Raw genomic sequence first — 55810 nt, 5'->3', positions numbered from 1 at the left:
CGCTACGACGTCGCGCGTTGAGGCCCTGCTGGGCGGCCCCTCCGCAGGGGCCCGCCGCGAACCTGCCAGTGGTGGGGGCAGAGGGGTCCTTCGTCAGTCGGTGCGGATCACCGAGACGTCGAACTCGATCTGGATCCGGTCGCTGACCAGCACGCCGCCGGTGTCCAGCGGCGTGTTCCAGGTCAGGCCCCAGTCGCTGCGCTTGATCGCCAGCGCGCCCTCGAAGCCCACGCGGGTGTTGCCGAAGGGGTCCCGCGCCGAGCCGGTGAGCGTGAACTCCACGGTCACCGGCCGGGTGACGTCGCGGATGGTGAGGTCGCCGGTGACCTCGTAGACGCCGTCGTCGACCTGCTCGACGTCGGTGGAGGCGAACACGAGCTCCGGCCATCGCTCCACGTCGAGGAAGTCCGGCGAGCGCAGGTGGGCGTCGCGGTCGGCCTGGCCGGTGTCGATGCTCGCCGTCCGGATGCGGATGCCGACCGTGCTCGCGCCGGGCTTGGCGACGTCGAGGTGCGCCTCGCCCTCGAAGTCGGTGAACGCGCCGCGGACCGTCGTCACCATGGCGTGCCGCGCCCGGATGCCGATGCGGGTGTGCGCGACGTCGATCGTGTAGTCACCCGTGACGTCGGCCAGCGCGGCCGTCGCCGCGTCGAAGTCGGTGGGACCGCCGTCGGGTGCCCGGTGCTTGGCCACGTGGTCGTCCTTCCCCCAGTCAGCCTCCCCATCCTCTCCGATCGGCCCGGCGGTGCCACCGCCGGGCTCCCGGAGGCGGTCAGCGGCCCGGGCGGAAGGGGTTGCGGCCGGGCCGGAACAGCGTCTCCTGGGCGAGGCTGGCGGCCAGGACGCCGTCGCCGGTGGTGACCGAGCCGGTGTACCAGCCGCGCCCGCCGGAGACGGTGTGCGGGACGAGGTCGACCAGCACCCACTCGTCGAGCCGGGCCGGGCGGTGGAACCACACGGCGTGGTCGAGCGTGGGCCCCGGCGCCGCCTCGTCCTCGGGCAGCGCGGCCAGCCCGGTGCCGATGTCGGAGAGGTAGGTCAGCCCGCACGCCTGCAGCAGCGGGTCGCCGGGCAGCGGCACCGTGGCCCGCGCCCAGAACCGGGTGGGCGAGGAGGCACCGGGGTGGGGCTGGGCCGGGCGGCGGCTCTCCATGGTGAACAGCCGGGGCAGGGTGAACGGCACGCTGTCCTGCGGCGGCTCGGCGGCCGGCGCCGCCGCCACCTGCAGGTCGGGGCCTGCGGTGGGCGCCTGGAACGACGCCGACATCGACAGCACGACCTCGCCGCCCTGCACCGCCACGACCCGGCGCGCGGAGAACGAGCCGCCGTCGCGGTCCCGGTCGACCCGGAACACCGTCGGGCGGGCGGCGTCGCCGCTGCGCAGGAAGTAGCCGTGCAGCGAGTGCGGCAGCCGCTCGGGCGCCACCGTGCGCCCGGCGGCGAGCAGCGCCTGCGCGGCGACCTGGCCGCCGTAGAGCGGCAGCGGGTCGGTGAACAGCAGGGTGCTGCGGTAGAGGTCCCGGTCGATCTCCTCGAGCGTCAGGACGTCGAGCAGCGTGGGCCCGCCGGCGGTCGCCGTCACGACCGGCGAACCTAGCCGCGCCCGGGGCCGCCGCTGCGGGCGGCCCTGTTGGAGGGCCCCCGTGCCCCCCACCCCTCGCCCGCTCGGGGCGGGCCCCTCCACGGGGGCCGCCCCGAGCGCGACGAGGAGGTGGGCTCGGGACGCGACTACAGGAGCTCGAGGATGGTGGCGTTGGCCTGGCCGCCGCCCTCGCACATCGTCTGCAGGCCGTACCGGATGCCGTTGTCGCGCATGTGGTGCACGAGCGTGGTCATGATCCGCGCGCCCGAGCCGCCGAGCGGGTGGCCGAGGGCGATGGCGCCGCCGTTGGGGTTGAGCGCCTTGGCGTCGGCCCCGATGTCGGCCAGCCACGCCAGCGGCACCGGCGCGAACGCCTCGTTGACCTCGAAGGCGCCGATCTCGTCGACCGACAGCCCCGACCTCGCCAGCGCCTTCTGCGTGGCCGGGATCGGCGCGGTGAGCATGACCACCGGGTCGGCGCCGGCGAGCACCGCGGTGTGCACCCGCGCCACCGGGCGCAGCCCCAGCTCGGCGGCCTTCTCCGACGTCGTCATCAGCAGCGCCGCGGCGCCGTCGGAGATCTGCGAGGAGTTGCCGGCGGTGATGACGCCGTCCTCGCGGAAGGCGGTCTTGAGCGTGCCGAGCTTCTCCACCGTGGACTCGCGGATGCCCTCGTCCTGGCCGACGACGGTGCCGTCGGGGGTGGTCACCGGCGCGATCTGGGCGTCGAAGCGGCCCTCGACGCGGGCGGCGGCGGCCTTCTCGTGGCTGGCGACGGAGAACTCGTCGCACTGCTGCCGGGACAGGCCCCACCGCTGCGCGATCGTCTCCGCGCCCAGCCCCTGGTTGATCTTCGCGCCGGCGTAGCGCTCGAGGAACCGGGTGCCGAAGGGGTCGGCGTCGGCCCGCGCGCTGCCCATCGGCACCCGCGACATCGACTCCACACCCCCGGCGACGACGACGTCGTAGTGCCCGGCCACCAGCCCGGCGGCGGCGAAGTGCACCGACTGCTGCGAGGACCCGCACTGCCGGTCGACGGTCACGCCGGTCACCGTCTCCGGCCACCCGGCGGCCAGCGCCGCGGTTCGGGCGATGTCGAAGGTCTGCTCCCCGACCTGGGACACGCAGCCCCAGATCACGTCCTCGATCTGCGCCGGGTCGACGCCGGCCCGCTCGGCCAGCGAGGTCAGCACGTGCGCCGACAGGTCCACCGGGTGCACCCCCGACAGCCCGCCGTTGCGCTTGCCCACCGGCGTGCGCACCGCCTCCACGATCACCGCGTCACGCATCGTTGCTCCCCTCGACAGGTGTGGTCACCGGCACACTAACCCCCGCCCGCGGCGGTGCCGGGGGACCGCAGCAGGAGCACCGCCGGGACGGCCGCGAGCGCAGCGGCGGTGAGCCACCCCAGGGGCGTCCCGGCCAGCGGCAGGGACGTGCCCGCCGTCGCCGCGGCGACGAGCAGCACGACCGCCACGCCCAGCGCCGTGCCCAGCTGGGCGGCGGTGTTGAGCACGCCGGCGGCGGTCCCCTGCAGTTCGGGGACGACGTCGGTGCCGAGCGCGGTGGCCGCCACCGACGACAGCCCGATGCCGAGCCCGGAGACGGCGACCCCGGCGGGGACGGCCCACGGGCCGGTGGCCGCGGCGAGCAGGACGAGGTCACCGGCGGCGACGACGGCCAGGCCCGCCGCGGCGGCCGTGCGCGCCGGGACCCGGCCGAGCACCCGGGCGGCCAGGGCGGCGCCGGCCACCACGCACAGGCTGAAGGGCACCAGCGCCAGGCCGGCGGCCGCCGCCCCGAACCCCTCGGCCTGCTGCAGGTGCAGCGTGGCGAGGGTGACCGCCGAGCTCGTCCCGGCGGTGTTGGCGGCCGAGGCGAGCACGCCGGCGCGCAGCCCGGGGTGGCGCACGGCGGCCCGGGGCAGCAGCGGGTCGGCGGCGCGGCGCTCCACCGCCGGGAGCACCGCGGCGGCCGCCAGCCCGGCGGCGACCAGCAGCGCCCCGGTGAGGCGGTGCCCGGGGTCCTCGAGCAGCGCGGCCCCGGTGACGACGGCGGCCACCGCGACCGTGAGCACGCCGGCGCCGGCCAGGTCGAGGGCGCCCTCGGCGCGGCGCGGGACGGGCGGCGCGGTCCGGCCCACCGCGGCGAGCAGCAGGACCGACAGCGGCACGGTCAGCCAGAACAGCACCCGCCAGCCGGCCAGCTCGGTGAGCACGCCGCCGAGGACCAGGCCCGACGCCCCCGCCGCGGCACCGGTCGCGCTCCAGGCGGCCAGCGCCCGGCGGCGGGCCGTCCCGTCCGGGGTCGCGGCGGTGAGCAGCCGCAGCGCGGGCGGCACCGACAGCGCGGCGGCCACGCCGAGGGCGCCGCGGGCGGCCACCAGCACGCCCACCGACGGCGCGGTCGCCGCACCCAGGGACGCGATCCCGAAGACCGCGAGCCCGGCCTGCAGGACCCGGACGTGCCCGTACCGGTCGCCGAGCCGGGCGCCGAGGACGAGCAGGGCACCGAAGAGGACGGCGTAGACGGTGACCACCGGTGTCGCCGCCGACGCGGGGGCGCCGAGGTCGGCCAGCACCGTGGGCAGCGCCGCGATCACCAGGGTCGTGCCGAGGACGTCGACGAACTGGACCGCGCACAGCACCGGCACCGCGCCGCGGGCGGTCGGGGGGGCGTCGACCTCGGGGGTCACGTCCAGGGCGGGTACCCGGCTTCTTCATCGATGAAGCACGGATCATGGGCCCGTGCCCGCCGACCGCCCCCGGACCCTGCGCGACGTCGCGGCGCAGCTGGGGGTGTCGGCGAAGACGGTGTCCAACGCGTTCTCCCGGCCCGACCAGCTCTCCCCCGCGCTGCGCGAGCAGGTGCTGGCCACCGCCGCGCGGCTGGGCTACCCGGGCCCCAACCCGCTGGCCGCGGGGCTGCGCCGAGGGCGGGTGGGCGCGATCGGCGTCGCCTACGACAACGGGCTGTCCTACGCCTTCGACGACCCGGTCGCCGTCGCGCTGCTGGCCGGGGCCTCCACGGTGGCCGAGCCGGAGGGCGCCGGGCTGCTGCTGGTCCCCGGGTCGACCGACGCGCGCCGGCGCCTGGCCGCGGTGCACTCCGCCGTCGTCGACGGGCTGGTGGTCTGCTCCCTCGGTGACGACGACCCGCTGCTGGCCGCGGCCGTCGCCCGCGGGCTGCCGCTGGCCGTCGTCGACCAGCCCCGGCCCGCGCGGCTGGCCGCGCTCGGCGCGCCCGGGACGCCGTGGGTGGGCGTCGACGACCGGGCCGCCGCGGCCGCGGTGGCCCGGCACCTGCTCGACCTGGGGCACCGCCGGCTCGCCGTCGTCTCCTTCGGGATGCACCAGGAGCCGATCCGGCGCGGGCTGGCCGACGAGGCGGTGCAGGCCGGGGCCACCTACGCCGTGACCCGCGACCGGCTCGCCGGCTACCGCGACGCCGTCGAGGCCGCCGGGCTGGCGTGGTCGGCGGTGCCCGTGTTCCACGGCGAGGACAGCACGCCGGCGGTGGGCGAGGCCGGCGCGGCCGCCGTCCTCGCCGCCGACCCCCGGCCGACGGCGGTGCTGTGCCTGAGCGACCGGATCGCCGAGGGGGTGCTCGCCGTCGCCGCCCGCCTCGGCCTGCGGGTGCCGCGGGACCTGTCGGTCGCCGGGTTCGACGACGCGACCCCCGCGGGCGGGCTCGGGCTCACCACCGTGCGGCAGCCGACCCGGGAGAAGGGCGGGGCGGCGGCGCGGGCGCTGCTCGACCGGATCGCCGGCCGGCCGGCGCCGGGGCCGGTGCTGCTGCCCACCGAGCTGGTGGTGCGGACCTCGACCGGCCCGGCGCCGCGGGGCTAGCCGCCGGACCTCAGCGGCCGCGCCAGACCGGCGGGCGGCGCTCGGCGAACGCGGTCGCGCCCTCGCGGGCGTCCTCGGAGGTGAACACCGGCTCGATGAGCTCCTGCTGGCGCGCCCAGCCCTCCTCGGCGGTCCAGTCGGTGGTGCCCTGGGCGATCTGCTTCGTGGCGGCGACGGCGAGCGGGCCGTTGGCGGCGATCACGCCGGCCAGCTCGACGGCGGCCTCCAGCGCGCCGCCCTCGTCGACGACGCGGTTGACCAGCCCGACCGCGGCGACCCGCTCGGCGTCGACCGGCTGGCCGGTCAGCAGCATCTCCATGGCGACCGCCCGCGGGATCCGCCGGGGCAGGAACAGCGCGGCGCCGGCCGCGGCCACCAGCGAGCGGCTGACCTCGGGCACGCCGAAGCGCGCCGTCCGCCCGGCGACGACGAGGTCGCAGGCGAGCACCAGCTCGAACCCGCCGGCCAGCGCCCAGCCCTCGACGGCGGCGACCAGCGGCTTGCGCGGCGGGGTCTGGGTGATGCCGCACAGCCCGCGGCCCTCGATCGCCGGCCGCTCCCCGCGCAGGAAGGCCTTGAGGTCCATGCCGGCCGAGAAGGTGCCGCCGGCGCCGGTGAGCACGCCGGCGCGCAGGTCGCCGTCGGCGTCGAGCTCGTCGACGGCGGCGGCCACGCCCTGGGCGACGGCGGCGTCGAGGGCGTTCTTGGCCTCCGGCCGGTTGATGGTGATGACCTGCACGGCGCCGCGGCGCTCCACCAGCACGGGATCGGGCACCCGTCGACCTCCTCGTCTCGGCGTCCGGTCAGCGCGGACGCGACCACTCCTGCAGGACGGCGGCGGCGTCGGCGGGCCCCGGGGGCACCGGCGCGGCCGGGCCGGCCGGTGTCCGGGAGAACCGGGGCGCGGGCGCCGCCTGCACCACGCCGTCGACCTCGGTGAACGTGCCGCGCGCGGCCAGGTGCGGGTGCCCGGGCGCCTCGGCGGGTTCCAGGACGGGGGTGACGCAGGCGTCGGTGCCCTCGAACACCCGCTCCCAGTGCGCGCGCGGGTGCGCGGCGAAGGCCTCGGTGAACGCCGCGCGCAGCCGGGGCCAGCCCCGGCGGTCGGACTGCGGCGGCAGGCCGGCGCCGCTGAGCCCGAGGCCGTCGAGCAGCGCCGCGTAGAACTGCGGCTCCAGCGCCCCGACGGCGACGAACCGGCCGTCCGCGCAGGGGTAGACGTCGTAGAAGGGCGCGCCGCCGTCGAGCAGGTTGGTGCCGGGGCGGTCGGACCACACGCCCATCCCGCGCATCGACCACATCAGCTGCGACACCAGCGCGACGCCGTCGACCATGGCGGCGTCGACCACCTGGCCGCGCCCGGACCGCGAGCGCTCGTGCAGCGCGGCCAGGACGCCGACGAGCAGCAGCATCGACCCGCCGGCGTAGTCGGCGACCAGGTTGAGCGGGGCCTGCGGCGTGCGCCCGTCGCGGCCCAGCGCGGCGAGGGTGCCGGTGAGGCCGAGGTAGTTGACGTCGTGCCCGGCGCGGTCGGCCCACGGTCCGTCCTGGCCCCAGCCGGTCATCCGCGCGTACACCAGCCCGGGGTTGCGGGACAGGCACTCTTCCGGCCCCAGGCCCAGGCGCTCGGCGACGCCGGGCCGGAAGACGTCGAGCAGCACGTCGGCGCGTTCCACCAGGGACAGCACGAGCTCGCGGCCCTCGGGCGTCTTGACGTCGGCGACGACCGGGCGGCGCCCGCGCAGCACGACGTCGCGCCCCGTGCCGCCGACCCGCAGCCCGCCGGAGGGCCGCTCCACGCGGACGACGTCGGCACCGAGGTCGGCGAGCACCATCGCCGCGTGCGGGCCGGGGCCGATGCCGCCGAGCTCGACGACCCGCAGCCCCGCCAGCGGCCCGCTCACGCCGCCGTCCGCAGGTGCCGGTCGAGGAAGCGCAGGATCCGCCCCCAGGCGTCCTCGGCCGAGGGCCGGTGGTGGCCGCCGCCGAGCACCTTCTCCAGCGCGGTGATCGGCCCGGGGTGCCGGTTGAGGAAGGAGTGCCCGGCGTCGGGGTACTCGTGCACGTCGTGCTCGACGCCGAGGTCGGTGAGCACCCGGTCCAGCCGGTCGGCGGCGCCGCGCAGCGCGGGGTCGCGGCGGCCGTAGCTGGCCACGACCGGGCAGGCGCCGGCCAGCACCCGCTCGGCGTCCCTCGGCAGGAAGCCGTAGTTGGGCGCGGAGACGTCGAAGCCCCGGGTGGCGCCCACCAGCGCGAACCCGCCGCCCAGGCAGAAGCCGAGGACCCCGACGCGGCCGGTGCAGTCGTCGCGGTCGGCGAGGAAGCGGCGGGCGGCCTCGAGGTCGCCGAACGCCGGACCCTCGCCGCGGTTGAGCGCCCGGAACGTCGAGCGCAGGCAGCGCCGGGCCCCGCCGGCGCTGAACAGGTCGGGCGCGACCGCCAGGTAGCCCGCGGCCGCGAGCCGGTCGGCGTGGTCGCGGACGTCGTCGGTCAGCCCGAACGCCTCGTGGACGACGACCACGCCGGGCCAGGGCCCCTCCCCCACCGGCGGGACGGCGAGGTGCGCGGACAGCTGCGGGGTGCTGACGCCACCGGGGACGACGGTGCTGGGCAGGACGGCCTCCGGGGTCTCGGGCGGCGGGTCGGCGGGCCCGACGCTAGCCCGCCGGTGTGGCGGGCGTCTCACCGGGCCGGGTGCAGCGCGGATCACGGTCTCGGCGCTGGCGCGCCAGCCCGGTCGGGAGGACAGTTGGATTTGCAGACCCAGCAGGTGGGCGCCGGTTTTCTGTGACCGGCACCGCACCTGGCGGGCCCGCCGGGGACGGCCGGGAGCGACCGTCGCCGTGGACCGTCGCCCGGAAGGAACCGCCATGACCCGCCTCCGCTCCGCCCTCACCGCCGCCCGGGCCACCGCCCGCGCCCGCCGCGACGAGCGCGCCCTGCAGCGCGCCCTCGCCGCCGCTCCCACGCAGGAGTCGGCGCACGAGATCGCCGCGCTGGCCGCCCGCCGCTGACCCGCCGGCACCCTCCTCCGGCCCCGCGACCCCTCGGTCGCGGGGCCGAGCCGTCTCCGCCAGGTGTGGTCTGCGCAACACCTCCGGCGCTAGGGTGGCACTCAGTGCCATCCCCGGCGCAGCCCGGCCCCACGGGTCCGACGGAGCAGGAGACGACATGGCGAACGCGTGGTTCGAGACGGTGGCCGAGGCCCAGCGGCGGGCGAGGCGGCGGCTGCCCAAGGGCGTCTACGGCGCGCTGGTGGCCGGGTCGGAGAAGGGCCTGACCGTCGACGACAACCTGCGCGCCTTCGACGAGCTGGGCTTCGCCCCGCACACGGCGGGCCTGTCCAACAAGCGCGAGATGGCCACCCGCGTCATGGGCCAGGACGTGTCCATGCCGGTGCTGATCAGCCCGACCGGTGTGCAGGCGGTGCACCCCGACGGCGAGGTCGCCGTCGCCCGGGCCGCGGCGGCCCGCGGCGTGGCGATGGGGCTGTCCTCCTTCGCCAGCAAGCCGGTGGAGGAGGTCGTGGCGGCCAACCCGCAGACGTTCTTCCAGATGTACTGGGTGGGCACCCGGGAGGAGATGCTCGCCCGCATGGACCGCGCCAAGCGGGCCGGCGCCGTCGGGATGATCGCCACCCTCGACTGGTCGTTCGCCTACGGCCGCGACTGGGGCAGCCCGTTCATCCCCTCGAAGATCGACTTCGAGGCCGCCCGCCGCTACGCGCCGCAGGTGCTGCTGCGCCCCCGCTGGCTGTGGGACTTCGCCAGGACCGGGCACATCCCCGACCTCACCGTCCCGAACATGGTCCCCACCCCGGGCGAGACCGCGCCCACGTTCTTCGGCGCGTACGGCATGTGGATGCAGTCGCCCATGCCCAGCTGGGAGGACGTCGCCTGGCTGCGCTCCCAGTGGGACGGCCCGTTCATGCTCAAGGGCGTCATGCGCGTCGACGACGCCAAGCGCGCCGTGGACGCCGGCGTCACCGCGATCTCGGTGTCCAACCACGGCGGCAACAACCTCGACGGCACGCCGGCCTCGATCCGCGCGCTGCCGGCGGTGGCCGAGGCGGTCGGCGACTCCGTGGAGGTGCTGCTCGACGGCGGCATCCGCCGCGGCTCCGACGTCGCCAAGGCCCTGGCCCTGGGCGCGAAGGCCGTCATGATCGGCCGGGCCTACCTGTGGGGGCTGGCGGCCAACGGCCAGGCGGGTGTGGAGAACGTGCTGGACCTGCTGCGCGACGGCCTGGGGTCCGCGCTCACCGGCCTGGGCCGGGAGTCCACCGCCGAGCTGTCCCGCGACGACGTGGTGGTGCCGCCCGGCTTCGAGCGGCGGCTCGGCGTCGAGGGCCCCGACGCGCCGGTCGAGTCGGCGTCCCCGCGGCCGAGGCGCACCCGCGGATCCGTCTAGCACCACCACGCGGGTCCCGTCGGGCGGGCGGGGCCCGTGGGGCCGGCGGTGACCGGATCGGGGTGGTTCCCGCCACAGGAGGCTGACCCGGGGCGGCGGCGCCACCTATGCTCTCGCCGTCATGGGCACGGGGAGTGCCGGAACCGTCTCGTTCCGGGTGTTGGGTGGGGTCGGCGCCGTCCGGGACGGGACGCCCCTCGACCTCGGGGGTCGCCGGCAGCGCTCGGTGATCGCCCGGCTGCTGGTCGCCGGCGGCCGCATGGTCCCCGCCGAGATGATCGTCGCCGACCTGTGGCGGGCCGCCTCCCCCGCCGACGCGATGGGGTCCCTGCAGGCCCACGTCAGCCACCTGCGCCGCATCCTCGAGCCCGGCCGCGCGCCGCGGACGCCGGCCCGGCTGCTGGTCACCGTGCCGCCCGGCTACGCCCTGCGCCCCGACGAGGACGCCGTCGACGTGCTGCAGGCCGTGCGGCTGCTCGACGAGGGCGACCGGCTCGCCGCGACCGACCCCGCCGCGGCCCGGGACCGCTACAGCGCCGCGATCGACCTGTGGCGGGGCCCGGCCTACGCCGAGTACGCCGACGAGCCGTGGGCCGCGCCGGAGGCCGCCCGCCTCGACGAGCTGCGCCTGACGGCGATCGAGCGGCGCGCCGCGGTGGCCCTCGACGCCCCCGGCGGGCGCGACCCGCTGCCGCTGCTGCGCGCCCACGTGGCCGAGCACCCGCTGCGTGAGGAGGGCTGGCGGCTGCTGGCGCTCGGGCTCTACCGCGCCGGCCGGCAGGGCGAGGCGCTGGCCGCGCTGCGCGAGGTCCGCACGCGGCTGGCCGACGAGCTCGGCGTCGACCCCGGCCCGGAGCTGCGGGCGCTGGAGGAGGCGGTGCTGACCCAGTCCCCCTCGCTGCTGCCCGCGCGCCCGCCCGCGCCCGCCGTCGGCCGGGCCGCGCCCGTCGCCGCCGACCCCGCACCCGTCACCCCGCCGGTCCTCGCCCCCGGGCCGGCGCCGCAGGTGCCCCGCCCGGTCGGCCGGGACGCCGAGCTCGCCGCGCTGGACGCGGCGGCGGCCCGCGCCGCGGAGGGCCGGCTGCAGGTGGCCGTGCTGGCCGGGGAGGCCGGCAGCGGCAAGTCCACCGTGCTCGACCACCTGCGCGCGGAGTACGCCGGCCGCGGCTGGACCACGCTCGCGGTGTCCTGCCCGGAGACCGACGGCGCGCCGCCCGCGTGGCCGTGGGCCTCGGCGCTGCGCGCGCTGGCCGCCGCCGTCCCGCCGGCGGACGCCGCACCGCTGGCCCGGCTGCTGACCGACGACGCCCCCGCCGACACCGGCGGCGACCCGACCGGCAACCGGTTCCGGCTGCACCGCGCGGTGGCCGGCTGGCTCTCCGCCGTCGCCTCGGCCACGCCGCTGCTGGTCACCGTCGACGACCTGCACCGCGCCGACCGCGAGACCACCGCCCTGCTGCTGGACCTGCTGCCGGCGCTGGCCGGGTGCCCGGTGCTGGTGGTCGCCGGTCACCGCGCCGAGGAGACCGGCGGGCTGGCCGACGTCCTGGCCGCCCTCGCCCGCCGCTCGCCGCTGGGCCTGTCGCTGCGCGGCCTGGACCGCGGCGCGGTCTTCGCGCTGGTCGAGGACTGGGCGCTCACCCCGGTCGACGGCCGCACCCGCGCCGCGATCGCCGCCCGCGCCGACGGCAACCCGTTCTACGTGCGGGAGCTCCTGCGGCTGGTCGACGCCGGCGCCGACGTCGACGCGGTCCCCGGCACCGTGCGCGACGTCGTCCGGCACCGGCTGGCCACGCTGCCCGCGCGCACCGGCACGCTGCTGCGGCTGGCCGCCGTCCTCGGCCGCGACGTCGACGCCGAGGTCCTGCTGGCCGCGGCCGCCCCGGCCGACGGCGCCGACGACGAGGACGCGCTGGTCGAGGCGCTGGAGACGGCGCTGGTCAGCGGGCTGCTGGTCGAGCCCGGCGCCGGCCGGCTGCGCTTCGTGCACGCCCTGGTCCGCGACACCCTCTACGAGGACCTGTCCTCGCTGCGCCGCACCCGGCTGCACGGGCGGGTGGCCGCCGTCCTGGAGCGCCTGCGGCCCGACGACGTCACCGCGCTGGCCCACCACACCGCCGCGGCCGGGCCGGGGTCGGCCGCGGCCGCCGCCCGCTGGGCGCAGGCCGCCGCCGAGCTCGCCGAGCGCCGCTTCGCCCACGCCGACGCCGCGGTCATGTGGGGCCGGGCGGCCGAGGCGACCGCGACGGCCCGGCCCGGCGACGGGGCGGCCCTCGCCCGGCTGCTGGGCGCCCAGGCGCACGCCACCGCGCTGGCCGGCGCCGTCGGGGAGGCGCGCGCGCTGCGCACCCGGGCGCTGGCGGTGCTGCCCGAGGACGCGCCGGCCGCGCTGACCGCCGCGGTGCTGCTGTCCTCGGACGTGCCGACCTTCTGGAACGCCTGGGTCGACCCCGTCGACGACCGGTTCGTCGAGCGCACCGAGCGGGCCGTCGCCGGCCTGCCCGCGGGGGACCCCCAGCGCGCCCGGCTGCTGGCGATGCTCGCCGTCGAGCTCGAGGAGCGGCACGAGGACCGCGCGGTCGAGGTCTCCGCGCAGGCGCTGGCCGACGCCCGCCTCGGCGGGGACCCGCTGGCGCTGGCCCACGCGCTGACGGTCCGCCAGTTCCACGCCGTGCGCGGGACCGACCGCAGCGAGGCCACGGCGCTGGGCACCGAGCTGCTCGCCGTCGCCCAGCGCGAGGGCTTCGGCCTGTTCGAGGCGGTGGCGCGGCTGGTGCTGCTGCAGGACGCCTGCACCGTGCTCGACCTCGAGGCCGCCGACGTGCACGCCGGGGAGGCCGAGCGGCTGTCCGCGGCCTACGGGCTGCCGCTGCTGTCCGGCATCGCCCGCTGCTACGCCGGCCTGCGCGCCGCCGTCGCCGGGCGGACGGCCGACGCCGAGGCGGCCTACGACGTGGCCGAGCAGGCGCTGCTCGACGCCGGCTACTACCCGCAGGTCGCGCGGGCGCTGCGGCTGACGACCCAGCTGTCCCTGCAGCTCGCCGACCCCGGGGCCTGGACGGTGCCCCCGGAGGAGATGGCCGCGCTGGCGCCGATCTCGCCGGAGCTCGCGGCCGAGATGCAGGCGCTGGCCCTGGTGCTGGCCGGGCGGGCGGAGGAGGCGCGGTCGCTGGGCCCGTCGCGCCACCGGGTGGTGCGGGACCTGTTCACCCCGTTCCTGCAGTACTGCCGCGGCCTGGTGGGGCTGGCCCTCGGCGACGCCGCGCGGATGGCCGAGGCCGAGGCCGAGCTGCTCCCCTACCGGGACACCGTCTGCGGGACGCACACCGCCCAGATGGCCCTCGGCCCGACGGCGACCCTGCTGGCCCGGCTGGCCGCCGCGCGGGGTGACCTCGCCGCGGCCGCGGCGCACCGCGAGGTCGCCGTCGCCGTGGCAGCGCGCACCGGCCACCCCGGCTGGATCGCCGACGCCCGCGACCTGCCCGGCCGGCGCGACTAACCGCCGGCGGCACCCCCGGCGACGAGGTCGCGCCGGCGCCGCCAGCCGGGCTCGGCCAGCCGCAGGACCACCCGCAGCGGAGCCGGGGTCGCGGCCAGCAGCCCGGCCCGCTCGGCGGGGTCCCCGCAGGTGTCGGCGAGCCACGGCAGCGCGAACGCCGCCTGCCGCAGGCCGGTGCCCCGCGCGCAGAGCGCCTCGTAGCGGGCCAGGTCGCGCGCCGACACGCACCGGCGCACCACCGGGAAGACCTCCCGCTCCTCCTCCTCGACGTGCTCGTCGAGCGCGTCGGCCAGCTCCGTGAGCGCGGTGGCCGACGCGCCCGCGGCGGCCGGGTCCGCGGCGGCGAGCGCGGGCAGCGCCGCCCCGGCCCGCCCGATCAGGGCCCGCAGGGCGGCGTGGTCCTCGGTCAGCGGCTCCAGGTCGGCGGCGTGCGTCCCGGCGCAGGCGGCGACCACCGGCCACAGCACGGTGTCCTCGCGCGCGGTGTGCGCCCGCACCTCGCCGAGCACCGCGCGCCCGAAGGCCACCAGCGCCCGCCCCCGCTCGGGGAGGCACGACGCGCCGCCGGCGACCTCGGCGGCGACGTCGGCCAGCAGCCGGCAGCCACCGCGCAGCGCGCGGTGGGCCAGCGCCAGGCGCGTGACGTCGGCCTCGGGCTCCCCCGGGCGGCGGGGGGTGACGGGGAACGGCAGCGGGGCGGTCGCGGTCACGGTCGGACCGTCCCGCGGTCCGGTTGCCGGTGACTTGCGACCGACTACCGCGGCTGCGGAAGAGCCCGGCGGCCCTCGGGGTTGCACCGGACAACGACCGCCGTCCTCCCGTCGCCGTCCTCCAGGAGCTCTCCCGTGCGCACCCCGCTGTCCGTGCTCGACCTCGCCCCCGTCGCCCGCGGGGAGACCGTCGGGGAGAGCATCGCCGCCAGCGTGGCCCTCGCGCAGCGCGCGGAGGAGGCCGGCTACCGGCGGGTCTGGTACGCCGAGCACCACAACATGCCGGCCATCGCCTCCTCGGCGACCAGCGTGCTCATCGCCCACGTGGCCGCCCACACGCGCACCATCCGGCTCGGCGCCGGGGGCGTCATGCTGCCCAACCACTCGCCGCTGGTGATCGCCGAGCAGTTCGGCACGCTGGCCTCGGTGCACCCCGGCCGCATCGACCTCGGCCTCGGCCGGGCACCCGGCTCGGACCAGAACACCGCCTGGGCGCTGCGCCGCGACCCCGCCGCCGCCGAGCGCTTCCCGCAGGACGTGCTGGAGCTGCAGGGCTACCTCACCGGCCGCTCGCGGGTCCCCGGCGTGCAGGCCGTCCCCGGCCGCGGGACGGACGTGCCGCTCTACGTCCTGGGATCGTCGATGTTCGGCGCGGGCCTGGCCGCCGCGCTGGGCCTGCCCTACGCCTTCGCCTCGCACTTCGCACCGCAGATGCTCGAGCCCGCGGTGGCCGCCTACCGGCGCGACTTCCGCCCCTCCGAGCAGCTCGACGCCCCCTACGTCATCGCCGGGGTCAACGCGCTGGCCGCCGACACGGCCGAGGCCGCACAGGCCGGGCTCGCGGCCACCCGCCGGCGGCTGGCGGTGGGCCTGTTCGGCCAGGGCCGCGACCTGTCCGACGACGAGGCGGACCTGCTGCTGTCCTCCGGCGCCGGCCGGCACGTGGACTCGATGCTCACCCACACCGCCGCCGGCACCCCCGGCCAGGTGCGCGAGCAGCTGACCGCCTTCGCGCGGCTGGCCGACGCCGACGAGCTCATCGTCGCCCACCAGGCGCCCACCGCCGAGGCCCGGCTGCGCTCGGTCACCCTGGTCGCCGAGGCCATGGACGCCGTCGCCGCGTAGCACCCGCCCGGGGGTGGCGGAACGGACACCGCCGGCCCCTCGGGGAGGATGCGCGGGTGCACCCCGAGACCGTCCTGCTGCTCGTCCTGGCCGCGGTCGCGGTCATCGTCGCCGCCCGCTGGCTGGCCGACCGCACCGGTCTCCCCGCGGCGGCGCTGCTCACGGTGACCGGGCTGGTCTACGCGCTGCTGCCCGGCCCGAACCTGACGCTGGACCCGGAGGTCGTCCTCAGCGTCCTGATCCCGCCGCTGCTCTACAGCGCCGCGCTGGACTCCTCGCTCATCGCGATCCGGGCCAACCTGCGCACCGTCGTCGGCCTCTCGGTGCTGCTGGTGCTCGTCACCGCGGTCGTCATCGGCGCCGGCTTCGCGCTGTGGGTGCCCGGCGCCACGCTCGCCGCCGGGATCGCCCTCGGCGCCGCGGTCGCCCCGCCGGACCCCGTCGCCGCGCTGGCCGTCGGCCGCCGGGTCGGCCTGCCCCCGCGGCTGGTCACCCTCATCCAGGGCGAGGGCCTGCTCAACGACGCGACCGCGCTCACCCTGCTCACCGTCGCGGTCGCCGCGGCCTCCGGCGACGGGTTCTCCACCTGGGGTGCGCTCGGCCAGTTCGCGCTGGCCGCGGCCGGCGGGGTCGCCGCGGGCCTGGTCGTCGCCCACGGCATCCGGCCGCTGCGCCGGCTGCGCCGCGACCCGCTGACGTCCAACGCCATCTCCCTGGCCACGCCGTTCGTCGCCTACCTGCTGGCCGAGAGCGTGCACGTGTCCGGAGTGCTGGCCGTCGTCGTCGCCGGGCTGGTCATCGCGCACAACGCCCCGTACTGGCAGTCGGGGGCCACGCGGCTGCAGACCGACGCGGTGTGGCGGCTGGTCGACTTCCTGCTCGAGGGCGTCGTCTTCCTGCTCATCGGCCAGCAGCTGCCCGCGGTCATCCGCGGCCTCGGCCAGTACGCGCCGTCCACCGTGGTGGTCGCCGCGGCGATCACCGTCGGCGCGGTGCTGCTGGTGCGGCCGCTGTGGCTGTGGCTCACCGAGCACGCGCCGCAGGCCCTGCACATGCGCCTGGGCGGCTCGCCGGTCGAGGACGAGACGACCCCGCCGGGCGGGCGCTCCCCCGCGGCGCCGCGGCTGTCCGGGCGGGAGATCACCGTGCTGAGCTGGGCCGGCACCCGCGGCGTCATCAGCCTGGCCGCCGTCTTCACCATCCCGCTGGTCACCGAGGGCGGCGATCCCTTCCCCGACCGCGACCTGCTGCTGTTCTGCGCGTTCCTCGCGGTGCTGGTCACCCTGGTCGGTCAGGGCGCCACCTTCGCCCCGCTGGTCCGCCGGCTGGGCCTGCGCGCCGACGCCGCCGACGCCGCCCGGCTGCGCAACCAGGCGCGGGTCGCCGCCGTCGAGGCGGGGCTGACCCGGCTCGACGAGCTGCAGGCCGAGCAGCACGACCACCTCGACGACGCCGCCATCGAGTCGATCCGCGCCGCGCTGCGCACCCGGGTGGACCGCTACCGGCGGCGGCTGGAGGTGCTCGAGGACGCCGCCGGGGAGGTGCCGATGTCCCCGGAGTACGAGGCGGCGCTGCGGGTGCGCCGGGCGGTGATCGACGCCGAGCGGCAGGAGCTGCTGCGCTGGCGCGACCTGGGCCGGCTCCCCGACGACGGGCTGCGCACGCTGGAGCGCGAGCTCGACCACCAGGAGCACCTGCTGCCGGCCCGCCCGGTGTGACGGGGGCCGGCGGCTCACCGCCCGGCGGCTGCCGCTCCCGGGCCGGTGCAGGCGAACAGGAAGGCCGGCGGCACGTTCCACGGCGTGACGACGGTGCGCACCGCGGCGAACCGGCGGCGCAGCTCGCCACGCACCAGCGGCGAGTACTGGATGACCAGCGCCGTCCCGCCGGGGCGCAGGGCACGCGGCAGCACGTCGAGCAGCCGGCGGCGCAGCCCGGCCTCCAGCGAGGTGAACGGCAGCATGGAGACGACGACGTCGGCCCGGTCGCCGTCGAGGTGGGCGTCGAGGTCCTCGGCGGAGCCGCACACCACCTGCAGCCGCGGGTCGCCGAACCGCTCGGTGAGCAGGCGGGCCAGCCGCGGCTCGATCTCGACGGCGACCAGCCGGGCGGCGGGACCGAGCCGGGCCAGGATCTCCCGGGTGGCCACCCCGGTGCCGGCCCCGAGCTCCACCACGAGCCCGGCCGCGGGGACGTCGGCGAGGTCGAGCATGGCGCGCACCGCCGTCCGGGAGGTGGGCAGCACGGCGCCGATCTGGCGCGGGTTGCTGGCGAAGGCGCGCAGCAGGCGCAGCCCGTCACCGAGGGCGTCGGTCACCGTCACTCCCGTCCGGCGCCGTCGTCGGCACCGCTGCCCGGGACCCTGTCACGGACCGGCGGCCGCCGCCGCGCGAGCGCCTCAGCTGCCGCGGTGGGCGTCGAGCCAGGCGACGACGTCGTCGAGCACCCGGTCCTTCTCCGGCTCGTTGTGCGGCTCGTGGTACAGCCCGTCGTAGACGCGCACCGTGAGGTCCGGCGACCCGGCGTGCTGCCGCACGACCTCGCTGGCCGACGGCGGCATCAGCCGGTCGTCGCCGCCGTGCACCACCAGCAGCGGCAGCCGCAGGTCCCGAAGCCGGGCCGGCATCCCGGCGGCACCGAGCATGATCTCGGTGCCGGTGCGGGCGACCATCCTCCCGGTGTGGTTGAGCGGGTCGGCCCGGTAGGCGGCCACCACCTCGGGGTCGCGGCTGACCGTCTCGGCGTCGAGGGTGAGCACGCCGAGGCCGGGGGCGACGCGGGAGAGCACCGGCGCGAGCACGCGCTGCGCCGGGGTGGCGGTGCTGGTGTCGAGGGCGGGCGCGGAGACGACGGCACCGACGACCCGCTCGTGCGGGGTGCCGGTGAGGTACTGCAGCGCCACCAGGCCGCCGAGGCTGTGGCCGTAGACGAACAGCGGGACGCCGGGGTGGCGGTCGGCGGCGGCGCGGGCGGTCTGCGCGACGCCCTCGACGGCCGCGGCCAGGCTGCGGATGTCGCCGCGGCGGCCCGGGGAGCGGCCGTGACCGGGGTGGTCGGGGGCGTAGGAGGCGTACCCGGTGGCGCCGAGCCGCTCGGCGACGTGTGCGTACCGGCCGCCGTGCTCGTGGGCGCCGTGCACCAGCACCACGACGCCGACCGGGTCGGGCACCGCCCAGCCCTGCCAGTACTGCCCGGTGGCCAGCGTCCCCTGACCGTGCCTGACCGGTGTGGTCACGCGCCCTCCCCGTCCCGTCGGTGCCGGCGCAGACCGTAGCGGGTGGCGCCCGGCCGCGGAGGGGGCCGGCGGGAGGTCAGCGGGAGGACACCGCCACCCGGACGCCGAGGCCGACGAGGGCGGTGCCGCTGGCCGTCTCCAGCGCCTGGCGCACCCGCCGCCGCCGGAACCACCCGCCGGCGCGGGCCACCCCGGCGGCCAGCGACAGGTACAGCACCAGCTCGATCGCGACCTGCAGGAGCGCCAGCACCGCGGTGGTGGCGAACAGCGGCCGGTCGGCCGGCACGAACTGCGGGTAGAACGCGATCATGAAGACGGCGGCCTTCGGGTTCGCGAGCTGCACGAGCAGCCCCTCGCCGAACGCCACCCACCGGCCGCGGCGCCCGGCGGGCGGCACCTCCGGCGCCAGCGGGCCCCCGGCGGCGGCGCGGTGCTCCCGCCAGGCCGAGCGCCACGCCTGCAGGCCCAGCCAGACCAGCACGACGGCGCCCACGACCCGCAGCACCAGGAAGGCGACCTCGGAGGCGGCGACCAGCGCGGCGAACCCGGCCGCGGCGAGCAGCGCCCACGCGTAGAGGCCGAGCTCCAGGCCCAGCACGGTCGGGACCGTCGCGCGGAACCCGCGCAGTGCGGCCCGGCGCAGGATCAGGGCCATCGCCGGCCCCGGCGAGGCCGAGATGAGCACCACCGCCAGGAGGAACGCCGGCAGCGACGAGAGCACGTCCACGCCCCGCATGCTGGCACCGGCCCGCCCGCCCGTCGCCCGGGTTTCCGAGCGGGGGCCGGGGCCGGTGTCAGGGGACGACGGGCTCGACGTCGCGGGTGCAGAACATGCAGACCGAGGCGTCCACCGGGATGAAGCTCCGGCAGTGGTCGCACTCGCGGTTGCCCTGCGCGCCGGCGGTCTCCCGGCCGGTGGCCCGGCGGATCGCCTGCACCAGGAACATGATCGTCAGGGCGAGGAGCAGGAACGAGACGAACGCGGTGAGGAACGACCCGTAGCGGATCTGCGCGCCGTTGACGGTGAGCACGAGGGCGTCGAAGTCCGGCTGGCCGAAGACCGCCGCCACCAGCGGGAGGATCACGTCGCCGACCAGCGACTCGACCACCGTGGCGAAGGCCGCCCCGATCGCCAGGCCGACCGCGAGGTCGACCAGGCTCCCCGAGAAGGCGAAGTTCCGGAAGTTGGTCAGCAGCGTGCGCACGTCGTCCTCCCCGTCGGTCCCGACGGGGAGGGTAGGGCGCGGCGGTCAGCGCGGCTCGGCGGGCGGTGGGCCGTCGGCGGGGCCGGGGCCCAGGTCGCGCTGCAGCCACGTGACGTCGCGCCAGGCGCCGTCCTTCCAGCCGACCCGCCGGTAGGTGCCCACGGGCTCGAAGCCGAGCGCCCGGTGCAGGCCGAGGCTGGCGTCGTTGGGCAGCGTGACGCCGGCCAGCGCCACCCGGTACCCGCGCGCGGCGAGCCGGTCGAGCAGCGCGCCGTAGAGGGCCCGGCCGGCGCCGGTGCGCCGCCGGCCCGGCTCGAGGTAGACGCTCACCGAGCACGACCACCGGTAGGCCGCGCGGCTCATGAAGGGCCCGCCGTACGCGAAGCCCCGCACGGCGCCGTCGGCCTCGAGCACCAGCCAGGCGTGGCGCTCCAGAGCCGTGGCGATCCGCGCCGCCATCTCCTCCGTCGTCGGCGGGGTGGTCTCGAAGGAGACGGTGGTGCCGGTGACGTAGGGGGCGTAGACGGCGGCGCACGCGGCGGCGTCGTCGGGGGTCGCGTCGCGGACGGTGCCGGTCACCGGCCCGACGCTAGCCGGTGCCGATCTGCGCGCTGCGTGTGCGCCAGGTCACTCTCGTGAGCGAGTCGTGGGCGTGTCGTCCCTGCGGGTGGCACGATCGGCCGCACCCGGAGAGAGAGCGCGTCGAACCACGGGGCCCTCCTCACCCACTTCGCGACCGGAGCCCGATCCGGCTGGAGGTGCCGCGGTGCACCCTGTCACGACCGTCCCCCGTCCCCGACCCGACCTCGCCGGCTGGCTGCTGGCCGCGGCCCGCCGGTGGCACGCCGCGGAGGACCCGGAGGCCGCCGTCCGGGCCGTCCTCGACGACGTGGCGACCCTGCTGCCGCCGGACGCGTCGGTGGCGCTGACCCTGCTGGGCACCGGCCGCCGGCCGGTCGCGCCCCAGGGGGACACCGGACCGGCCGCCGGGCTCGACGCGGTGCAGGTGGGCCGCGGGCAGGGTCCGCTGCTGGCCGCCCTGGCCGGCACCCCGGCCGGCAGCGGCGACCTCGGCCGCGATCTGCGGTGGCCGCTGCTGGCCGGTGCGGCCGCCGCCGCGGGCGTGCGGGCGGCCACCTGCCTGCCCCTCGACACCGGCGCCGAGGTGATCGGCGCCCTGTCGGTCTACGCCACCGGTGCCGGTCCGGGCGCCGACCGCGCGACGCTGGTCCCGGTGGCCGGGCAGGTCGCGCTGGCGCTGCACACCGTGCGGCGCACCACCAACCTCGTCGTGGCCCTGGACAGCCGCGACCTCATCGGACAGGCGAAGGGCGTGCTGATGGAGCGCTACCGGATCACCGCCGACACCGCCTTCGGCATCCTCGTGCGCGCCTCCCAGGACACCCACCGCAAGGTCCGAGACGTCGCCGCCCTGGTCACCGAGACCGGCGAGACGCCGCGTCCGGTCTCCGCGGGCGGGGACGGGCGGGCTCCCGGGGGACCCTGACCGATGAGCACCGGCCGGCACGACTGGGTGGTCCTCGACAGCGAGGAGGCGCACGCCCAGGTGGTCGGCGACTTCGTCGCCGAGGGCGTGCGCCGGGGCGAGCAGGTGATCCTCGTGGGGCTGGGCGACCGCGAGGAGCGGATGTGGACCCGGCTGCGCCGGCAGGGCCTGCTCGGCTCGGGCCGGCCGGGATCGACGTCGGCGCAGGCGCTCGACCGCCCGGTCCGGATCCTGCCGCCGGACCCGGACGCGGTCCGCGACGCGATCACCGGCGCGGTCGCCGAGGGCTGGCCCGGCGTCCGGTTCAGCGGCGCGCTCACCTCGGCCGGGGACAACCCGTTCGAGGCGGTCGTGACCGAGCTGGTCACCCACCTGCCGCTCACCGTGCTCTGCCCCTACTTCCGGGACCTGCTCGTGCCCGGCCAGCGGGAGCAGCTGACGCGGCTGCACGACCACGAGCACGACGCCCGGGCCGAGTACGACGACGGCGTCTTCCGCCTCGTCGTCGCCGGGGCGGTGCTGCGCATGGCCGGGGAGCTGGACTCGGCCAACGCCGACGCGCTGCGCGCCGTCCTCCACGCGACGCTACGGGTCGCCGCGCGGCCGGCGACCTGGGACGTGACCGACCTGCGCTTCCTCGACGTCGGGGCGGCCGACGCGCTGGTGGCGGCGGCGGCCGGGCCCCCCGGGCTGACGCTGGTGGGTGCCTCCCGGCTGACCGGCCGGCTGGTCACGCTGATGGCCGGGCGGCACCCGGGCCGCGAGGTCCGGCTGACGGACGGCGGCGGGGCGGGGCGGTGACCGCGACGTCCGCCGTGCACCGGTGCGCCTTCCACGCCGGGGCGGAGGAGGCCGGGCGGGTGGCCGTCGAGCTGTGCCGCCGGGCGGTCGCGGCGGGGTCGCCGGTGGTGGCCCACGTCGACGACGCCGTCCGGCGGGCGCTCACCGAGGAGCTGCCCGGCGCGCCGGTGACCTTCGCGCCGCAGCAGCGGCTGGTGCGCGTGCCGCCCCGGGAGCTGGCCGACGAGTGGTCCCGGCTGCTGGCCCCGGGGTCGGGGAGGCGGGTGGCGGTGCTGAGCCAGCCGCCGCCGGCGCTGCTGTCCGACGCCGCCCGCTGGCGCTCCGCCGAGCACGAGGCCACCGCCGCCGTGGCGGTCCGGCCGGTGGAGCTGAGCTGCCTGGTCGACACGGCGGCCGCCCCGCCGGCCGCCGTGGCCACGGCCCGCAGCACCCACCCGCTGCTGTGGTGCTCGGGCACCGACCTGCCGAACCCGGAGCTGGAGGCGGCCCCGCGGCCGGCTGCCGGCACGGAGCTGGCCCGGCGCACGCTCGACCCGCACGCCGCGGCGGGCAACCGCGCGTGGTGGACGGCGGTGATGGCCGACGCCGGCCTGTCCGGCACCCTGCGCGACGAGCTCGTCCTGGTCCTGCACGAGGCGGTCCGCACCGCCGCGGACCTGTCCGGGCACCCCGACGGCGTGCCGGTGCGGGTGGCGCGCGACGGCGCGGCGGTCGCCTGCGAGGTCGCCGTCGCGGGTGCCTACCCGGCGCTGCACCCGCACGAGGTCCCCGCCGACCGGCGGCTGCTGCTGCTGTGGCTGGCGGAGAAGGTCTCCCCCGCCGTCTCCCTGGCCGTGCTGCCCGCCGGCAGCGGCAGCCGGTTCGTGGTCCGCGCCGAGCACCCCGACGGCGGCTGACCGCCGGCCGGGCACCCTGACGGCGCCCGGCCGGCGGTGCCGCTAGACCGGCAGCAGGCGCCCCAGGACGCCCTTGACGGTCGACGCCGGCCGGTGGGCCTGCACCAGCCAGGCGTTGCAGACGACCACCGCACCGGCCAGCGCCGGGACGGCGGCCTGCGCGACCCGCTGCCGGCCCTGCCACGTCCTGATCTCCGGCGGGGTGCCCGCCGAGGGCAGGGTGGCGTCCTTGACCTCGACGCCGCCGTCGCGGTTCGCCTGCTCCGCCAGCTCCCCGATCTTCTTGCCCGTGTAGGCGGCGTAGGCGGTCGCCCCGGCCCCGGCCACGGTCAGCGCCGCCTTGAGCGCACCGACCGTCCCGTAGCCCTGCTGCAGCGCCAGCCGCCCCCGGTTGGACCGGGTCAACTGCAGGCCGGCGCCCAGCGTCGCGGCGATGCCACCCCACTGGGCCGGCGCGAACCGGCTCCAGGCGGAGCTGGCCACCCGGACCTTGTCGATCCCGGAGGTCAGGTCGCTGCCGGACTTGTTCACACCGGCGATCCCCATCACCGCGCCGCCGAACCACAGCGCCGTGCCGAGGTCGTGCACCGCCTGGGCCACGAAGTGGTTGTCCGTCGTCGTCTTCGTCACAGGGGCCTGCTACCCCGGGACGCCGGGGTCACTCCGAGGCGGCGCCGGCGGTGTCGCCGGGGCCCTGCTGGCTGCTCGGCGGGCCGATCCACACGGTCGTGGCGTTCATGAACTCGTACATGCCGAGCTCGGTGAGCTCGCGGCCGTAGCCGCTCTGCTTGACCCCGCCGAAGGGCAGCTCCGGGTAGCTGGTGACCATCCCGTTGACGAACGCCATGCCGCTCTCGACGTCGCGGACGAACGTCGCGCGCTCCTGCTCGTCCTCGCTCCACAGGTTCGCGCCGAGGCCGTAGGGGTGGCTGTTGGCGATCTCGATCGCCTCCTCCAGGCCGTCGACGGTCCACAGCGCGGCCACCGGGCCGAAGACCTCCTCGTCGTAGAGGTCCATCTCCGGGGTGATCCCGGTGAGCAGGGTCGGCTCGTAGTACCAGCCGGGGCGGTCGGGACGGTTGCCGCCGACGACGACGGTCGCGCCCTTGTCGACGGCGTCCTGCACGTACCGCTCCACGTCCTCCCGGCCGGACTCGGTGGCCAGCGGGCCGACCTGGGTGCCCTCGTCCATCGGGTCGCCGACGGTGAGCGCGGCGAGCTTCTCGGCGAACAGCCGGGTGAACTCCTCGGCGACGTCGCGGTGCACGAAGAACCGCTTGGCGGCGATGCAGCTCTGCCCGTTGTTCTGGCAGCGCGCGGTGACGGCGACCTCGGCGGCACGGTCGAGGTCGGCGGAGGGCATGACGATGAACGGGTCGCTGCCGCCGAGCTCGAGCACGGTCTTCTTCAGCACGTCCCCGGCGATCGCAGCGACCGACTGCCCCGCGGGGGCGCTGCCGGTGAGCGTGGCGGCGGCGACCCGGTCGTCGCGCAGCACCCGCTCGATGGCCGAGGAGCCGATGAGCAGGGTCTGGAAGACGTCGGCGGGGAAGCCGGCCTTGCGGAAGAGCTCCTCCAGGTACAGCGCCGTCTGCGGCACGTTGCTCGCGTGCTTGAGCAGCCCGACGTTGCCGGCCATGAGCGCCGGGGCGGCGAACCGCATCGCCTGCCAGAGCGGGAAGTTCCACGGCATGATCGCCAGCACCACCCCGATCGGCCGGTGCACGACGAAGGCGCGTTCCGCGCCCACGGCGGCGGCGTCGGCCGGCTGCGGCTCGAGCATCGCCGGGCCGTGCTCGGCGTAGTACCGCAGCGCCTTGGCGCACTTGGCCGCCTCGGCCTTCGCCGCGGCGAGCGTCTTGCCCATCTCGGTGACCATGAGCGCGGCCACGGTGTCGGTGTCGTCGTCGAGCACGTCGGCGGCCGCGCGCAGCCAGCCCACGCGCTCCTCGGGGCTGGTCAGCCGGTAGGAGCGGTACGCGGCCGCGGCCCGGCCGATCTTCTCGTCGACGGCGTCGTCCGACAGCGGTTCGTAGGTCTTCAGCGTCTCGCCGGTGGCCGGGTTGATCGTCGCGATCGCCATCTCTGCCTCCCGTCCGGGGCGGGCCGGGCTGCCCGCCGCCCTCGGCCGGGAGCCCTACCCGGCCGGCCGCCGGTCACCCACCCTCACGTCACCGGCAGCCCGGCCAGGCCGGCGGCCAGCCCGAGCACGGCGCAGACGCCGAGCGTCCGCAGCACCGACCACCGCAGCCGGAACAGCAGGACGGCGGCGACCGCGGCGACGGCCCAGGCCACCGGGCGCACGGCGGAGGGGTCGGGCAGCTCCAGCGCCAGCGGGCCGAGCCGCACGGTCTCGGAGAACAGCGTGTGGACGGCGAAGTAGAGGCCGAGGCTGGCGATGACGCCGACGACCGCGGCGGTGATGCCGGTGAGCGCGGCCGACAGCGACCGGTTGCCGCGCAGCCGCTCGATGTAGGGGGCGCCGAGCAGGACGAACAGGAAGCTCGGCACGAACGTCACCCAGGTGACCAGCAGCGAGGCGAGCACCGCGGCGGCCCAGGGGTCGAGCCCGCCGGGGGCGCGGAAGGCGCCGACGAAGGCGACGAACTGCACGACCATGATGAGCGGCCCGGGCGTGGTCTCGGCCAGCGCCAGCCCGCGCACCATCTCCCCCGGCGCCAGCCAGCCGTAGGTGCCCACGGCGGCCTGCGCGACGTAGGCGAGCACCGCGTAGGCGCCGCCGAAGGTGACCACCGCGGCGCCGGAGAAGAACAGCCCCTGCTCGGAGAGCGTGCTGCCGGGGCCGTTGAGCAGGACGACGGCGCCCAGCGGCACGGCCCAGGCGAGCAGCCCGGCGGCGAGCACGGTGAGCGTGCGGCGACCGGAGGGGCGCTCGGAGTGCAGGGCGTCGTCGGCGATGACCGGTGCGAGGCCGTCGTCGGCGGGTGGCTCGGCGACCGCCGCCGGGCGCCGGCGGCCGAGCACCCAGCCCACGAGCCCGGCGGCGAGCACGACGAGCGGGAACGGGACGGCGAACAGCGCCAGCGCCAGGAACGCGGCGACGGCGATGGCGACCAGCGGCGGGCTGGTGAGCGCGCGCCGGCCCACCCGCTGCACCGCCTGCACGACGATCGCCACCACCGCCGGCGCCAGCCCGGCGAACAGCGCGGCCACCGCGGTGGTGTCGCCGAAGGCGACGTAGACCACCGACAGGGCCAGCAGCGCGAGGACGCCCGGGAGGACGAACAACCCCCCGGCGACGAGGCCGCCGCGCGTGCCGTGCAGCAGCCAGCCGACGTAGGTGGCCAGCTGCTGGGCCTCGGGGCCGGGCAGCAGCATGCAGTAGTTCATGGCGTGCAGGAACCGGCGCTGGCCGATCCAGCGGCGCTCGTCGACCAGCTCGCGCTGCATGACCGCGATCTGGCCGGCGGGGCCGCCGAAGGTCTGCAGGGACACCAGGAACCACGCGCGGACGGCGGTGCGGAACGGTGGCACCGCCGTCGCCGGGCGGGTCTCGGCGGGGGTCGGGCGCGGCTCGGGGGTCACGGGTCTCCGTCGGGGTCAGGCCGGTTCACGGCCGAGCAGCAGGCGGCGGCGGACGTACTCGTGGAGCCCGTCGAACAGCGGCCCGGAGACGGCGAGGGTGCGCTCGTCGTCGCCGGTCATCGACAGGCCGCGCAGCAGGACGTCGAGGCCCGGGGCCTCGGGGGCGTCGAAGCGGCCGTCGTCGAGGTCGGCCTCGTGCACGATCTCGCCGATCCGCTCCAGCGCGGGGTCGGTGAGGCCGTGGACGCGCAGGATCGTCTCGAACGAGCAGTTCCCGCCGACGTGGCCGAGCTCCGCGCCGCGCATGTCGAAGGGCGTGGCGTCGGCCGGCACGTCGGCGGGGTCGGCGACGAAGACGAACTCGGCGTCCGGGTCGACGAACCGGCGGATCAGCCAGGCGCAGGCGGCGCGGTCGACGTGCACCCCGGCCCGGGTCGCCCACCTCACCGCCGGCTCCCCCGCCCGGCCGCCAGCGGCTCGCCGACCGCCTCGGCCAGCGCCCGCAGCGCCGCGCCGGCCGGGTCCCGCTCGGCCGGCGGGAAGAAGTCGCGCCGGCCGATGGCGCGCCACTCACCGCGCAGCCGCCGCAGCGCGCGGGCACGGTCGGCGTCGGGGGACGCGAGGGCCGCTGCGCACTCCGCGGTGAACGCGCGGTACTCCTCCGCCCGGGCCGCGGCCATCCCGGCGGCCAGCTCGCGCTCCTGGGCGGTGCCGGCCGGGCGGGCGAGCCAGACCCCGGCGCTGCCGCCGGCGGCGAGGACGTCGTCGGCGAGCCACTCGAGCGACTCGCGGGTGCGCGCGTCGGCGGGGAGGGCCACCACGCCGTCCCCGAGCTGGGCCACGCCGAGCCGGCGCAGCCGCCGCCACAGCGTCGTCCGCGGGCCCGACGGTTCGCGCGGCAGGCGGTACGAGAGCAACACCCACTCCCCGACGGCCGCCACGGCGATGATGCAACCACGGTTGCACCGCTCCTGTCGACCCGGTGCCCGTCCTCGGGGCGCCGCGTGCGGCGATGAGTCGTGGTAGCTCGCAGCGTCTACGCATGAGCGTGACCCCACTGAGCAGCCGCTGCCGGCCGACCACGGCCCGAGCAGGTCGCGCCGGCCACAGCACGGTGAAGGAGCCGTCCATGACCCTCCCCTCGACCGCCACCCCGCCGGTCGTCGCACGATGAACGCGCCCGCTGGCACCACGATCACGCCGGTCCGGGTCGCCGACCTGGTCGCCGAGGGCGAGCTGATGCCGGTCTACGTGTACGTCGTCGACCATCCCGAGGGGCGGGTGCTGGTCGACACCGGCATGACGGAGACACACCCGCTCGTCGCCGACATGGATCCCCGCGTGCGCCCGTGGAGCGAGCAGGACGTCGATCCCGCCGGCATCGACGTGGTCGTCAACACGCACCTGCACTTCGACCACTGCGGCGGCAACCACCTCTTCGCCGGCACGCCGGTCTACGTCCAGCGCCGGGAGCTCGACGACGCGCGCAGCCAGGACGACTACACGATCCGGGAGTGGGTCGAGGCGCCCGGAGTGCGGTACGTGCCGGTCGACGGGGAGCTCGAGCTGCTCCCCGGGCTCCGGCTCGTCCCGGCCCCTGGCCACACGCCCGGCACGCAGGTGGTGGTCGTCGAGACCGGCGGGCGACCGGTGGTCATCGCCGGCGACGCAGCGGTGTGGTCCGGCGAGCTCGACGAGCCGCAGACCGAGGGCCAGCTGCTGATCCGCGGGCTCGACCCGGAGATGGTCTGGCTCGCGCACGCGCACGAACCGTGGCGACCCAGCGCCGGCTGAGGCACTCCGCAGGCGGCCTGCCCGTCCCGCTCCGGCGCCTGGGACAGCTCGGCCGCCCGCACCCGGCGGGCCAGGGCCGCGTCGATCCGGTTGCGCTCGGCCACCAGCGCGGCGACGTCATCCAGGACGTCGCCACCGGCCTGCCACCTACCCGAACACACGTACGGAGGCTACCGCAGAACGGGCCGCCCGGCGACCCGTATCCGCAGGTCAGGCGCCTGTCCACAGGCGCCACCCCTTGACACCACCTCGAGCACCACACCGGCGATGAGTGCGCGGCCCCAGCGGCGTCCACACCACATGACCCTCGTCATCGGCGACATCACGGTCTCCCTCGACGGCTTCGTGGATGGCCCCGACGACGGCGTCGAGGCCATCCACGCCTGGGCGCTGCGCAGCGACGACCCCGTCGACCGCGGGGTCCTCGAGCGGCACGTCGCCGCCTCCGGTGCCGTCGTCATGGGCCGGCGCACCTTCGACGACGTCGACCGGGGGTGGAGCGACGGCATGGGCTACGGCGCGACGGTCGACGCCCGGCCGCCCTTCGTCGTCGTCACCAGCAGCCCGCCGGCGGAGCACCGGCTCGCGGCCACCCACACCTTCACGTTCGTGACCGACGGCCCCGCCACGGCGATCCGACGGGCCCGGGCAGCCGCCGGCGACCGCGACGTCTTCGTCATGGGCGGCGGGGCGCTGGTCGGCTCGTGCCTGCGGGACGGGCTGCTCGACGAGCTGCGCCTGCACCTCGCCCCGGAGGTCCTGGGCGGGGGCACCCCGCTGTCCACCGGCGCCGGCCGCCAGCAGCTCCAACAGGCGTCGGTCGAGGTGAGCCGGACGTGCACCCACCTGACCTACCGGGGGCGCCGCTGACCCTCAGGACCGGCGGGAGCCGAAGTCGCCGCGGCCGGTGTCGCGGCGCCAGTCGTCGAAGGACTCCCCGGTGAGCTCCTCGAGCAGCGCGATGTCGGGCAGCAGCGGGGCGAGCACCGCGCGGCGCACCTCGACCGGCAGCGGCGGCCGGGGCACGCGGCCGGCGTGCAGCGCGGCGAGCAGCGGCCGCGAGACCTGCCGCCACACCTGCGGCGGCGCGAACGCGCCCACCGCCGCACCGGCCCGCACCACCCGGGCCAGCGCCCGGTAGCGGGGCGTGTCCGGGACGTGGGGCTTCACGTTCTCCGGCGCCACCGTGTGCGCCACCCCCGGCTCGACGCCGAGGAAGTCGCTGACCCGGTCGAGCGTCTCGCGCGGGGTGTCGACCAGCTGCCGGTAGCGCAGCAGGAGCACCTGCGACCGCGGCAGCACGGCGTACAGGTCGCGCAGCTGCTCGCCGTAGCGCCCCAGCCCGCGGTAGTGCCAGAAGGGCGCCCAGCCGGCGGCCACCCGCGCGTCCTCCCGCGAGACGGCGGTGCCGAAGTCCGCCTCGGGCTCCAGGCCGTCGGCGCGCAGGTGCACCCAGTTCGACCACGCCCGGTCCACCGGGTCGCGCACGACGACCACCACGCGGATCCCCGGGACGTCGGCGGCCAGGCGGCGCTGCGCGGCGCGGTCGTGGAGGTAGAACGGCGTGCTCTCCCCGCGCACCGTCCCCGGCGGGGCGCCGTCGAACAGCCGCAGGTAGTCCTCCCGCCGCCACACCCACTCCCGCGCGCTGTGCGCGTCCCCGGGTCCGCGCTGGCGGCTGCGCGGCGGCGGGCGGCCGTCGGTCAGGTAGTACTTCGGCTCCTTGACCGGCGACAGGTACAGCCCCGGGTGGGTGGCCAGCGCCGCGTGCAGCGCCGTCGTCCCGGCCTTGGGGGCACCGGCGATCACGAACTGCGGGAGCCGGCCGGCGTCAGCGGACACCCGGCCCACCCCCGTCCTGCGGTGTACACACGGGGAGGTCCGCCACCTGGCCGAGAGGAGCCGTCCAGTGACCGCGCCCCGCCCCCCGGCGCCCGACCGCTTCTGGGCCGAGGCCGAGGTCGCCGTCGAGCCGGAGGACCCGCGCCCGGGATCGTGGGCCGGCGCGCCGTCGGCCCAGCTGGTCGAGGGCACCTGGTGGCTGGCCCACCGGCTGCGCCGCCCGGTCGGCGAGGGCCGCGGCTTCGGCACCGTGGTGGCGCGGTCCGACGACGGCGTCCGCTTCGAGCCGGTCCTCGCGCTCGGCAAGGAGCGCTTCGGCGCCGAGTCGCTGGAGCGGCCGGCGCTGGTGCACACGCCCGAGGGCCGATGGCGGCTCTACGTCAGCTGCGCGACGCCGGGCACCCGGCACTGGCGGGTGGACCTGCTGGAGGCCGGCACCGTGGAGGGGCTGGCCGCGGCCGAGCCGCGCACCGTGCTGCCCGGCAGCGCCACCGAGGCGCCCAAGGACCCCGTCGTGCGGTGGGACGGCGGCCAGTGGCACCTGTGGGCCTCGGTGCACCCGCTCGACGACCCCGGCGCCACCGACCGGATGACCACCGAGCACGCCACCAGCCCCGACGGCGTCACCTGGACCTGGCGCGGCACCGCGCTGGCCGGCACCCCGGGCGGCTGGGACGCCCGCGGCGTGCGGTTCAGCACGGTCGTCCTCGACGGCGACCGCACCTGGGCGCTCTACGACGGCCGGGCCACCGCGGCGGAGAACTGGGAGGAGCGCACCGGCCTCGCCCGGCTCGACGGCGGCGGCTTCCGCGCCGCCCCGGGCGGGCCGTACCTGCAGAGCCCCCACGCGCCGCACGGGCTGCGCTACGCCGACGTCGTCGCGCTGCCCGGCGGGGGTGCCCGCTGGTTCTACGAGGCCACCCGCCCCGACGGCGCGCACGAGCTGCGCACCGTCGTCCTGCCCGCCTGACGCCGTCCACGCGGCCCTGACACGCGACACGCCAAAGTGCACCACGCCGATCGACTTGACACACATTCGGGCGCCGGGTCGGATGGCGGCGTGGCACCCGCCCTGACGCTCACCCGCCGGTCCGCCGTCGACCTGCTGCGGGTGGCCAGCGCGCTGTGTCCGGCCGCCTGAGCGCCCGACCACCGCCACCTCCCGCGCCCGCCCCCCGACGGGGCGCCGGCGCGCCCTGCACCCGGAGCCCCGATGCCCCCGCTCACCTCCCTGCTGACCGACGCCTCCCAGGGGCGCACGACCCCGGCGGACACCACCGCAGGCACCGCCGCCCGCACCACCTCCGCCGCCGCGGTCGCCGCCGCCCTGGCCGCCGTCGCCGAGGCCTGGCTGCCGCGGGTCGAGTACCGCGCCGCCAGCCGCTGGACCGGCCTGCTGCCGGCCGAGGACGCCGCCGCCCTGCTCGACCCCGCCCTGGCCACCGACCTCGCCGGCGCCCAGGTCTGGCTGCTGACCTGGCTGCCCGGCCAGGGCACGCCGCTGCACGACCACGGCGGCTCGGCCGGCGCCTTCGCCGTCGTCCGCGGGACGCTGACCGAGGACACCGTCGGCGGGCCGGTCGGCGCCGTCCGGGAGGTGCGCGCCCAGCTGACCGCCGGGCGGGTGCGGCCCTTCGGCCCGCACCACGTGCACCGGGTGACCAACCGGGGCACCGCAGCGGCCGTGAGCGTGCACGCCTACACCCCCGGACTCCGGCAGATGAGCACCTACGACCTCGACGGCGGGGTGCTGTTGCACACCGGCACCGAGCGCGCCGGCGTCGACTGGTGAGCGGCCGCCCGCCCGGCGCCAAGAGCGTCGACCAGCTGCTGGCCGAGGCCCGGTCCCGGATCACTCGCGTGACGCCGGCCGAGGCCGCGCGCCGGGTCGCCGACGGTGCGGTGCTGGTCGACATCCGGCCGCAGTCGCAGCGCGAGGCCGAGGGCGAGGTGCCCGGCGCGCTCGTCGTCGAGCGCAACCACCTCGAGTGGCGGTTCGACCCGGAGAGCGACGCGCGGGTCCCGCAGGCCACCGGGTACGACGTCGACGTCGTCGTCCTCTGCCAGGAGGGCTACACCTCCAGCCTGGCCGCCGACGCACTGCGCTCGCTGGGCCTCGCGACGGCGAGCGACGTCATCGGCGGGCACCGTGCCTGGGTGGCCGACGGGCTGCCCACGACGGCCGGGTCCGTCGGCTGAGACCGGCCGGGGAGCGGCGGCGCCCGACGGAGGGACGCCGCCACCCCCGGCCCTCAGGTCTTGCTCTTCCCCTGGGCGCTGGAGTGCTCGTGCCGGTCGTCGCCCTTCCGGACGTGGTGGGTCTGCTTCGAGGCGCCGGTCGTGACGCCGGCCTCGCTGGGCGAGAGCCCCTGCTTCTTCGCCTCGCGGGCGGCCGCGCGCTGGGCGTCGGCGTCGTTGTTCTTGCTCATCGCTGTCGGTTACCCGCAGCGCCGCCCGCCACGCCGGAGAGCACCCGGAACGTCCGCGCGGTCATCAGCCCGGCGTCGAGGTCGCGTACCGCCCGCACCCGGGCCCGGACACCCAGGGCGGCGCGCCGGGCGGGGTCGGTGAGCAGCCCGCGCAGCGCCGCGGCCAGCGCGCCGGCGTCCTCCACCGGCACGACGACGGCGTCCTCCCCCACCGCGCGCCGGACGTCGCCGACGTCGGTGGCCACGCACGGCAGCCCCTCGGCCATCGCCTCCAGCAGCGCCAGGGGCAGGGCCTCGACCCGCGAGGACAGCACGAACAGGTCCAGCCCGGCGAGGAAGCCGCGGGCGTCGGAGACCCAGCCGGGGAAGGTCACCGGCAGGCCGGCGGCCGCGGCGCGCAGGGCCTCGCCGTCGCGGCCGGCCCCGCCGACGACGGCGTCGAAGGGCACGTCGAGCCGGCGCAGCGCCGCGAGCAGCACGTCGAAGCCCTTCTGCGCGGTGAGCCGGCCGAACGCGCCGATCCGCGGCACCGGGCGCCCGGCCGGCCCGGCGGGGTCGGGCGGCACGTCGACGCCGTTGGGCACCACGTGCACCCGCGCCGGGTCGACGCCGAGGTCGGCCACCACCTGCACGCGGCCGTCCTCCGAGGGGCTGACCACCGCGGCCATCCGCCGGTAGAGCCCGGTCAGCGCGGCCCGCTCCTCCCCCGCCCGGGTGTCGCCGACCAGGTGCAGCACCCCCGCGGTGGGTGCCACCTCCTGCGCGGCGGCGACCGCGGCGGCGTTGGACGCGGGGTCGACGAGGTTGACCACGACGACGTCGGGGCGCTGCGCGGCCAGCGCCGCCCGGGTCCGCGGCGCCGCGGCGGTGTGCCGGGTCAGCGGCACGACGGTGCGGTCGACGTCGAGGTGCGCGAAGCCGGACGCCACCGGCTCGGCGCACACCAGTGACGCCGTCGCGCCGGCGTCGGCGGCCCGGCGCAGGTGGTGGGTCAGCCACACCTCCGCGCCGCCCCAGCCGTCGGAGTCGGCGACGAACGAGACCCTCACGAGGCCGCCAGCTCCCGCGCGGCGCCGGCGACGGCGGCCGGCGACACGGTCAGGGCGCAGCGGAACTCGATCGGGCAGGCCAGGTGCGGGCAGGGCGCGCAGGCGACGGTCGGCGTCAGGGCGCGGTGCCGCGGCCCGGGGTGGGCCCAGCGCACCGGGTCGCCGGGGAGGAAGACCGTCACGGAGCGGGCGCCGACGGCGGCGGCGAGGTGCGCCGAGCCGGTGTCGTTGCCGACCAGCACCGCGCTGTCGCGCAGCAGCGCGGCCAGCCCGCCCAGGCTGGTGGCGCCGGTGAGGTCGACCGCCGGGGCGCGCATCGCCGCGACCACGCGCGCGGAGATCTCCCGCTCGGCGGGCACCCCCGTGACGACGACGGCCAGCCCGTCGGCGGCCAGCGCGTCGCCGACCGCGGCGTAGCGGTCCACCGGCCAGCGCCGGGTGGGCGCCGACGCGCCCGGGTGCAGGACGGCGTAGCGGCCCGGCTCGAGCCCGGCCGCGGCGAGGGTGGCGGCGTGCTCGGCCTCGTCGTCGGCGGTGACCGGGAAGCCCATGGCCGCGTCCCCGCCGGGCGGCAGGCCCAGGTGCTCCAGCAGCGCGACGTGCCGCGCCGCCTCGTGCAGGTGCAGCGGGTACCGCAGGTGCAGCGCCTCGGTGCCCGGCGGGGGCTGCCACCCGGTGGGGGCGAACCCGCCGGTCAGCCGGGCGCCGAGCGCGGCGGTGACCCGGTTGGCGGCCGGCCGGTCGCCGTAGGCCTGCAGCGCGAGGTCGAAGCGGCGCTCCCGGGCGGCCGCGGTGAACGGCTCCCACCCCCCGGCCTCGACCGGGCCGTCGGGGATGCCCGGCGCGCCGGGGAAGGACAGCAGCCCGACCGGGACGCCGAGGCGCGCCACCACCGGCGCCATCCGGCCGAAGGTCACCAGCGTCACCTCGACGTCGGGACGGGCGGCGCGCAGCCGGCGCAGCGCGGGGACGGTGCACAGCAGGTCGCCCAGGCCCACCCGGAGCCGGACCAGCGCCACCCGGCGGACGGCCGGGTCGGCGAGCGGCGTGATCACCCCGCCCCACTGCCCCGGCTGTGCCGTGCGCTAACTCGTGGTGCACTACCAGTCCCGCCCCCGAGGAGCCGGAGGTCCACCCGCGTGTCCCGCCCCGCCGCTGACCTGCACGTGCTGCGCCTGTGCAGCGTCTTCGAACCCCCGGCGGCCCGGCGGCCGGCCCGGGCCGGAGCCCTCCCCGGCGAGCTCGACGCCCGCGCGGCGCGCTTCGACCCGATCGGCGGCATGCAGAACCACACGGCGACGCTCACCCGCTGCCTCGACGCCCGCGGCGTGCGGCAGACGGTGGTGACGGCGCGGCTGGCCGGCCCGGCGGGGACCTCGTCGCTGGGCGTCGCCGCCCGGGTGCACCGCACCGGGGTGCCGGTGCCGCGGCTGCGTCAGCTGTGGGCGCTGTCCGGGCTGCCGGCGGTGCTGCGCGCCGGCAGCCGGGCGCCGGTCGACGTCGTGCACGCCCACCAGGGCGAGGACCTCGCCACCCTGCCGCTGGCCCGGCTGGCCGCGCGGGTGCACCGCTGCCCCCTGGTGGTCACCGTGCACTGCAGCGTCGGGCACACCCTGGCCGGCCGCGGCCCGAAGGTGCGGCTGCTGCGCGCGCTGGGCGGCTGGATCGAGCGCAGCTCGCTGCGGCGCGCCGACGCCGTCGTCGTCCTCACCGGGCGCACCGCCACCGCCCTGCACGACGACGGCGTGCCCCCCGACCGCGTCTCCGTCGTCCCGTCCGGCTTCGACCCCGCGCTGTTCGCCGCCCCCGCGGCCGACGTCCTCCCCGGGGTGCCGCGGCCGCGCATCGGCTACGTCGGCCGGCTGGCGCCGCAGAAGAGCCCCGGCACGCTGGTGCGGGCGTTCGGGCGGATGCGGGAGCAGGCCTCGCTGGTCGTCGTCGGCGACGGTCCCGACCGGGCGCTGGTCGAGCGGCTGGCCGCCGAGAGCCCCGCCGCCGACCGGATCACCCTCGCCGGCTTCGTCGAGCACGCCCGCGTGCCCGCGGTGCTGGCCTCCCTCGACGTGCTGGTGCTGCCCTCGGCGTACGAGGAGATGGGCTCGGTGCTCACCGAGGCGATGGCCGCGGGCCTGCCGGTGGTCGCCAGCGACGTCGGCGGGATCCCCGAGGTGGTGCGGCACGGGGTCACCGGGCTGCTCGTGCCGCCGGGCGACGTCGACGCGCTGGCCGCCGCGCTGGACCGGGTCACCGGCGACGACGTGCTGCGGGCGCGGCTGGCCGCCGGTGCCCGCGCGCGCTCGGCCGAGTACGGGTGGCCGGCGCTGTCGGCGCGCGTGGCCGCCGTCTACGACCGGGTGCTGGGCACGGCCGCCGACCTCGAGCCCGCCGCGTGAGACCCCGGGTCGCCGTCCTCGTGCCGGTGCACGAGCAGGCGGCCTTCCTCCCGCGGGCGCTGGAGTCGCTGCTGGCCCAGGAGGAGACGGCGTGGGAGGCGGTGGTCGTCGACGACGGGTCGCGCGCGCCGGTGACCGTGCCCGACGACCCCCGGGTGCGGCTGCTGCGCACCGAGGACAACCGCGGCCTGGGCGCGGCCCTCAACACCGCACTGGACGCGACCACCGCCCCGGTCGTGGCGTACCTGCCGGCCGACGACGTCTGGTTCCCCGAGCACCTGGCCACCGCCCTCGACCGGCTGGCCGACCCCGCCGTCGTGCTGGTCCGCGCCGCGCTGGTCGAGCCGGCCGGCACCGCGTACGCGCAGCTGGTGCAGGTCGTGCACCGGCGCACCGGCGACCGGTGGACCGAGCGCGCCGAGCTGGAGACCGACGACCTCGACCGGCTGATGTGGACCCGGGTGGCCGCCCGCGGGACGACGACGGGCACCGGCCGGGTCAGCTGCGCGTGGACCCAGCACCCCGCGCAGCGGTCCCGGGCGATCCGGGAGGCCTTCGACGGTGGCCCCAACGTGTTCCGCACCCGCTACCGGGTGGCGCAGCCGCTGCGCTTCGTCTCCACCGACGGCACCGACCTCGACGAGCGCTCCCGCTACGCGCGGTTCCGGTCGCGGGACCACCCGGCCGCCGCCGACGGGCTGTCGGTGCTCGTCGTCGGTGAACTGGCGTTCAACCCCGAGCGGGTGCTGGCACTGGCCGAGCGCGGACACCGGCTCACCGGGCTGTGGACCGCCGACGGGCTCGGCGACGCCACCGTCGGGCCGCTGCCCTTCGGCTCCGTGCCCGACCTGGACCGCGACACCTGGCGCGACGGCGTGCGCGCACTGGCCCCGGACGTCGTGTGGGCGCAGCTGAACTGGCGGGCGGTGCCGTTCGCGCACGCGGTGCGGCAGGCCTTCCCCGACCTGCCGTTCGTGTGGCACTTCAAGGAGGCGCCGCAGCGCAGCGTCGTCCGCGGGGAGTGGCCGCTGCTGGCCGACCTCGTCTGCGGCGCCGACGCCGTCCTGCTGGCCACCGAGGAGGAGCGCGACTGGTTCGCCCTCGCCCTGTCCGGCCGGGTCGACCCCGCCCGGCTGGGCGTGCTCGACGGCGACCTGCCCAAGCGCGACTGGCTCGACGCGCCGCTGTCGCCGAAGCTGTCCGACGCCGACGGTCAGCCGCACGCCGCCGTCGTCGGCCGGCCCTCGGGGCTGGACCTGGACTGGGTGCTGGCGCTGGCCGACCGCGGCGTGCACACCCACCTCTACGGGCAGGTGCGCGCGCCCGGGCCGAAGGGGTCCTGGACCGGCTGGCTCGACGAGGCGCTCGCCCGCAGGCCGGGGTTCGTGCACGTGCACCCGGCGGTCGGGCCGGAGGAGTGGGTGCGCGAGCTGTCCCGGCACGACGCCGGCTGGCTGCACCGCTTCGACTCGGCCAACGGCGGCGACCTGCGCCGGGCCACCTGGGACGACCTGAACTCCCCCGCCCGGCTGCCGGTCTGCCTGACCGCGGGGCTCCCGCTGCTGCAGCAGGCCAACCCGGGCTCGCGGGTGTCGGTGGAGCGGGTGCTGCGCGCCGACGGGACGGGGCTGTTCTACCGCTCGGCCGACGACGTCGCCGCGGCGCTGCACCAGGAGGTGGCGACCCGGGCCGGGCAGGCCGCGGCGCTGGCCGCCCGCGAGCGGCACGTGTTCGACGCGCACGCCGACCGCCTGATCGACCTCTTCCGCTCCCTCGCCCGCTGACGACGGGGGTGCCCTTGTCGCGATGAAGGCACCCGCCCGGATTGTCGGACCCCGCTCCTACCGTGCGGCGCGTGGACGGACTGTGCTGGGCGGTGACCGACGGGCCGGAGGGCAGCGCCGCCGTCGAGCTGCCCGCGGACGCCGCCGGGGCGCGCCTGCTCGACGAGCAGGCCGGCGGCGCCTTCTGGTGCGCGCGGCGGGCCGGCGGCTGCGGCGCGCTGCTCGCGGTCGTCACCGACGGCGACACGGCGGCCTTCCGGCACACCGGCGGGCAGCCGTGCGCCCTCGTCGCCCGCCCGGCGACGGCGGCCCGCGCCTACGACCCCCTGCGCTACCGCCCCGCACTCACCGCGTGGCTCACCGGCCAGGGTCACCGGCCGCGGGTGGAGACGCTGACCGGCCGGGACGGGCCCGTCGGCCTGCACGTGGCCGTCGACGCGCTCGGCGCCGCCCTGGAGGTGCAGCTCACGCCGCTGGGCGACACCGCCTGGCGGGCGCGTGACGACCGCCTCCGCCGCACCGCTCGGTCGGTCACCTGGCTCTACGGCCCCGGCGCCGACGACGCCGCGGCCACCGAGGCGAGCGTGCGCGGCGCGGCGCTGTCGCTGCGGCGCCACGACCGGGGCCTGCTCGTCGGGGTCCGCGACGCCGGCGACCGGGTGCGCTGGGTGCGGTCGGCCGCCTGCGCCCTGACCGCCGACGGGGTGACCGCGCCGGGCCTGGCCGAGGCGCGGGCCGCGCACGTGCAGCGGTCGGCTGCGCGGCAGGACGCGGCCCGCCGGGCGGCCCGGCAGGCGGCCCGCGAGGTGGCCCAGCGGTCGCGGCGGCCCGGCGCGGTGCCCTGGGACGTCCGCACGGGCACGTTGCCCTACCCGGCCGCCGGGTAGCCGGTCAGCCGCTCCCGCCCGTCACGCCGGTGGTGTCGCCGTCGGCGCCCGCCGGCTGCGGTTCCGCCTCCGGCAGCGGTTCCCCCTCCGGCTCCGGCGCCCGGCGGACGCGGCGCGGCAGGTGCAGGGCCGGCAGGCGCACCGCCTCCAGGTGGGGGTGCGGCAGGTGCGGGTGCGGCACGTGGGGGTGCGGCAGCCGGGCCACCAGTCCGGCCGGCAGGCGCACGTGCGGCAGGTGCAGGTGCGGCCGGCGCGCCGCCGCCTCCGACTGGGCGTGCCGTCGGCCGAGCGTGGCCGACCAGACGCTGCGTCCGCGGGCCGCGTGCGCCCGCGCGGCCACCTGTGCCGCGCGGTGGTCGCGCTCCCAGCGGGCGGTGTTGCTCCGCGCCATCGCCACGACCAGCCCCGTGGTCACCAGGAAGCCGGCGACGCTGACGACTGCCCAGCCCATGGCGGCCCTCCTCTGGACCGCGCCGCGCAGCCCGGGTCCCCGGCGTCCGCGGCGGTGACCGCAGGATCCCGCCGATCGTGTTCCGCGACAAGTCGGTCCGCGCGACGCACCGCGCGACGCGCCGGGACGTGCCCGCCGGGTGCGGTCAGAACCGCAGTACGGCCTGCAGCGGCGGGGCGGGGAGGCGGCGCTGCGCGAGGTCGGTCAGCAGCGCCGGACCCTCGTCGAAGGGCACGACGTCGGTGACCAGGTGCCGGCGGACGTCCTCGCCGCGCTCGCGCAGCAGGTCGAGCGTGGCGGCCGACAGCGCGCGCCGCGGCCAGGCGCCGGCCATCCCCCGCGGCACCCGGCTGATCTGGGCGCACACGACCGACAGGCCGTTGTGGTGGAACTCCTCGCCGAGCCGCACCGCCCCGGCGCCGCCCTGGTAGAAGCCGAGGTCGACGACGACGCCCTGCGGCCGCAGCGCCTTGAGCGCGGTGGCCAGCGCGGTGTCGTGGCCGCGGCACTGCAGCGCGAGGTCGGCGCCGGCGTCGCCCGGCCCGTGCCGCCACCGCTGCTTGACCTCGTGCCAGCCGTCGCCGTCGACGGTGGCCAGCCCGAGCGCCGCGGCCACCGCCCGCCGCTGCGGGGAGGGCTCCGCGACGACGACGTCGGCGGCGCCGTGCCGCGCCGCGAGCAGCGCGCAGACCAGCCCGATCACCCCGGCGCCGGTGACCAGGACGTGCCGGTCGCGGACGCCGTCGCCGAGCCCGCCGCCGGGCCCGGCGGCCTGCGCGCTCGCGTGCAGCAGGCCGTTGGCGCAGATCGGCCCCATGTGGGCGAGGTAGACGCCGAGCAGCGGGTCGAGGTCGTCGGGCACGGGGACGACGTGCGCGGTCGCGGGGTCGGCGCAGCGGCCGGTGCGGTGCCCGTAGGCCATCGCCACCCGGGTGCCCTCGGCGAGGTCGGGGCTGCGGCTCTCGGTGACCAGCCCGACCTCCATGTAGCCCAGCCCGCGCACCGGGTAGCCGGCGGCCGGCTCCCCGGGGGTGAAGGAGCGCAGCTCGGGGTCCCAGCGGGTGACGTGGTGGGCGTCGGTGCCGCGCACCAGCGCCACCTCGGTGCCGGCGCTGATCCCGCTGTACTCGGTGGTCACCCACACCTGGCCGGGCCCGGGGTCGGGCTCGGGATCGTCGAGGACGGCCGGCTCGCCGGGGCGCAGGACGCCGAGGGTGCGGACCGGCCTCACAGCCGCACCGTCCCCCCGCCGGCCGCCGCCTGCGCCACGGCCACGGCGAGCCGGTGGGTCCGCAGCGCCTCGGCGTAGGGCGTGCGGACGTCGTCGCCCTCGCCGCGGACGGCGGCCACGAACGCCGCGTCCTCGGCCTCGATCGGGTCGGCGGCCCGCTCGACGGTGCGCTCGCCGTCGGCGTCGGCGATCCGCAGCTCGTGCTCGGTGAGCTCCAGTCCGAGCCCGGGGGCGACCACCTGCAGGCCGATGCGGTAGCCGCGCGGGGCCAGGCAGGTGGTGGAGAACGAGGCGAGCGCGCCGCCGGCGAAGCGCAGCGACGCGGTGCACGCGTCGTGGACGTCGCCGGGGCCGTCCGGGGAGCGGCCGCCGGCGGCCCAGCCGGACTCCACCTCGCCGGCCAGCACCCGGGCGACGTCGAGCAGGTGGGTGGCCTGCTCGACGGTCTGCCCGCCGGACTGGTCCTGCCGCGCCCACCACGGCGCGGTGGGCGCCGCGTCGAGCCACGTGCCCAGCAGCAGCCGCGGCGGCCGGCCGGCGAGCAGCCCGCGGGCCTGCTCGAGGGTGTCGAGGTAGCGCCAGTGGTAGCCGACGGCGGTCAGCAGTCCGGCCGCGGCGATCCGCTCCGCCAGCCGCTCGGCGGTGGCGAGATCGGTGCCCAGCGGCTTCTCCACGAACAGCGGCAGGCCGGCGTCGATCGCGGCGTCCTCCACGGCGCCGTGCTGGCCGGGCGGGACGCAGACGTAGAGCGCGTCGAGCTCCTCGCCGTCGAGCAGGTCCTCCCACGCCCCGTACGCCCGCCCGCCGGCCCGCTCCGCCAGCCGCTGCGCGCGGTCGGCCTGCGGGTCGGCGACCCCGGGGACGGCGACGCCGTCGAGGCCGGTCAGCGACTCGACGTGCCGGCCGGCGATGAAACCGGCCCCCACCACTCCGATGCGGATCGTCACGCGGCCGGTCCTGCCCCCCGCCGCCCGCGGCCAACCGCGCCCGCCGCGGGGCCGGCGGCTGGCACGCTCGCGGCGTGGCGACGGCGGCCGGCTGGGGATCGACGGTGCTGGGCGCGGTGCTCGTGCTGCTGGTGCTGCGCGACGTCGTGCACACGCTGTGGCACCCGAGCGGGCGGCGCGGGCTCAGCCGGCGGCTGATGACGGTGCTGTGGCGGGCCGGCCGGGAGTCCCGCCGCCGCTCGGGCACCGGCTTCCTCGGCGGGCCGCTGGCGATGGTCGTCGTCGCGCTGTCCTGGGTCCTGCTGCTGGTGCTCGGCTTCACCCTCGTCTACTGGCCGCACCTGCCCGACGCCTTCGTCTACGGCAGCGGGCTGGCGCCCGGCCGCAGCGGCGCCCTCGACGCCGTCTACCTGTCCCTGGTCACCCTCGCCACGCTCGGCTTCGGCGACATCGTCCCGGAGAGCCCGTGGCTGCGGCTGGCCGTGCCGGTGGAGGCGGTCGTCGGCTTCGTGCTCCTCACCGCGGCGGTCACCTGGGTGCTGCAGGTCTACCCGGCGCTGAGCCGCCGCCGCGCGCTGGCGCTGCGGCTGGCCCTGCTGCGGCGGGCCGCCCTCCCGGCGGCGGCCGTCGGCGCGGGTCTGCTCCGGGAGATCGCCGTCGACCTGGTCCAGGTGCGCGTCGACCTCACCCAGCACGCCGAGACCCACTACTTCCGCGACGTCGACCCGGAGACGGCGCTGCCGCTGCAGCTGCCCGTCGCCCTCGAGCTCGCCGGGGCCGGCGGCCGCTCCCCCGACGCGCAGGTCCGCACGGCCGCCACGTTCCTCGGCGTCGCGCTCGAGGACCTCACCGGCGTGCTCGACCGGCAGTTCCTCCACCGCGGCGGGGACGTGCGGGCGCGGGTGGCCGCCTACGCCGACGACCACGGCCACCGGCTGCCCGGGGACCCCGCCGTCAGCTGGTGAGGACGGTCAGCTCGTGAGGACCTGGGTCGCGGACTCCTTGAGCTGGGCGTTGGCCCACCGCATCTGCCGCAGCGTGTCCGGGTGGCAGCGCTGCGCCAGCTCCAGCAGCTCCCGCTTGCGCGCCCCCTGGGCGGCCTGGGCCAGCAGCTCCCAGTCCAGCGAGACGCCGGCCGCCTGCCGGTGCACGTGGCGCAGGTCGGCGAGCAGCAGCAGCCCGGGCTCGGGCCGCCGGCCGAGCCGGTCCGACGTCGCCTGCCGGACGCGCTCCAGGACGCCGGGGTCCTCCGGCGGCTCCGGGTCCAGCTCGACGCCGAAGTCGCGGCCGGTGCGCGCCAGCTCGGCGACGTGGCGCCGCGACCAGCCGGCGAGGTCCCGAGCGACGTGGAAGATCTCGTGGTCCGCCGCGTGCCGGTCGGACACCGCCAGCAGGCTGCGCGCCAGGTGCGACTCCGACCGGTGCAGCTCCTCGATGGCCAGTCCCAGCTTCACCGCGCACCCCCGACGGTCTCCTCGGCCAGCGCCGCCTCGCCGCCGCGGGTGGGCGGCACGTCCGCGGCCACGGGGCGGGAACCGGTCGTCGTCGGCGCGGGGGACGGCGTGCCGCCGGAGGCCGCCAGCAGGGTCACCGCCGCGGCCGCCGTCTTGAAGATCGGCTGCTTGGACACCGGGTCCCAGTCGGTCGGGGTGAGCTCGTTGGCCGCCCGCTGCCCGTCCGGGGAGTCCCACCAGCCGTAGTGGAAGGGCAGGAACAGCACCCCGGGCCGGATGCCGCTGACCCGCAGCCGCGCCTCGACCCGGCCGCGCGCGGTGCACACCTCCAGCAGGTCGCCCTCGCCGAGGCCGCGGTCGGCGGCGTCGGAGACCGACATCTCCACCCACACGTCGGGCGCGGCCGCCTGCAGCTGTGGCGCCCGGGCGGTCTTGGTGCGGGTGTGGAACTGGTAGAGCGTCCGGCCGGTGATCAGCTGGAACGGGTACTCCTGGGTGGGCAGCTCGTGCGGCGGCAGGTACTCGGCGGCCTTGAGCACCGCCTTCCCGTCGGGGTTGAGCGCCTTGTACTCGACGTCGTCGAGCGGGGCACCGGTGACCAGGTCGCGGCCGTAGCTCTCGCAGTAGTCGGGGGCGGCGTGGAACCGGCCGTCGACGTAGAGCCGCTCGGTGCCGTCGGGCGCGTCGTCGGTGACCGGCCACTGGATGCCGTTGTGCTCGCGCAGCCGGGCGTAGGACAGCCCGCTGTAGTCGCAGGGCCGGCCGCGCGAGCACTCCTTCCAGCCCTCGAAGGCGCCCTCGGGGTCGCTCCACTTCACCAGCGGGGCGCCGTCCTTGTCCCGGAGGTCGAGCCGGCGGGCGAGGTCGACGAGGATGTCGAGGTCGGCGCGGGCCTCGCCGGGCGGGTCGACCGCCTTCTCCGACAGGTGCACCGTGCGGTCGACGTTGGTGAAGGTGCCGGTCTTCTCCCCCCACGTGGCGGCGGGCAGCACGACGTCGGCCAGCTGCGCGGTCTCGGTCAGGAAGAGGTCCTGGACGACGAGGAAGAGCCGCTCCTGCGCGAGGATCGACCGGATGCGGCCCGCCTCGGGCAGTGACACCGCGGGGTTGGTGGCGGTGACGTACAGCCAGCGCAGCGACCCCTCCTCGGCGTGCCGGAACATCTGCATCGCGTGCGTGGGCGGCGAGTAGTGCGGGATGTCCATCGGGTCGAGGTTCCACACCCGGGCCAGGTCGGCGACCTGCGCGTCGTCGGACCAGTTGCGGAAGCCGGCGAGGTCGCCGTCGGCGCCGGCCTCGCGGGTGTTCTCGGCGGTGGGCTGGCCGTTCATCTGCAGGATCCCGCAGCCGGGCTTGCCGAGCATGCCGCGGACGACGTTGAGGTTGTTGACCTGGACGGCGGCGGCGGTGGCCTGGTGGGACTGGTAGAAGCCCTGCAGCACGGTCGACAGCAGCCGCTGCGCGGTGCCCAGGACCCGGGCGGCCTCGCGGACCTGCGCGGCCGGGACGTCGCACACCTGCTCGGCCACCTCGGGCGGGTAGTCCCGCAGCCGCTTCTCGAGCTCCTCGAAGCCGACGGTGTGGGCCTCGACGTACTCCCGGTCGATCCAGCCGTTGCCGACGACCTCGTGCAGCAGCGCGTTCATCAGCACCACGTTGGTGCCCGGCCGCGGGGCCAGGTGCACCGTCGCGGCCCGGGCCACCGGCGTCTCGCGCGGGTCGACGCAGACGACGGCCGGCGGGTTCGGCCCGGTCAGCCGGTCGAGGATCCGCATCCACAGCACCGTCTGCGTCTCGGCGACGTTGTGCCCGAACAGCGCGATGACGTCGGCGGAGTCGACGTCGGTGTAGCTGCCCGGCTGGCCGTCGCAGCCGAAGGTCTCCTTCAGCGCGGCCGCGGCGGTGGCGGTGCACAGCCGGGTGTTGCCGTCGACGTGGTTGGTGCCGATGCCGCCGTGGGCGATCAGCCCGAGCGTGTAGTACTCCTCGAGGAAGAGCTGGCCGGAGGTGTAGAAGCCGACCGCGCTGGGGCCCTGCTCGTCGAGCAGCTCCCGGCAGCGGCCGGCGACGGCGTCCATCGCGGTGTCCCAGTCGGTCTCCACCAGCTCGCCGTCGCGCCGGACGAGCGGCCGGGTGAGCCGGTCAGGGGAGTGGTTGGCCTGCCAGCCGTAGAGGTCCTTGGGGTCGAGCCGGCCGTGGTTGACCCGGTCCTCCGCGCGGCCGCGGACGCCGACGATGCGGCCGTCCTTGACCGCGATGTCCAGCCCGTCGCCGTTGCTGTGCAGGATCGACGCCGAGGGCACCCAGCGGTCGACGTCGCCGTCGGTCAGGCCGTCGGCGAGGTACCGGTCGACCCGCACCGGCCAGGTCTCCCCCGGCCCGTACGGCGTGCGCGTCCCCCACGGATCGGCGATCCGGTCGATGCGCGTCACGGCTGGTCCTCCCGTCGTCGTGCGCCGACCCGGCCGGTACCCGCGGGGGGCTCCGCCGGGGAGGTCAGTGCCCGCAGCCCGGCGAGCACCCGGTGCCGCCGGTCCGGCGGCAGCCGGTCCAGGCAGGCCGTGAGGTCGGCCAGCCGCAGGTCGTCGTACCGGTCGAGGAGCTGCTCGCCGTCGGCGGTGAGCCGGAGGGTGACGCTGCGACCGTCCGCCGCCGAGGGCCGGCGGTCGGCCAGCCCGGCCACGGCGAGCCGGTCGGCCAGCCGGCTCGCCGTCGAGACGGCGACCCGCATGCCCTCCGCGAGCTGCCCGACGCTCAGGCCGGGCCGCTCGCTCAGGACCGTCAGGGCGCGCAGCTGCACCGGCGACGTGCCGACGAGGTCGGCGGCGCGCACCGAGACGCCCATCGCCGTGCGGACGGCAGCCAGCAGCACCCGCTCGTCGGTGTCGCGGTCCACGGGCCCCTCCCCGCACCGGTGGCGGACGCCGGGAGACGTCCGGCGCCGAGTGTGGCGCGGTGCTTGCCAGACGGCAAACGATTGTGCGAGGCCGGATCGGGTAGGGCCGAGCGGGGTCGAGCGGAGGCCCGCTGCCCCTCTCCCTGCCCCCGGAGGTCCCGTGGACGTGGTCGACACCCCGCCCCCCGAGCTGCAGACGATGTCCCTGGGTCTGTACGACCTGGTGCACTTCGCGCTCATGGCGGGGGGCTTCTCGCTGTTCGCCTACTTCCTCTACACCTGGGCGAGCCGGCAGGAGGTCGGCCGCCGCTACCGGCCGGCCATGCACGCCGGGCTGTGCCTGGCGGCGATCGCGACGATCAGCTACCTGGTCCTGTTCCTGAAGTGGGACTCCGGCTTCACGCTCACCGACGGCGTGTACGTGCCGAACGCCGAGGCCCGCTTCACCGGGTCCACGCGCTATCCCGACTGGGCGGTCACCGTGCCGCTGCTCACCGTCGAGCTGCTCGCGGTCTGCTCGCTGACCGGGGCGCGGGCCCGGCACCTGCGCCTCACGACGACGACCGCGGCGTTCCTGATGATCCTCACCGGCTACGTCGGCGCCCAGCTCGTCGCCGACGGGCGCGACCGCACCGCGCTCGTCGTGTGGGGCCTCATCAGCACGGCCTTCTTCGCCTACCTGTACGTCGCGCTCGCCGGGGCGGTGCGCGCGTCGTTGCCGCACATGAGCCGGCCGGCCGCGGTGAGCCTGCGCAACGCGACGATCGTGCTGCTGGCGAGCTTCGGCGTGTACCCGCTCGTGTACGCGATCCCGGTGTTCGCCGACGTCACCCCGGCCTGGTGGGCCACCACGCAGGTCGCCTACTCCGCCGCCGACGTCGTCGCCAAGGTCGGCTTCGGCCTGCTGGTCCACAAGGTGGCGCTGCTGCGCACCGCCGAGGACGTGCGCGCCGGCGAGGACACCCACCCGGAGCCGGTGTGGATCAGCAACGTGCACGAGAGCGACGGCGTGCTGCCCGAACTCGGCCGCGTCTCCCTCTCGGCGGCCGCCGACCTGCGGGGCGGGCACGGTGACGGGCGGACCTGGGTCGAGCGCGACCGGCACGAGCACGACCGGCACGAGCACGACCGGCACGAGCACGACCGGCACGGTCCCGACGGTCGGGACGGCCGCGGCGGGGCCACGCGCACGGCGACCGACCGGCGCTGAGGCCGTGCTGCCGTCCCCGGTCCGGCCGGCGGCGGCGACGCCGTTCGCCGCGCCGGCCCGGGCGGCCACGGCCGTCTCGCTCGGCGCGGCGCTCGCCGTCGTCGCCGTCGAGGTGGCGGTGGGCTGGGGGGACCTCGCGTGGGTGCCCCTGGTCGCCGGACTGCTGCTCGGTCTCCCCCACGGCGCCGCCGACCACCTCGTCCCGGCCCACCGGCTGGGCTGGCGGCCGCCCCGGACGGCGCTGTTCGCCCTCGGCTACGCCGCCGTCGCCACGCTCGCCTGGCTGCTCTTCCGCGCCGCGCCCGCTCCCGCGCTGCTCGCGTTCGTCGCCCTGTCCGTCTGGCACTTCGGCACCGGCGAGACCGCCTTCGCCGACCTGCGCGCCGGCCGGCCGGTGCGGCGGCAGGCGGTGGCGTCGCTGGTGCTCGGCGGTCTGGTGCTGCTGGTCCCCCTGGCCCGCGGCGCCGGCGAGGCGGCGCCGGTGCTGGCCGCCGTCGTGCCGGGGAGCGGGGGCGCCGTCCCGCCGGCGGTCGTGGCCGTGGTGCTCGCCGTCGTCCTCCCGGCCGGCGGCGCGCTCGCCGTGGAGCGACTGCTGGCCGGCCGGTGGCTCGAGGCCGCCGAGGTCGCCGTCCTGCTGGTCCTGGTGGGAGTGGCCCCGCCGTTCGCCGCCTTCGGCGTGTGGTTCGGCTGCTGGCACTCCGTCCGGCACCTCGCGCGCGTGCTCGCCGACGACCCGGCCGGCGCCGGTGACCTGGCGGCCGGGCGGCTGGGCCGGCCGCTGCGCCGGTTCGCCGCCGCCTCCTCACTGCCGACCCTCGCCGCCCTCGCCGTCCTGGCCGCCCTGTGGTCGGCCGCGGGAGGGTGGCACGGGTTCCTGGCCACCGACCTGCCGCTGCTGGCGGCCCTCACGCTGCCGCACGCCCTCGTCGTCGGCTGGCTCGACCGCGCCGGCCCGCCGCCCGCTGCCGCGGCGTGAGTCCCCGGGCGCCACCGCGCCGGCCGGCATGGCACCGTTCCCCCTCGTGGTCAACGTCCTCTCGATCCAGTCGCACGTCGCCTACGGGCACGTGGGCAACTCCTCGGCCGTGTTCCCGCTGCAGCGCCTCGGCGTCGAGGTCTGGCCGGTGCACACCGTCCAGTTCTCCAACCACACCGGCTACGGGGCCTGGACCGGACGGGTCTTCGACGGCCAGGCGGTCGAGGAGGTCGTCGACGGCATCGCCGACCGCGGCGTGCTCGGCACCGCCGACGCCGTCCTGTCGGGGTACCTGGGCTCGGCCGACATCGGCCACGCCGTCGTCGGCACCGTCAGCCGGGTGCGGGCGGCCAACCCCGACGCCGTCTACTGCTGCGACCCGGTGATCGGCGACGTCGGCCGGGGCGTGTTCGTCCGGCCGGGCATCGAGGAGCTCATGCGCGAGGTCGCCGTCCCCGCCGCCGACCTGGTGACCCCCAACCACTACGAGCTCGACCTGCTCTCGCAGATGACCACGCGGTCGCTGGCCTCCGTGAAGGAGGCCGTCGCCGCCGTGCAGGACCTGGGCCCGCGGGTGGTGCTGACCACCTCGCTGGACGCCGAGGACACCCCCGAGGACGCCGTGGACCTGCTCGCCTCCGAGGGCGGCCGGCACTTCCGCGTGCGCACGCCGCGGCTGTCTGTGTCGGTCAACGGCGCCGGTGACGCGATCGCCGCGCTGTTCCTCGCGCACTGGCTCGACACCCGCTCGGCCGGCGAGGCGCTGGGCCGGGCCGCCGCCAGCGTGTGGGGCCTGCTGCGCCGCACCGAGGAGGCCGGGTCGCGGGAGATCCTGCTGGTCGCGGCCCAGGACGAGTTCGTGTCCCCGTCGCGGAGCTTCCCCGTCGACGAGGTCTGAACGCGCGGGCCGCCGGGAGGCGACCTAGCGTCCCCTCGGTGGACCTGTTCCGGACGAAGTCGGTCGAGGCCGTCCGCGCCGACGTGGGCGACGGCGTCGGCGAGGGCGAGACGCACGAGGGAGGGCACGGCACCGGCCGGCTGCGCAAGCGGCTGTCGGCCCGGCACCTGGTCGGGTTCGGGATCGGGATCGTCATCGGGACGGGGATCTTCACCCTGACCGGCGTGACCGCGAAGAACGACGCCGGCCCGGCGGTGGTGGTCTCCTTCGCCGTCGCCGGGCTGGTCGCCCTGCTGGCCGCCCTCTGCTACGCCGAGCTCGCCTCCTCGGTCCCGACGGCGGGCAGCGCCTACACCTACGCCTACGCGACCGCCGGCGAGGTGGTGGCCTGGGTGATCGGCTGGGACCTGTTCCTCGAGTTCGCCCTCGGGGCGGCCGTCGTCGCGCGCGGCTGGTCGGGGTACGTGGGCAACCTGCTCGACCTGCCGCCGTCGGTGTTCGGCGAGACGTCCACGGTCAACGTGGGCGCGGCCGCGATCGTCCTGGTGCTCACCGCGGTGGCGGTGCTCGGCATCCGGGAGTCGGCGCGGGTCACCGGCGCGCTGGTGGTGGTCAAGGTCGCCGTCTGCGTGTTCGTGATCCTGGTGGGGGCCTGGTTCGTGCGCGGCGCGAACCTCACGCCGTTCGTGCCGCCCGCGCAGCCGGCCGAGGGCGGCAGCGGCCTGTCCCGCCCGCTCGTCGAGGTCGTCGCCGGTCTCGAGCCGGTCGCCTTCGGCATCGGCGGGGTGCTCACCGCCGCCGCGGTCGTGTTCTTCGCCTACACCGGCTTCGAGGCGGTGGCCAACCTCTCCGAGGAGTGCCGGCGCCCGGCCCGGGACGTGCCCCTGGGCCTGCTCGGCACGCTGGCGCTGGCCACCGCGCTCTACGTGGGCGTCTCCTTCGTCCTGGTCGGCATGGTCGAGTACGGCAGCATCGACGAGGGGGCGCCGATCGCCGACGCCTTCGACCAGGTCGGGCTGGGCTGGGCAGCGTCGCTGGTGGCGATCGCGGCGGTGGCCGGCCTGACGTCGGTGATCCTGGTCGACCTGATCACGATCGGCCGGATCGGCTTCGCCATGGGCCGCGACGGACTGCTGCCGCCCGCCGTCGCCCGGGTCAGCCCCCGCACCGGCGTGCCCGCGCGGATCACGCTGCTGTTCGCCGCGCTCGTGCTGGTGCTGGCCACGTTCGTGCCGCTGGGGACACTGGCCGACCTGGTGAGCATCGGCACGCTGTTCGCGTTCCTGCTCGTCTCGTTGGCCGTGGTGGTGCTGCGGCGCACCCGGCCCGACCTCCCGCGCCCGTTCCGGGTGCCGTTCTCCCCGGTCCTGCCGGTCGTGGCGGCGGTGGCCTGCCTCTACCTGATGCTCAACCTGAGCATCGAGACGTGGCTGCGCTTCCTCGCCTGGCTCGGGCTCGGGATGCTGGTGTACGCCCTCTACGGGTACCGGCACTCCCGGGTGCGCCGCGGGGCCCGCGCGGAGCCGCTCCCGCACTGACCGGCGGGCTCACCCGTCGGCGCGCTCCTCGACGGAGGCGAGCAGGTCGCGGAGCAGGCCGTCGAGCCGCCGCACCGCCGCCGGGGACATCCCGCCGAGCAGCCGCTGCTGCTCGGCGAGCCCCGCGGTGACGGCCTCGTCGACCAGTGCCCGGCCGGAGTCGGTCAGCCGCACCAGCAGCGCGCGCCGGTCGGCCGGGTCCGGCGCGCGCACCAGGTGCCCGGCCCGCTCCAGCCGGTCCAGCCGGCCGGTCATCCCCCCGCTGCTGAGCATCAGCGCCCCGGTGAGGCGGCCGGGCGAGAGGCCGTCGGGCCCGCCGGCCCGGCGCAGCGTGGCCAGGACGTCGAAGTCGGCCCGGGTGATGCCGAAGCGCGCGTAGCACCGCTCCTGGGCGTCCCCCACCAGCCGCGCGGTGCGGTAGACCCGGCCGAAGACGGCCATCGCCGTGGTGTCGAGGTCGGGCCGCTCGCGCGCCCACTGCTCGACGATGGCGTCCACGCCGTCCCGGTCGGTCACGCCCCGATCCTGCCACGTCTCACGGTTGACAGATACTCGTTGCCAAGTATCTTGCTATCGAGATACATGCTGTCGAGGGGAGCAGGTCGTGACCGCCACGATGCAGGAACCGGTTGCCGCGGTCCCGGCCCCGCCCCGGCGGCGGGTCCGGCCGCTGTGGGTGCTCACCGCGCTGACCGCCGTCGCGCCGGTCACCTGGGGGACCACCTACGTCGTCACCACCGAGTGGCTGCCGCCCGACCGCCCGCTGCTGGCCGCGACGGTGCGGGCGCTGCCCGCCGGCCTGCTGCTCGTGGCGGCCGGCCGCGTGCTCCCCCGCGGGGCCTGGTGGTGGAAGGCGGCGGTGCTCGGCACGCTGAACATCGGCGCGTTCTTCGCCCTGCTGTTCGTGGCCGCCTACCGGCTGCCCGGCGGGGTGGCCGCGGTGCTCGGCGCGGTGCAGCCCCTGGTGGTCGCGCTGCTCTCGCTGCCGCTGCTCGGACTGCCGCTGCGGGGCCGCACGTTCGCCCTCGGCGCGGCGGGCGTCACCGGCGTCGCCCTCGTCGTCCTCACCGACGCAGCGAGGCTCGACCCCCTCGGCGTCGTCGCCGGGCTGGTGGCCACCGGCTGCATGGGCACCGGCGTGGTGCTCACCAAGCGGTGGGGGCGGCCGGTCCCGGTGCTGGCCTTCACCGGCTGGCAGCTGGCCGCCGGCGGGGCGCTGCTGCTGCCGCTGGCCCTCGCCGTGGAGGGGCTGCCGACGACGGTCACCGCCGGCGAGGTCGGCGGGTTCGTGTACCTGGCGGTGGTGAACACCGCGCTGGCCTACGTGCTGTGGCTGCGCGGCATCGGCCTGCTGCCCGCCGACCGGGTGAGCTTCCTCGGGCTGCTCTCCCCCGTCGTCGCCGCGGCCGCCGGCTGGGCCCTGCTCGGGCAGTCGCTCGGGCCGCTGCAGCTGGCCGGCGTCGTCCTGGCCCTCGGGAGCGTGCTGCTCGCCCAGCGTGGCCGCTGAGCGCCTCCCCCGAGCAGGATCGCGGGCGTGGACCTCAACTCCGACCTCGGCGAGGGCTTCGGCCGGTGGACCCTCGGCGACGACGACGCGCTGCTCGGCGTGGTCACCAGCGCGAACGTCGCCTGCGGCTTCCACGCCGGCGACCCGGTGATCCTGCGCCGGGTCTGCGACCGGGCCGCGGCGGCCGGCGTCGCGATCGGCGCGCAGGTGGGCTACCGCGACCTGGCCGGCTTCGGCCGCCGGTTCGTCGATGTCGAGCCCGACGCGCTCACCCAGGACGTGCTCTACCAGGTCGGCGCGCTGGAGGCCTTCGCCCGCGTGGCCGGCACCCGGGTCCGCTACGTCAAGCCGCACGGGGCGCTGTACAACGCGATCGTGGGGCACGAGGAGCAGGCGGCAGCGGTGGTGCGCGCCGTCGTGGAGTACGACCGCACGCTGCCGGTGCTCGGCCTGCCCGGCTCGGCCTGGCTGCGCCTGGCAGGCGAGGCCGGGCTGCCCGTCGTCGCGGAGGCGTTCGCCGACCGCGCCTACACGCCGCAGGGCACGCTGGTGTCGCGGCGGCTGCCCGGCGCCGTGCTGACCGACCCCGGGGAGATCGCCCGCCGCTGCGTGGCCATGGCCACCGGGCAGCCGGTCACCGACGTCGACGGCGGCGAGCTGCACCTGGCCCCCCGGTCGATCTGCGTGCACGGCGACACCCCCGGCGCGGTCGACGTCGCGCGCCGGGTGCGGGCGGCGCTGACCGGGGCAGGGGTCGACCTCGCACCCTTCGCGCCGTGATGCGGGTGCTGCCCAGCGGCTCCACCGCGCTGCTGGTGGAGCTGCCCGGCCTCGACGACGTCCTCGGCCTGTACGCGGCGCTGCAGGAGGACCGCCCGCCCGGCGTCGTCGACCTCGTCCCGGCCGCGCGCACGGTGCTGGTGGTCACCGACCCGGCGGTCACCACCCTGGACGCCGTCGAGGCGGCGGTGCGGCGGACCCGTCCCCGGCCGGGGCGCGCGGCCGCCGGCGACCTGGTGGAGCTGCCGGTGGCCTACGACGGCGAGGACCTCGGCGACGTCGCCGCGCACCTGGGCGTGGACCCCGGCGAGGTGGTGCGGCGGCACACCGGCACGGAGTGGACCGTCGCGTTCTCCGGCTTCGCCCCCGGCTTCGGCTACCTGACGCCGGCCGGGGGCGGGTGGGACCTGCCGCGCCGGGCCGCGCCGCGCACCCGGGTGCCGGCCGGGTCGGTGGCGCTGGCCGGCGGGTTCACCGGCGTCTACCCGCGCGCGTCGCCGGGCGGCTGGCAGCTGGTGGGGCGCACCGACGTCGCGGTGTTCGACCTGGCCCGCGACCCCGCCGCGCTGCTGCGCCCGGGCGTGCGGGTGCGGTTCACGCCGTGCTGACCGTCCTGGCGCCGGGGCCGCTGACCACGGTGCAGGACCGGGGCCGGCCGGGACGGGCGGGCATCGGGGTGGGCCGCTCGGGCGCGGCCGACCGGGCCTCGGCCGCGCTGGCCAACCGGCTGGTGGGCAACGACCCGGGGGCCGCCGTCCTGGAGGTCACCCTCGGCGGGCTGGCGGTGCGGGCCGACGCCGACCTGCTCGTCGTCACCACAGGCGCGCGCTGCCCCGGGTCCCCGGTGCACGCCGCGCCCGGCCCGCTGCGCGCCGGGACGACGCTCGGGCTGGGGACGCCGGCGGCGGGGCTGCGCACCTACCTGGCCGTCCGCGGCGGGATCGCCGTCGACCCGGTGCTCGGCTCGCGGTCCACCGACGTGCTCTCCGGGCTCGGCCCGGCACCCCTGCGCGCCGGGGACCGGCTGCCGGTCGGGCAGGCCGCCTTCCCGCCGCCGGGGGTCGACCTCGCCCCGGTGCCCGACCCGCCCGGCGGCGAGGTGACCGTGCGGCTGCTGCCCGGCCCCCGCGGCGACTGGCTGACGCCCGCGGCGCGGGAGGCGCTGGGCACCGCGGCGTGGACGGTCACCGCGGAGAGCAACCGGGTCGGGCTGCGGCTGGCCGGCCCGCGGCTCGGCCGCGCGGTGACCGCCGAGCTGCCCAGCGAGGGGCTGCTGCGCGGCGCGCTGCAGGTGCCGCCGTCGGGACAGCCGGTGCTGTTCCTCGCCGACGCGCCGGTCACCGGCGGCTACCCGGTGGCCGGCTACGTCGCCGACGACGACGTCGACCGCTGCGCGCAGCTGCGCCCCGGCCAGACCCTCCGCCTGCGCCGGTGAGGCCCGTGCACGTCCGCGGACGTGCACGGGCGGGTCGGGGCACTTCCGCGGACGTGCACGGGCGGGTGGGCGGTCAGAAGGGGTAGGCCGGCAGGTCCCCGCGCACGGTCACCCACTGGGTCTCGGTGAACGCCTCGACGTTGGCCTGCGGGCCGCCGTGGCGGGAGCCGGTGCCGGAGGCGCCGACGCCGCCGAAGGGGGCGACCGCCTCGTCGTTGACCGTCTGGTCGTTGACGTGCACCAGGCCGCTCGGGATGCGCTCGGCGAGCTGGAGCCCGGCGGCGACGTCGCGCGTCAGGATCCCGAGGGACAGCCCGTACTCCGTGCCGCCGGCCAGCTCCACGACCTCGTCGAGGCTCGAGAAGGGGGTCACCGGGGCCACGGGGCCGAAGATCTCCTCGGCGTAGGCCGGGTGGTCGACGGCGACCCCGCCGAGCACCGTCGGCCGGTAGAACAGCCCCTCGTAGGTGCCGCCGGTGCGCACCGTGGCGCCCCGCTCGACGCTGGCGGTGACCAGCCCGTGCACCCGGTCGCGCTGGCCGGCGTCGATGAGCGGGCCGAGCGCCACCTCCTCGCGGAACGGGTCGCCGACCGGCAGCTTCTCGACCTTCTCGGCGAGGACGGCGGTGTACTCCTCGGCGATCGACTCGTGCACGAGGTGCCGGCTGGTAGCCATGCAGATCTGGCCCTGGTGGGCGAAGGTGCCCCACGCGCCGACGCCCGCTGCGGCGGTGACGTCGACGTCGGGCAGCACGATCAGCGCGGAGTTGCCGCCGAGCTCGAGGTGGGCCCGCTTGAGGTGCTGCCCGGCCAGCGCGCCCACCGCGCGGCCGGCCCTGGTGGAGCCGGTGAAGGCGATGACGCGCGTCTGCGGCACGGTGACCAGGGCCTCGCCGACGTCGGCGCCGCCAGGCAGCACCTGTAGCACGCCGGCCGGCAGCCCCGCCTCCTCGAAGACCCGGGCGAACAGCGCGCCGCCGGAGATGGCGGTGCGCGGGTCGGGCTTGAGGACGACGGCGTTGCCGAGCGCGAGCGCCGGGGCGACGGCGCGGATGGCGAGGATGGTGGGCACGTTGAACGGCGCGATGACCCCGACGACGCCGGCCGGCAGGCGGCGGGCGAACGACAGCCGCGGGGCGCCGGTGCGCAGCACCTCGCCGTAGGGCAGGCCCGGCAGGGCGGAGGCCTCGTAGCACTCCTGGGCGCTGGTGTGGACCTGGAAGTCGCCGAACGGCTGGATGGCGCCGGACTCCCGCGCCAGCCAGTCCCTGATCTCCTCGGCGGAGTCCTCGAGCACCTGACCGGCGCGGCGCAGGACGCGGGCCCGCTCCTCGAACGGCGCGGCCGCCCACGCGCGCTGGGCCTCCGCCGCCCGCTCGGCCGCGGCGGCGACGTCCCCGGGGGTCGCCTCCCCGACCGGGGCGATGACGTCGCCGGTGGCCGGCTCCACCGCGTCGTAGGTGCCGCCGGACCCGTCGGTCCACGCGCCGGTCCAGACCTTGCCCTGCCACGCGCCGTCGTCCAGGAGTGCCACGTCGGTCCTCTCGCTCGGGTCGTTGCCGTCCCGATACTCGCCGAGACCCGCACCGACCGCCGCGCAAGTAGCCTGGCGGATCTGTGGACAGCTCTCTGACCTGCGGATACGGCTCACGGGACGGCGTCCGTTCCGATATCCTTCGTACATGTGTTCGGGTGGGTGGCAGGCCGGTGACGACGTCCTGGATGACGTCGCCGCGCTCGTCGCCGGGCGCAACCGGACCGACGCCGCCCTGGCCCGCCGGGTGCGCGCGGTCGAGCTGTCCCAGGCCCCGGAGCGCGACGGGCAGCGGTCGATGACCTCGTGGCTGCGGGGGCACTGCCGGCTGTCGTCTGCGGCTGCCGCCCGGCTGGTGACCGTCGGTCGCGCGCTGGAGCACCTGCCCGTCCTCGCCGAGGCCCACGAGGC

General features: G+C 77.5%; 58 protein-coding genes and 1 pseudogene (1 of these 59 running past the window's edge). 29 read left to right on the top strand and 30 right to left on the bottom strand.

Annotated features, from left to right (window positions below):
- Positions 1 to 21, top strand: partial view of a dihydrofolate reductase family protein gene (locus CHC04_RS08435; protein ID WP_089403492.1) — the 3' portion only. The gene continues 522 nt to the left of window position 1, outside the view; 21 of the gene's 543 nt are visible here — the last part of the coding sequence; the start codon falls outside the window, past its left edge; the stop codon is at positions 19 to 21.
- 72 nt (positions 22 to 93) lie between these two features.
- Here the strand turns inward: CHC04_RS08435 and CHC04_RS08430 are convergent, their stop codons facing one another.
- The 4 genes from CHC04_RS08430 to CHC04_RS08415 form a co-directional block, all read right to left on the bottom strand.
- The gene (locus tag CHC04_RS08430) at positions 94 to 693 is read right to left on the bottom strand and encodes a YceI family protein (protein ID WP_089403491.1); all 600 of its coding nucleotides are present in this window, start codon (positions 691 to 693) and stop codon (positions 94 to 96) included.
- Between the two features lie 79 nt (positions 694 to 772).
- On the bottom strand, positions 773 to 1582 hold the full coding sequence (locus tag CHC04_RS08425; RefSeq protein WP_245817070.1) for an acyl-CoA thioesterase: 810 nt from the start codon (positions 1580 to 1582) through the stop codon (positions 773 to 775).
- 146 nt (positions 1583 to 1728) lie between these two features.
- Positions 1729 to 2871 (bottom strand): thiolase family protein, encoded by a 1143-nt coding sequence (locus tag CHC04_RS08420; protein WP_089403490.1) that lies wholly within the window; start codon positions 2869 to 2871, stop codon positions 1729 to 1731.
- A gap of 35 nt (positions 2872 to 2906) precedes the next feature.
- Entirely contained in the window at positions 2907 to 4277 is a 1371-nt protein-coding gene (locus CHC04_RS08415) for an MFS transporter (RefSeq protein WP_176449901.1), read from the bottom strand.
- A 52-nt stretch (positions 4278 to 4329) separates the two neighbouring features.
- On the opposite strand from CHC04_RS08415, the gene CHC04_RS08410 reads away from it, so the two are divergent.
- On the top strand, positions 4330 to 5430 hold the full coding sequence (locus CHC04_RS08410; RefSeq protein ID WP_089403488.1) for a LacI family DNA-binding transcriptional regulator: 1101 nt from the start codon (positions 4330 to 4332) through the stop codon (positions 5428 to 5430).
- A 10-nt stretch (positions 5431 to 5440) separates the two neighbouring features.
- Here the strand turns inward: CHC04_RS08410 and CHC04_RS08405 are convergent, their stop codons facing one another.
- Genes CHC04_RS08405 through CHC04_RS08395 form a run of 3 tightly spaced genes read right to left on the bottom strand, consistent with a single transcriptional unit; the run spans position 5441 to position 8116 of the window.
- Positions 5441 to 6205: a crotonase/enoyl-CoA hydratase family protein gene (locus CHC04_RS08405; protein ID WP_089403487.1), complete on the bottom strand. Its 765-nt coding sequence runs from the start codon at positions 6203 to 6205 to the stop codon at positions 5441 to 5443.
- Positions 6206 to 6233: 28 nt separating this feature from the next.
- Entirely contained in the window at positions 6234 to 7334 is a 1101-nt protein-coding gene (locus CHC04_RS08400) for a CaiB/BaiF CoA transferase family protein (protein ID WP_089403486.1), read from the bottom strand.
- Complete coding sequence (locus tag CHC04_RS08395) at positions 7331 to 8116, bottom strand: dienelactone hydrolase family protein (RefSeq protein WP_245817069.1); 786 nt, start codon at positions 8114 to 8116, stop codon at positions 7331 to 7333. The genes CHC04_RS08400 and CHC04_RS08395 overlap by 4 nt, the downstream gene beginning before the upstream one ends.
- 184 nt (positions 8117 to 8300) lie before the next feature.
- On the opposite strand from CHC04_RS08395, the gene CHC04_RS24040 reads away from it, so the two are divergent.
- The 3 genes from CHC04_RS24040 (at position 8301) to CHC04_RS08385 (ending at position 13339) form a co-directional block, all read left to right on the top strand.
- Positions 8301 to 8444: a hypothetical protein gene (locus CHC04_RS24040; protein WP_176449900.1), complete on the top strand. Its 144-nt coding sequence runs from the start codon at positions 8301 to 8303 to the stop codon at positions 8442 to 8444.
- 157 nt (positions 8445 to 8601) lie between these two features.
- Positions 8602 to 9840, top strand: a complete 1239-nt coding sequence (gene mftD / locus CHC04_RS08390; protein ID WP_089403484.1) for a pre-mycofactocin synthase MftD — start codon at positions 8602 to 8604, stop codon at positions 9838 to 9840.
- A gap of 157 nt (positions 9841 to 9997) precedes the next feature.
- Complete coding sequence (locus CHC04_RS08385) at positions 9998 to 13339, top strand: ATP-binding protein (protein WP_176449899.1); 3342 nt, start codon at positions 9998 to 10000, stop codon at positions 13337 to 13339.
- Here the strand turns inward: CHC04_RS08385 and CHC04_RS08380 are convergent.
- Positions 13336 to 14049, bottom strand: coding sequence for a hemerythrin domain-containing protein (locus CHC04_RS08380; protein ID WP_176449898.1), 714 nt, complete (start codon positions 14047 to 14049; stop codon positions 13336 to 13338). The genes CHC04_RS08385 and CHC04_RS08380 overlap by 4 nt on opposite strands.
- Positions 14050 to 14184: 135 nt before the next feature.
- On the opposite strand from CHC04_RS08380, the gene CHC04_RS08375 reads away from it, so the two are divergent.
- Together CHC04_RS08375 and CHC04_RS08370 are read left to right on the top strand one after the other, a co-directional pair.
- Positions 14185 to 15174, top strand: a complete 990-nt coding sequence (locus tag CHC04_RS08375) for an LLM class flavin-dependent oxidoreductase (protein ID WP_089403482.1) — start codon at positions 14185 to 14187, stop codon at positions 15172 to 15174.
- A 56-nt stretch (positions 15175 to 15230) separates the two neighbouring features.
- The gene (locus tag CHC04_RS08370; RefSeq protein ID WP_089403481.1) at positions 15231 to 16892 is read left to right on the top strand and encodes a Na+/H+ antiporter; all 1662 of its coding nucleotides are present in this window, start codon (positions 15231 to 15233) and stop codon (positions 16890 to 16892) included.
- A gap of 14 nt (positions 16893 to 16906) precedes the next feature.
- On the opposite strand, the gene CHC04_RS08365 is transcribed toward CHC04_RS08370, so the two are convergent.
- From CHC04_RS08365 to CHC04_RS08345, 5 genes are all read right to left on the bottom strand, one after another.
- Positions 16907 to 17491, bottom strand: a complete 585-nt coding sequence (locus CHC04_RS08365) for a class I SAM-dependent methyltransferase (protein ID WP_089403974.1) — start codon at positions 17489 to 17491, stop codon at positions 16907 to 16909.
- An 81-nt stretch (positions 17492 to 17572) separates the two neighbouring features.
- Entirely contained in the window at positions 17573 to 18409 is an 837-nt protein-coding gene (locus CHC04_RS08360; protein WP_089403480.1) for an alpha/beta hydrolase, read from the bottom strand.
- 76 nt (positions 18410 to 18485) lie between these two features.
- Positions 18486 to 19136, bottom strand: coding sequence for a LysE family translocator (locus tag CHC04_RS08355; RefSeq protein WP_089403479.1), 651 nt, complete (start codon positions 19134 to 19136; stop codon positions 18486 to 18488).
- A 67-nt stretch (positions 19137 to 19203) separates the two neighbouring features.
- The gene (mscL, locus tag CHC04_RS08350; RefSeq protein ID WP_089403478.1) at positions 19204 to 19614 is read right to left on the bottom strand and encodes a large conductance mechanosensitive channel protein MscL; all 411 of its coding nucleotides are present in this window, start codon (positions 19612 to 19614) and stop codon (positions 19204 to 19206) included.
- Between the two features lie 45 nt (positions 19615 to 19659).
- The gene (locus CHC04_RS08345; protein ID WP_089403477.1) at positions 19660 to 20193 is read right to left on the bottom strand and encodes a GNAT family N-acetyltransferase; all 534 of its coding nucleotides are present in this window, start codon (positions 20191 to 20193) and stop codon (positions 19660 to 19662) included.
- A gap of 187 nt (positions 20194 to 20380) precedes the next feature.
- Here CHC04_RS08345 and CHC04_RS08340 point away from each other — a divergent pair, with 187 nt between their 5' ends.
- From CHC04_RS08340 to CHC04_RS08330, 3 genes are read left to right on the top strand one after another with little or no spacing between them, the layout of a single operon-like run.
- Positions 20381 to 21121: a GAF and ANTAR domain-containing protein gene (locus CHC04_RS08340; RefSeq protein ID WP_089403476.1), complete on the top strand. Its 741-nt coding sequence runs from the start codon at positions 20381 to 20383 to the stop codon at positions 21119 to 21121.
- Positions 21122 to 21124: 3 nt separating this feature from the next.
- A complete protein-coding gene (locus tag CHC04_RS08335) occupies positions 21125 to 21922 on the top strand; it encodes an MEDS domain-containing protein (RefSeq protein WP_089403475.1) in 798 nt (265 codons plus the stop codon).
- Positions 21919 to 22818: an MEDS domain-containing protein gene (locus CHC04_RS08330; RefSeq protein WP_089403474.1), complete on the top strand. Its 900-nt coding sequence runs from the start codon at positions 21919 to 21921 to the stop codon at positions 22816 to 22818. Before CHC04_RS08335 ends, CHC04_RS08330 begins: the two co-directional genes overlap by 4 nt.
- Before the next feature lie 42 nt (positions 22819 to 22860).
- Here the strand turns inward: CHC04_RS08330 and CHC04_RS08325 are convergent, their stop codons facing one another.
- From CHC04_RS08325 to CHC04_RS08305, 5 genes are all read right to left on the bottom strand, one after another.
- The gene (locus CHC04_RS08325) at positions 22861 to 23448 is read right to left on the bottom strand and encodes a hypothetical protein (protein ID WP_089403473.1); all 588 of its coding nucleotides are present in this window, start codon (positions 23446 to 23448) and stop codon (positions 22861 to 22863) included.
- A gap of 28 nt (positions 23449 to 23476) precedes the next feature.
- Positions 23477 to 24901: an NADP-dependent succinic semialdehyde dehydrogenase gene (locus CHC04_RS08320; protein WP_089403472.1), complete on the bottom strand. Its 1425-nt coding sequence runs from the start codon at positions 24899 to 24901 to the stop codon at positions 23477 to 23479.
- A gap of 83 nt (positions 24902 to 24984) precedes the next feature.
- Positions 24985 to 26364: a chromate efflux transporter gene (gene chrA / locus CHC04_RS08315; protein ID WP_089403471.1), complete on the bottom strand. Its 1380-nt coding sequence runs from the start codon at positions 26362 to 26364 to the stop codon at positions 24985 to 24987.
- 15 nt (positions 26365 to 26379) lie between these two features.
- Positions 26380 to 26811 carry a chromate resistance protein ChrB domain-containing protein gene (locus CHC04_RS08310; RefSeq protein ID WP_089403470.1) on the bottom strand — a complete coding sequence of 144 codons (432 nt, stop codon included), beginning with the start codon at positions 26809 to 26811 and terminating at the stop codon, positions 26380 to 26382.
- Positions 26808 to 27305: a Chromate resistance protein ChrB gene (locus CHC04_RS08305; protein ID WP_245817068.1), complete on the bottom strand. Its 498-nt coding sequence runs from the start codon at positions 27303 to 27305 to the stop codon at positions 26808 to 26810. Before CHC04_RS08305 ends, CHC04_RS08310 begins: the two co-directional genes overlap by 4 nt.
- Before the next feature lie 229 nt (positions 27306 to 27534).
- Here CHC04_RS08305 and CHC04_RS08300 point away from each other — a divergent pair, with 229 nt between their 5' ends.
- Both CHC04_RS08300 and CHC04_RS08295 read left to right on the top strand, forming a co-directional pair.
- The gene (locus tag CHC04_RS08300) at positions 27535 to 28158 is read left to right on the top strand and encodes an N-acyl homoserine lactonase family protein (RefSeq protein ID WP_089403469.1); all 624 of its coding nucleotides are present in this window, start codon (positions 27535 to 27537) and stop codon (positions 28156 to 28158) included.
- Between the two features lie 300 nt (positions 28159 to 28458).
- Positions 28459 to 29028 (top strand): dihydrofolate reductase family protein, encoded by a 570-nt coding sequence (locus CHC04_RS08295; protein ID WP_089403468.1) that lies wholly within the window; start codon positions 28459 to 28461, stop codon positions 29026 to 29028.
- Positions 29029 to 29031: 3 nt separating this feature from the next.
- On the opposite strand, the gene CHC04_RS08290 is transcribed toward CHC04_RS08295, so the two are convergent.
- Entirely contained in the window at positions 29032 to 30000 is a 969-nt protein-coding gene (locus CHC04_RS08290) for a sulfotransferase (protein WP_089403972.1), read from the bottom strand.
- A 67-nt stretch (positions 30001 to 30067) separates the two neighbouring features.
- Between CHC04_RS08290 and CHC04_RS08285 the strand changes: the two genes are divergently transcribed.
- From CHC04_RS08285 to CHC04_RS08275, 4 genes are all read left to right on the top strand, one after another.
- A complete protein-coding gene (locus CHC04_RS08285) occupies positions 30068 to 30970 on the top strand; it encodes a hypothetical protein (RefSeq protein ID WP_245817067.1) in 903 nt (300 codons plus the stop codon).
- 36 nt (positions 30971 to 31006) lie between these two features.
- The gene (locus CHC04_RS25530) at positions 31007 to 31141 is read left to right on the top strand and encodes a putative leader peptide (RefSeq protein ID WP_425432453.1); all 135 of its coding nucleotides are present in this window, start codon (positions 31007 to 31009) and stop codon (positions 31139 to 31141) included.
- Between the two features lie 72 nt (positions 31142 to 31213).
- Positions 31214 to 31792 (top strand): cysteine dioxygenase, encoded by a 579-nt coding sequence (locus CHC04_RS08280; protein WP_089403467.1) that lies wholly within the window; start codon positions 31214 to 31216, stop codon positions 31790 to 31792.
- Positions 31789 to 32199, top strand: a complete 411-nt coding sequence (locus CHC04_RS08275; RefSeq protein WP_217897257.1) for a rhodanese-like domain-containing protein — start codon at positions 31789 to 31791, stop codon at positions 32197 to 32199. Before CHC04_RS08280 ends, CHC04_RS08275 begins: the two co-directional genes overlap by 4 nt.
- A 53-nt stretch (positions 32200 to 32252) precedes the next feature.
- On the opposite strand, the gene CHC04_RS24035 is transcribed toward CHC04_RS08275, so the two are convergent.
- From CHC04_RS24035 to CHC04_RS08265, 3 genes are read right to left on the bottom strand one after another with little or no spacing between them, the layout of a single operon-like run.
- On the bottom strand, positions 32253 to 32429 hold the full coding sequence (locus tag CHC04_RS24035; protein ID WP_176449897.1) for a hypothetical protein: 177 nt from the start codon (positions 32427 to 32429) through the stop codon (positions 32253 to 32255).
- Positions 32426 to 33478: a glycosyltransferase gene (locus CHC04_RS08270; protein WP_089403466.1), complete on the bottom strand. Its 1053-nt coding sequence runs from the start codon at positions 33476 to 33478 to the stop codon at positions 32426 to 32428. The genes CHC04_RS24035 and CHC04_RS08270 overlap by 4 nt, the downstream gene beginning before the upstream one ends.
- Positions 33475 to 34533 carry a glycosyltransferase family 9 protein gene (locus CHC04_RS08265; protein WP_089403465.1) on the bottom strand — a complete coding sequence of 353 codons (1059 nt, stop codon included), beginning with the start codon at positions 34531 to 34533 and terminating at the stop codon, positions 33475 to 33477. The genes CHC04_RS08270 and CHC04_RS08265 overlap by 4 nt, the downstream gene beginning before the upstream one ends.
- Positions 34534 to 34617: 84 nt before the next feature.
- Here CHC04_RS08265 and CHC04_RS08260 point away from each other — a divergent pair, with 84 nt between their 5' ends.
- From CHC04_RS08260 to CHC04_RS08250, 3 genes are all read left to right on the top strand, one after another.
- A complete protein-coding gene (locus CHC04_RS08260) occupies positions 34618 to 35871 on the top strand; it encodes a glycosyltransferase (protein WP_089403464.1) in 1254 nt (417 codons plus the stop codon).
- A complete protein-coding gene (locus CHC04_RS08255) occupies positions 35868 to 37655 on the top strand; it encodes a glycosyltransferase family 2 protein (protein ID WP_089403463.1) in 1788 nt (595 codons plus the stop codon). Before CHC04_RS08260 ends, CHC04_RS08255 begins: the two co-directional genes overlap by 4 nt.
- A 71-nt stretch (positions 37656 to 37726) precedes the next feature.
- Positions 37727 to 38542, top strand: coding sequence for a hypothetical protein (locus tag CHC04_RS08250; RefSeq protein ID WP_141233737.1), 816 nt, complete (start codon positions 37727 to 37729; stop codon positions 38540 to 38542).
- 4 nt (positions 38543 to 38546) lie between these two features.
- Here the strand turns inward: CHC04_RS08250 and CHC04_RS08245 are convergent, their stop codons facing one another.
- From CHC04_RS08245 to CHC04_RS08235, 3 genes are all read right to left on the bottom strand, one after another.
- On the bottom strand, positions 38547 to 38993 hold the full coding sequence (locus tag CHC04_RS08245; RefSeq protein ID WP_089403461.1) for a hypothetical protein: 447 nt from the start codon (positions 38991 to 38993) through the stop codon (positions 38547 to 38549).
- A gap of 145 nt (positions 38994 to 39138) precedes the next feature.
- On the bottom strand, positions 39139 to 40224 hold the full coding sequence (locus CHC04_RS08240) for a zinc-dependent alcohol dehydrogenase (protein ID WP_217897256.1): 1086 nt from the start codon (positions 40222 to 40224) through the stop codon (positions 39139 to 39141).
- A complete protein-coding gene (locus CHC04_RS08235; protein ID WP_089403460.1) occupies positions 40221 to 41171 on the bottom strand; it encodes a Gfo/Idh/MocA family protein in 951 nt (316 codons plus the stop codon). Before CHC04_RS08235 ends, CHC04_RS08240 begins: the two co-directional genes overlap by 4 nt.
- A gap of 74 nt (positions 41172 to 41245) precedes the next feature.
- On the opposite strand from CHC04_RS08235, the gene CHC04_RS08230 reads away from it, so the two are divergent.
- On the top strand, positions 41246 to 42136 hold the full coding sequence (locus CHC04_RS08230) for a potassium channel family protein (RefSeq protein ID WP_089403459.1): 891 nt from the start codon (positions 41246 to 41248) through the stop codon (positions 42134 to 42136).
- Positions 42137 to 42142: 6 nt separating this feature from the next.
- On the opposite strand, the gene CHC04_RS08225 is transcribed toward CHC04_RS08230, so the two are convergent.
- Genes CHC04_RS08225 through CHC04_RS08215 form a run of 3 tightly spaced genes read right to left on the bottom strand, consistent with a single transcriptional unit; the run spans position 42143 to position 45521 of the window.
- Positions 42143 to 42625, bottom strand: a complete 483-nt coding sequence (locus tag CHC04_RS08225) for a hypothetical protein (protein WP_089403458.1) — start codon at positions 42623 to 42625, stop codon at positions 42143 to 42145.
- Positions 42622 to 45057 carry a molybdopterin oxidoreductase family protein gene (locus CHC04_RS08220; protein WP_089403457.1) on the bottom strand — a complete coding sequence of 812 codons (2436 nt, stop codon included), beginning with the start codon at positions 45055 to 45057 and terminating at the stop codon, positions 42622 to 42624. The genes CHC04_RS08225 and CHC04_RS08220 overlap by 4 nt, the downstream gene beginning before the upstream one ends.
- On the bottom strand, positions 45054 to 45521 hold the full coding sequence (locus tag CHC04_RS08215; protein WP_176449896.1) for a MarR family winged helix-turn-helix transcriptional regulator: 468 nt from the start codon (positions 45519 to 45521) through the stop codon (positions 45054 to 45056). The genes CHC04_RS08220 and CHC04_RS08215 overlap by 4 nt, the downstream gene beginning before the upstream one ends.
- A gap of 160 nt (positions 45522 to 45681) precedes the next feature.
- On the opposite strand from CHC04_RS08215, the gene CHC04_RS08210 reads away from it, so the two are divergent.
- From CHC04_RS08210 to CHC04_RS08195, 4 genes are read left to right on the top strand one after another with little or no spacing between them, the layout of a single operon-like run.
- Positions 45682 to 46731, top strand: coding sequence for a bacteriorhodopsin (locus CHC04_RS08210; RefSeq protein ID WP_245817066.1), 1050 nt, complete (start codon positions 45682 to 45684; stop codon positions 46729 to 46731).
- A 4-nt stretch (positions 46732 to 46735) separates the two neighbouring features.
- Positions 46736 to 47707: a beta-carotene 15,15'-dioxygenase, Brp/Blh family gene (locus CHC04_RS08205; protein ID WP_176449895.1), complete on the top strand. Its 972-nt coding sequence runs from the start codon at positions 46736 to 46738 to the stop codon at positions 47705 to 47707.
- 28 nt (positions 47708 to 47735) lie between these two features.
- Positions 47736 to 48605: a pyridoxal kinase PdxY gene (gene pdxY / locus CHC04_RS08200; RefSeq protein ID WP_089403453.1), complete on the top strand. Its 870-nt coding sequence runs from the start codon at positions 47736 to 47738 to the stop codon at positions 48603 to 48605.
- Between the two features lie 38 nt (positions 48606 to 48643).
- Positions 48644 to 50143: an APC family permease gene (locus CHC04_RS08195; protein WP_089403452.1), complete on the top strand. Its 1500-nt coding sequence runs from the start codon at positions 48644 to 48646 to the stop codon at positions 50141 to 50143.
- Between the two features lie 9 nt (positions 50144 to 50152).
- Here CHC04_RS08195 and CHC04_RS08190 read toward each other — a convergent pair whose 3' ends face one another.
- The gene (locus CHC04_RS08190) at positions 50153 to 50659 is read right to left on the bottom strand and encodes a MarR family winged helix-turn-helix transcriptional regulator (protein WP_217897255.1); all 507 of its coding nucleotides are present in this window, start codon (positions 50657 to 50659) and stop codon (positions 50153 to 50155) included.
- Between the two features lie 88 nt (positions 50660 to 50747).
- Between CHC04_RS08190 and CHC04_RS08185 the strand changes: the two genes are divergently transcribed.
- The 4 genes from CHC04_RS08185 to CHC04_RS08170 are packed head-to-tail and all read left to right on the top strand — an operon-like array spanning position 50748 to position 53865.
- The gene (locus CHC04_RS08185; protein ID WP_245817065.1) at positions 50748 to 51650 is read left to right on the top strand and encodes an EamA family transporter; all 903 of its coding nucleotides are present in this window, start codon (positions 50748 to 50750) and stop codon (positions 51648 to 51650) included.
- Between the two features lie 27 nt (positions 51651 to 51677).
- Positions 51678 to 52430 carry a LamB/YcsF family protein gene (locus tag CHC04_RS08180; protein ID WP_217897254.1) on the top strand — a complete coding sequence of 251 codons (753 nt, stop codon included), beginning with the start codon at positions 51678 to 51680 and terminating at the stop codon, positions 52428 to 52430.
- Positions 52430 to 53038 (top strand): 5-oxoprolinase subunit B family protein, encoded by a 609-nt coding sequence (locus CHC04_RS08175; RefSeq protein ID WP_089403966.1) that lies wholly within the window; start codon positions 52430 to 52432, stop codon positions 53036 to 53038. The genes CHC04_RS08180 and CHC04_RS08175 overlap by 1 nt, the downstream gene beginning before the upstream one ends.
- The gene (locus CHC04_RS08170) at positions 53032 to 53865 is read left to right on the top strand and encodes a 5-oxoprolinase subunit C family protein (protein WP_089403450.1); all 834 of its coding nucleotides are present in this window, start codon (positions 53032 to 53034) and stop codon (positions 53863 to 53865) included. Before CHC04_RS08175 ends, CHC04_RS08170 begins: the two co-directional genes overlap by 7 nt.
- 73 nt (positions 53866 to 53938) lie before the next feature.
- Here CHC04_RS08170 and CHC04_RS08165 read toward each other — a convergent pair whose 3' ends face one another.
- The gene (locus CHC04_RS08165; protein WP_089403449.1) at positions 53939 to 55399 is read right to left on the bottom strand and encodes a benzaldehyde dehydrogenase; all 1461 of its coding nucleotides are present in this window, start codon (positions 55397 to 55399) and stop codon (positions 53939 to 53941) included.
- Between the two features lie 148 nt (positions 55400 to 55547).
- Between CHC04_RS08165 and CHC04_RS24030 the strand changes: the two are divergent.
- Positions 55548 to 55810 (top strand): annotated as a pseudogene (locus tag CHC04_RS24030) (endonuclease); the annotation flags it as partial.

The organism is Geodermatophilus saharensis (genome assembly GCF_900188205.1).
GTDB lineage: Bacteria > Actinomycetota > Actinomycetes > Mycobacteriales > Geodermatophilaceae > Geodermatophilus > Geodermatophilus saharensis.
This window is presented reverse-complemented; position numbering and strand designations above follow the sequence as displayed.

What these genes read in the sequence shown, in the direction of transcription:
- CHC04_RS08300 (WP_089403469.1), top strand. Translation starts at nt 27,535, where the DNA reads ATGAACGCGCCCGCTGGCACCACGATCACGCCGGTCCGGGTCGCCGAC.
- CHC04_RS24040 (WP_176449900.1), top strand. Translation starts at nt 8,301, where the DNA reads ATGACCCGCCTCCGCTCCGCCCTCACCGCCGCCCGGGCCACCGCCCGC.
- CHC04_RS08420 (WP_089403490.1), bottom strand. Translation starts at nt 2,871, where the DNA reads ATGCGTGACGCGGTGATCGTGGAGGCGGTGCGCACGCCGGTGGGCAAG.
- CHC04_RS08295 (WP_089403468.1), top strand. Translation starts at nt 28,459, where the DNA reads ATGACCCTCGTCATCGGCGACATCACGGTCTCCCTCGACGGCTTCGTG.
- CHC04_RS08335 (WP_089403475.1), top strand. Translation starts at nt 21,125, where the DNA reads ATGAGCACCGGCCGGCACGACTGGGTGGTCCTCGACAGCGAGGAGGCG.
- CHC04_RS08175 (WP_089403966.1), top strand. Translation starts at nt 52,430, where the DNA reads ATGCGGGTGCTGCCCAGCGGCTCCACCGCGCTGCTGGTGGAGCTGCCC.
- CHC04_RS24035 (WP_176449897.1), bottom strand. Translation starts at nt 32,429, where the DNA reads ATGAGCAAGAACAACGACGCCGACGCCCAGCGCGCGGCCGCCCGCGAG.
- CHC04_RS08320 (WP_089403472.1), bottom strand. Translation starts at nt 24,901, where the DNA reads ATGGCGATCGCGACGATCAACCCGGCCACCGGCGAGACGCTGAAGACC.
- CHC04_RS08280 (WP_089403467.1), top strand. Translation starts at nt 31,214, where the DNA reads ATGCCCCCGCTCACCTCCCTGCTGACCGACGCCTCCCAGGGGCGCACG.
- CHC04_RS08245 (WP_089403461.1), bottom strand. Translation starts at nt 38,993, where the DNA reads ATGGGCTGGGCAGTCGTCAGCGTCGCCGGCTTCCTGGTGACCACGGGG.
- pdxY (WP_089403453.1), top strand. Translation starts at nt 47,736, where the DNA reads ATGGCACCGTTCCCCCTCGTGGTCAACGTCCTCTCGATCCAGTCGCAC.
- mftD (WP_089403484.1), top strand. Translation starts at nt 8,602, where the DNA reads ATGGCGAACGCGTGGTTCGAGACGGTGGCCGAGGCCCAGCGGCGGGCG.